Source organism: Corynebacterium sp. 51B (assembly GCF_008930785.1).
Classification (GTDB): Bacteria; Actinomycetota; Actinomycetes; order Mycobacteriales; family Mycobacteriaceae; genus Corynebacterium; species Corynebacterium megadyptis.
Window position 1 is genome coordinate 1 of the sequence record NZ_PQMK01000008.1, and the last position, 57,671, is coordinate 57,671.

At 63.3% G+C, this 57,671-nt stretch carries 48 protein-coding genes (1 of these 48 running past the window's edge); 30 read left to right on the forward strand and 18 right to left on the reverse strand.

Annotated elements, in window-relative coordinates; translation table 11 throughout:
- Positions 1-206 precede the first annotated feature (206 nt).
- Both GBB14_RS09430 and GBB14_RS09435 read left to right on the forward strand, forming a co-directional pair.
- Positions 207-773 carry a sigma-70 family RNA polymerase sigma factor gene (locus GBB14_RS09430; RefSeq protein ID WP_151529864.1) on the forward strand — a complete coding sequence of 189 codons (567 nt, stop codon included), beginning with the start codon at positions 207-209 and terminating at the stop codon, positions 771-773.
- Entirely contained in the window at positions 770-1,756 is a 987-nt protein-coding gene (locus GBB14_RS09435; RefSeq protein ID WP_151529863.1) for a hypothetical protein, read from the forward strand. Before GBB14_RS09430 ends, GBB14_RS09435 begins: the two co-directional genes overlap by 4 nt.
- 63 nt (positions 1,757-1,819) lie before the next feature.
- Here GBB14_RS09435 and GBB14_RS09440 read toward each other — a convergent pair whose 3' ends face one another.
- Positions 1,820-2,200: a DUF5319 domain-containing protein gene (locus GBB14_RS09440; protein WP_192796109.1), complete on the reverse strand. Its 381-nt coding sequence runs from the start codon at positions 2,198-2,200 to the stop codon at positions 1,820-1,822.
- Positions 2,201-2,478: 278 nt separating this feature from the next.
- Here GBB14_RS09440 and guaB point away from each other — a divergent pair, with 278 nt between their 5' ends.
- Both guaB and GBB14_RS09450 read left to right on the forward strand, forming a co-directional pair.
- A complete protein-coding gene (guaB, locus tag GBB14_RS09445) occupies positions 2,479-4,005 on the forward strand; it encodes an IMP dehydrogenase (protein WP_151529862.1) in 1,527 nt (508 codons plus the stop codon).
- A gap of 94 nt (positions 4,006-4,099) precedes the next feature.
- Entirely contained in the window at positions 4,100-5,251 is a 1,152-nt protein-coding gene (locus tag GBB14_RS09450; protein ID WP_151529861.1) for a GuaB3 family IMP dehydrogenase-related protein, read from the forward strand.
- 775 nt (positions 5,252-6,026) lie between these two features.
- On the opposite strand, the gene GBB14_RS09455 is transcribed toward GBB14_RS09450, so the two are convergent.
- Positions 6,027-7,157 carry an alpha/beta hydrolase gene (locus GBB14_RS09455; RefSeq protein ID WP_225976614.1) on the reverse strand — a complete coding sequence of 377 codons (1,131 nt, stop codon included), beginning with the start codon at positions 7,155-7,157 and terminating at the stop codon, positions 6,027-6,029.
- A 1,027-nt stretch (positions 7,158-8,184) separates the two neighbouring features.
- On the opposite strand from GBB14_RS09455, the gene lysS reads away from it, so the two are divergent.
- A complete protein-coding gene (gene lysS, locus GBB14_RS09460; RefSeq protein ID WP_151529860.1) occupies positions 8,185-9,768 on the forward strand; it encodes a lysine--tRNA ligase in 1,584 nt (527 codons plus the stop codon).
- 91 nt (positions 9,769-9,859) lie between these two features.
- Here the strand turns inward: lysS and GBB14_RS09465 are convergent, their stop codons facing one another.
- Both GBB14_RS09465 and GBB14_RS09470 read right to left on the reverse strand, forming a co-directional pair.
- Positions 9,860-12,286, reverse strand: coding sequence for a bifunctional lysylphosphatidylglycerol flippase/synthetase MprF (locus GBB14_RS09465; protein ID WP_151529859.1), 2,427 nt, complete (start codon positions 12,284-12,286; stop codon positions 9,860-9,862).
- Positions 12,283-13,569, reverse strand: coding sequence for an esterase family protein (locus GBB14_RS09470; protein WP_151529858.1), 1,287 nt, complete (start codon positions 13,567-13,569; stop codon positions 12,283-12,285). The genes GBB14_RS09465 and GBB14_RS09470 overlap by 4 nt, the downstream gene beginning before the upstream one ends.
- Before the next feature lie 404 nt (positions 13,570-13,973).
- Here GBB14_RS09470 and hypE point away from each other — a divergent pair, with 404 nt between their 5' ends.
- Complete coding sequence (hypE, locus tag GBB14_RS09475; protein ID WP_151529857.1) at positions 13,974-15,080, forward strand: hydrogenase expression/formation protein HypE; 1,107 nt, start codon at positions 13,974-13,976, stop codon at positions 15,078-15,080.
- On the opposite strand, the gene hypF is transcribed toward hypE, so the two are convergent.
- On the reverse strand, positions 15,009-17,255 hold the full coding sequence (hypF, locus tag GBB14_RS09480) for a carbamoyltransferase HypF (RefSeq protein ID WP_151529856.1): 2,247 nt from the start codon (positions 17,253-17,255) through the stop codon (positions 15,009-15,011). The genes hypE and hypF overlap by 72 nt on opposite strands.
- Before the next feature lie 37 nt (positions 17,256-17,292).
- On the opposite strand from hypF, the gene GBB14_RS09485 reads away from it, so the two are divergent.
- The 6 genes from GBB14_RS09485 (at position 17,293) to GBB14_RS09510 (ending at position 23,682) form a co-directional block, all read left to right on the forward strand.
- Positions 17,293-17,643 (forward strand): hydrogenase maturation nickel metallochaperone HypA, encoded by a 351-nt coding sequence (locus tag GBB14_RS09485; protein ID WP_151529855.1) that lies wholly within the window; start codon positions 17,293-17,295, stop codon positions 17,641-17,643.
- Positions 17,644-17,685: 42 nt separating this feature from the next.
- Positions 17,686-18,477, forward strand: a complete 792-nt coding sequence (hypB, locus tag GBB14_RS09490; protein ID WP_151529854.1) for a hydrogenase nickel incorporation protein HypB — start codon at positions 17,686-17,688, stop codon at positions 18,475-18,477.
- 410 nt (positions 18,478-18,887) lie between these two features.
- Positions 18,888-20,123 (forward strand): hydrogenase small subunit, encoded by a 1,236-nt coding sequence (locus GBB14_RS09495; RefSeq protein WP_151529853.1) that lies wholly within the window; start codon positions 18,888-18,890, stop codon positions 20,121-20,123.
- A complete protein-coding gene (locus tag GBB14_RS09500; RefSeq protein WP_151529852.1) occupies positions 20,124-21,869 on the forward strand; it encodes a nickel-dependent hydrogenase large subunit in 1,746 nt (581 codons plus the stop codon).
- Positions 21,866-23,134, forward strand: a complete 1,269-nt coding sequence (cybH, locus tag GBB14_RS09505) for a Ni/Fe-hydrogenase, b-type cytochrome subunit (protein WP_151529851.1) — start codon at positions 21,866-21,868, stop codon at positions 23,132-23,134. Before GBB14_RS09500 ends, cybH begins: the two co-directional genes overlap by 4 nt.
- A gap of 41 nt (positions 23,135-23,175) precedes the next feature.
- Entirely contained in the window at positions 23,176-23,682 is a 507-nt protein-coding gene (locus GBB14_RS09510) for a hydrogenase maturation protease (protein ID WP_370451567.1), read from the forward strand.
- Positions 23,683-23,703: 21 nt separating this feature from the next.
- On the opposite strand, the gene GBB14_RS09515 is transcribed toward GBB14_RS09510, so the two are convergent.
- Positions 23,704-24,045, reverse strand: coding sequence for a hydrogenase maturation nickel metallochaperone HypA (locus GBB14_RS09515; RefSeq protein WP_151529849.1), 342 nt, complete (start codon positions 24,043-24,045; stop codon positions 23,704-23,706).
- 10 nt (positions 24,046-24,055) lie between these two features.
- Between GBB14_RS09515 and GBB14_RS09520 the strand changes: the two genes are divergently transcribed.
- Genes GBB14_RS09520 through GBB14_RS09540 form a run of 5 tightly spaced genes read left to right on the forward strand, consistent with a single transcriptional unit; the run spans position 24,056 to position 27,997 of the window.
- Positions 24,056-25,231 (forward strand): reducing hydrogenase subunit alpha, encoded by a 1,176-nt coding sequence (locus GBB14_RS09520; RefSeq protein WP_151529848.1) that lies wholly within the window; start codon positions 24,056-24,058, stop codon positions 25,229-25,231.
- 2 nt (positions 25,232-25,233) lie between these two features.
- Positions 25,234-25,527 carry a HypC/HybG/HupF family hydrogenase formation chaperone gene (locus GBB14_RS09525; RefSeq protein ID WP_151529847.1) on the forward strand — a complete coding sequence of 98 codons (294 nt, stop codon included), beginning with the start codon at positions 25,234-25,236 and terminating at the stop codon, positions 25,525-25,527.
- A gap of 52 nt (positions 25,528-25,579) precedes the next feature.
- Complete coding sequence (locus GBB14_RS09530) at positions 25,580-25,849, forward strand: HypC/HybG/HupF family hydrogenase formation chaperone (protein WP_151529846.1); 270 nt, start codon at positions 25,580-25,582, stop codon at positions 25,847-25,849.
- An 8-nt stretch (positions 25,850-25,857) separates the two neighbouring features.
- Positions 25,858-27,000 carry a hydrogenase formation protein HypD gene (hypD, locus tag GBB14_RS09535; protein WP_151529845.1) on the forward strand — a complete coding sequence of 381 codons (1,143 nt, stop codon included), beginning with the start codon at positions 25,858-25,860 and terminating at the stop codon, positions 26,998-27,000.
- A 52-nt stretch (positions 27,001-27,052) separates the two neighbouring features.
- Entirely contained in the window at positions 27,053-27,997 is a 945-nt protein-coding gene (locus GBB14_RS09540) for a sugar-binding transcriptional regulator (protein ID WP_151529844.1), read from the forward strand.
- A 105-nt stretch (positions 27,998-28,102) separates the two neighbouring features.
- Here the strand turns inward: GBB14_RS09540 and GBB14_RS09545 are convergent, their stop codons facing one another.
- Positions 28,103-29,317 carry a NupC/NupG family nucleoside CNT transporter gene (locus tag GBB14_RS09545; RefSeq protein ID WP_151529843.1) on the reverse strand — a complete coding sequence of 405 codons (1,215 nt, stop codon included), beginning with the start codon at positions 29,315-29,317 and terminating at the stop codon, positions 28,103-28,105.
- Positions 29,318-29,320: 3 nt separating this feature from the next.
- Entirely contained in the window at positions 29,321-29,740 is a 420-nt protein-coding gene (locus tag GBB14_RS09550) for a cytidine deaminase (RefSeq protein WP_151529842.1), read from the reverse strand.
- Between the two features lie 295 nt (positions 29,741-30,035).
- Here GBB14_RS09550 and GBB14_RS09555 point away from each other — a divergent pair, with 295 nt between their 5' ends.
- From GBB14_RS09555 to GBB14_RS09565, 3 genes are read left to right on the forward strand one after another with little or no spacing between them, the layout of a single operon-like run.
- The gene (locus GBB14_RS09555; protein WP_151529841.1) at positions 30,036-31,319 is read left to right on the forward strand and encodes a thymidine phosphorylase; all 1,284 of its coding nucleotides are present in this window, start codon (positions 30,036-30,038) and stop codon (positions 31,317-31,319) included.
- A gap of 13 nt (positions 31,320-31,332) precedes the next feature.
- Positions 31,333-31,986, forward strand: a complete 654-nt coding sequence (gene deoC / locus GBB14_RS09560) for a deoxyribose-phosphate aldolase (protein ID WP_151529840.1) — start codon at positions 31,333-31,335, stop codon at positions 31,984-31,986.
- Positions 31,987-33,621 carry a phospho-sugar mutase gene (locus GBB14_RS09565; protein WP_151529839.1) on the forward strand — a complete coding sequence of 545 codons (1,635 nt, stop codon included), beginning with the start codon at positions 31,987-31,989 and terminating at the stop codon, positions 33,619-33,621. It begins immediately after the preceding gene.
- A 96-nt stretch (positions 33,622-33,717) separates the two neighbouring features.
- On the opposite strand, the gene GBB14_RS09570 is transcribed toward GBB14_RS09565, so the two are convergent.
- Both GBB14_RS09570 and GBB14_RS09575 read right to left on the reverse strand, forming a co-directional pair.
- Complete coding sequence (locus GBB14_RS09570) at positions 33,718-35,148, reverse strand: GuaB1 family IMP dehydrogenase-related protein (RefSeq protein WP_151529838.1); 1,431 nt, start codon at positions 35,146-35,148, stop codon at positions 33,718-33,720.
- 129 nt (positions 35,149-35,277) lie between these two features.
- A complete protein-coding gene (locus GBB14_RS09575) occupies positions 35,278-35,934 on the reverse strand; it encodes a heme oxygenase (biliverdin-producing) (RefSeq protein ID WP_151529837.1) in 657 nt (218 codons plus the stop codon).
- A 378-nt stretch (positions 35,935-36,312) separates the two neighbouring features.
- On the opposite strand from GBB14_RS09575, the gene GBB14_RS09580 reads away from it, so the two are divergent.
- Both GBB14_RS09580 and GBB14_RS09585 read left to right on the forward strand, forming a co-directional pair.
- A complete protein-coding gene (locus tag GBB14_RS09580; RefSeq protein WP_151529836.1) occupies positions 36,313-39,036 on the forward strand; it encodes an ATP-dependent Clp protease ATP-binding subunit in 2,724 nt (907 codons plus the stop codon).
- A 9-nt stretch (positions 39,037-39,045) separates the two neighbouring features.
- A complete protein-coding gene (locus GBB14_RS09585; RefSeq protein WP_151529835.1) occupies positions 39,046-39,216 on the forward strand; it encodes a DUF4236 domain-containing protein in 171 nt (56 codons plus the stop codon).
- 248 nt (positions 39,217-39,464) lie between these two features.
- Here the strand turns inward: GBB14_RS09585 and GBB14_RS09590 are convergent, their stop codons facing one another.
- Genes GBB14_RS09590 through GBB14_RS09600 form a run of 3 tightly spaced genes read right to left on the reverse strand, consistent with a single transcriptional unit; the run spans position 39,465 to position 43,937 of the window.
- Positions 39,465-41,123 carry an HtaA domain-containing protein gene (locus GBB14_RS09590; protein WP_151550540.1) on the reverse strand — a complete coding sequence of 553 codons (1,659 nt, stop codon included), beginning with the start codon at positions 41,121-41,123 and terminating at the stop codon, positions 39,465-39,467.
- Positions 41,124-41,156: 33 nt separating this feature from the next.
- Positions 41,157-42,245 carry a hemin ABC transporter substrate-binding protein gene (locus GBB14_RS09595; RefSeq protein ID WP_151529833.1) on the reverse strand — a complete coding sequence of 363 codons (1,089 nt, stop codon included), beginning with the start codon at positions 42,243-42,245 and terminating at the stop codon, positions 41,157-41,159.
- Entirely contained in the window at positions 42,246-43,937 is a 1,692-nt protein-coding gene (locus GBB14_RS09600) for an HtaA domain-containing protein (RefSeq protein WP_192796110.1), read from the reverse strand.
- Between the two features lie 443 nt (positions 43,938-44,380).
- Between GBB14_RS09600 and GBB14_RS09605 the strand changes: the two genes are divergently transcribed.
- Positions 44,381-44,815 (forward strand): hypothetical protein, encoded by a 435-nt coding sequence (locus tag GBB14_RS09605; RefSeq protein WP_151529831.1) that lies wholly within the window; start codon positions 44,381-44,383, stop codon positions 44,813-44,815.
- A 165-nt stretch (positions 44,816-44,980) separates the two neighbouring features.
- The gene (locus GBB14_RS09610; protein ID WP_151529830.1) at positions 44,981-47,656 is read left to right on the forward strand and encodes an HtaA domain-containing protein; all 2,676 of its coding nucleotides are present in this window, start codon (positions 44,981-44,983) and stop codon (positions 47,654-47,656) included.
- Between the two features lie 75 nt (positions 47,657-47,731).
- Here the strand turns inward: GBB14_RS09610 and GBB14_RS09615 are convergent, their stop codons facing one another.
- The 3 genes from GBB14_RS09615 to GBB14_RS09625 all read right to left on the reverse strand — a co-directional run bounded on the left by GBB14_RS09615 (position 47,732) and on the right by GBB14_RS09625 (position 50,599).
- The gene (locus GBB14_RS09615; RefSeq protein ID WP_151530502.1) at positions 47,732-48,502 is read right to left on the reverse strand and encodes a heme ABC transporter ATP-binding protein; all 771 of its coding nucleotides are present in this window, start codon (positions 48,500-48,502) and stop codon (positions 47,732-47,734) included.
- 45 nt (positions 48,503-48,547) lie between these two features.
- Positions 48,548-49,621, reverse strand: coding sequence for an iron ABC transporter permease (locus GBB14_RS09620; protein ID WP_151529828.1), 1,074 nt, complete (start codon positions 49,619-49,621; stop codon positions 48,548-48,550).
- An 87-nt stretch (positions 49,622-49,708) separates the two neighbouring features.
- Entirely contained in the window at positions 49,709-50,599 is an 891-nt protein-coding gene (locus GBB14_RS09625; RefSeq protein WP_151529827.1) for an A/G-specific adenine glycosylase, read from the reverse strand.
- An 83-nt stretch (positions 50,600-50,682) separates the two neighbouring features.
- Here GBB14_RS09625 and GBB14_RS09630 point away from each other — a divergent pair, with 83 nt between their 5' ends.
- Both GBB14_RS09630 and GBB14_RS09635 read left to right on the forward strand, forming a co-directional pair.
- Positions 50,683-51,312, forward strand: coding sequence for a carbonic anhydrase (locus tag GBB14_RS09630; protein WP_151529826.1), 630 nt, complete (start codon positions 50,683-50,685; stop codon positions 51,310-51,312).
- Between the two features lie 99 nt (positions 51,313-51,411).
- On the forward strand, positions 51,412-52,077 hold the full coding sequence (locus GBB14_RS09635) for a hypothetical protein (RefSeq protein WP_192796111.1): 666 nt from the start codon (positions 51,412-51,414) through the stop codon (positions 52,075-52,077).
- Positions 52,078-52,080: 3 nt separating this feature from the next.
- On the opposite strand, the gene radA is transcribed toward GBB14_RS09635, so the two are convergent.
- Positions 52,081-53,499, reverse strand: a complete 1,419-nt coding sequence (radA, locus tag GBB14_RS09640; RefSeq protein WP_151529825.1) for a DNA repair protein RadA — start codon at positions 53,497-53,499, stop codon at positions 52,081-52,083.
- Positions 53,500-53,667: 168 nt separating this feature from the next.
- Complete coding sequence (locus GBB14_RS09645) at positions 53,668-54,222, reverse strand: hypothetical protein (protein ID WP_151529824.1); 555 nt, start codon at positions 54,220-54,222, stop codon at positions 53,668-53,670.
- A 480-nt stretch (positions 54,223-54,702) separates the two neighbouring features.
- Here GBB14_RS09645 and GBB14_RS09650 point away from each other — a divergent pair, with 480 nt between their 5' ends.
- The 4 genes in view from GBB14_RS09650 to cysS are tightly spaced (at most 21 nt apart) and all read left to right on the forward strand, a layout consistent with a single transcriptional unit that may run on beyond the window.
- Positions 54,703-55,281: a CarD family transcriptional regulator gene (locus GBB14_RS09650; protein ID WP_151529823.1), complete on the forward strand. Its 579-nt coding sequence runs from the start codon at positions 54,703-54,705 to the stop codon at positions 55,279-55,281.
- 21 nt (positions 55,282-55,302) lie between these two features.
- Positions 55,303-56,037, forward strand: a complete 735-nt coding sequence (ispD, locus tag GBB14_RS09655; protein WP_151529822.1) for a 2-C-methyl-D-erythritol 4-phosphate cytidylyltransferase — start codon at positions 55,303-55,305, stop codon at positions 56,035-56,037.
- Entirely contained in the window at positions 56,030-56,518 is a 489-nt protein-coding gene (ispF, locus tag GBB14_RS09660; protein ID WP_151529821.1) for a 2-C-methyl-D-erythritol 2,4-cyclodiphosphate synthase, read from the forward strand. Before ispD ends, ispF begins: the two co-directional genes overlap by 8 nt.
- 5 nt (positions 56,519-56,523) lie before the next feature.
- Positions 56,524-57,671 carry the 5' portion of a cysteine--tRNA ligase gene (cysS, locus tag GBB14_RS09665; protein WP_151529820.1) on the forward strand. Its footprint extends 229 nt past the window's final position, so the window shows 1,148 of its 1,377 coding nt (coding positions 1-1,148); the start codon lies at positions 56,524-56,526; its stop codon lies beyond the right edge, outside the window.

A 57,671-nucleotide genomic window follows, 5' to 3' on the forward strand; every position in this document is an offset into this window, starting at 1 on the left:
GCATACAGGGGAGGGGGTTAGTCTGGCGGGGGGTGTTCAAAAAGTTTCAATAGAACCTGTCGTTATACTTAAAAAGTACTTTTTTACTGTCCGAGCTAACGTGCGGGCTCTTTAGCGAGAGGCGGCCACGCTGTGGTTTGCCCAGCGTGGTGCCGGTAGGACATATGTCATATTCGTATCGCAGATAGTGGGAGGCCCGACGAACAGTGTCAGGTGAACTGGAGCAACAGCTCGCCCCGCTGGTCGCGCCCGCTGCTGATGGGGATAACAAAGCTCTACAGGAAATTATTCGGCTGATTCACCCTTTGGTGACTCGCTATGTGCGGGCGCGTATCTCCCGCAGCCAGTACCCCTCGCCCGAGGATGTGATCCAGGATGTGTGCCTAGCGGTGGCTACCGCGATACCGAACTATAAGGACCATGGGCGCCCCTTCATGGCCTTTGTTTATGGAATCGCTTCCAATAAAGTGATCGATGCGCATCGGGCCATGGGTCGTGACCGATTACACCCCACCGATGAGGTTCCCGACACCGCAGATCGCTCGATGAATCCCGAAGATGTAAGTCCAAGTCTCGACGGTAGTAACGAGGTGAGGGCCTTGCTCGATCTATTAAGTGATAGGTCTCGCGAAATCCTTGTACTCCGCCTCTTTGTGGGACTGAGCGCAGAGGAAACTGCGGAGGTTCTGGACACCACAGCAGGGGCAGTACGCGTGGCGCAACACCGAGCGCTGAAGCAGCTGCGTAAGAAATTTGAAGGAAGCACACGATGACATCTCGTTCTCATGAAGATCCGAGGGATCTGTCTGTGCAGCGCGATGAATTTTTTCAGTGCGATGCGTTCCTCGATGAACTCGCCGCCGGCGCTGATCCCAGCCATGGCTCGGATCCCCTCGCCGTGGCCCTCGCGGGCATGCGCGAGGAAGTGCACAGCGATGCCGCCAGCGATGCGGTGCCGGATATTCGCGCGCTGCTGGACCAAGCGGCAGACAACGACACCACCACCACGGATTCCACCGCTGCGCCGGTGGCCTCGATGGCAACGCATCGCGCTCGGCGGCTCCGGCCGCAGCAGCCGCGCCTGATGGGCATGGTCGGTGGCGCCGCGCTCGGCGCCGTGGCTGCCAGCGCCATGATCGTCGTCGGCGGCACCACCGTCTACAACGCCCAGCCTGGCGGCCCCCTGTGGGGCGCTCGCGTCGCCGTCTTCGGCGAGCCCCAGACCGATATGGTGCAGCTCGCCTCCACCCTGGAGGAGGCCGATGAACTGCGCGAGCGCGGCGATGTGGAAGGAGCCAAGCGGCTCATTGCCCAGGCCCGCGAGTTGATTAACTACCTCGATGAACGTGATCGGGAGCTCGCGCACCGCCGCGTGGAAGAAGCCCAGCGCACCGTCACCATGACACCCGCCGCGCCGCGCCCGTCCACGCGTACCTCCACGGTGACGGCCACGGTCACGCAGCCGAATTCCTCGGCGAGCTCGCAGTCCTCGAAGCCCAGTGCCACGACGGAGACCACCACCGCGACCGAAACGGTCACGGAAACGGTCACCGAGTCCCATGAGTATGGCGAGACCACCCGACCGGAGCGGGCCAGCCGCGAGCCGAAGGCCGTGGACTCGCCGTTGGCCCCGGGCGAGCGCTCCCTCGAGGTGGACACCAAGGAGTCCAAGGACGACAAAGAGAAGTCCGTGGTGGAGCACCTGATGCACGATGGCGGCCCCGAACTGCCTGACGCCGTGCGCGATCAGCTCTAAATACTGTCTGGCTATGACAACAGGCCCCGCCATATGGCGGGGCCTGTTGTGATGTGTGGGAGCTTAGCGCCCGAAACGGCGGTGGGTGATACCGTCGAGAAAGCCCATGCAGTACTCCCAGGGGGCATATTCATCGGGATTGGGGTTGGCGCTCGGCTCGTGCACCGGCGGCAACTCCTCCTGCAAGGTGGCGTGAATATTGGATTGCATCATCTCCCAGTCGCAATAATGGGGGCGATCGCAATCCTCACAGAAGTAAACGATGCCCTTGATCCCGCGGGGAGCGAGATGGGTGCGAAACTCCTTAACCAGCGTGAGATCCTGATGCAGGCCGGTGCGCTCGTCCTCGCTCAGGGGCGCAAAGGGCTCGTCCTCATCCAACAGACGGGCGGGGTCGTTGGGATCGCCTTCAAAGGGATCGCGTGGCATCTCAGAGAAATTCACATCGTTCAGGGTATTGAGTGTGCCCTCATTAATCAACTGTCATCCTCCGCTCAGCAATCGGGCATCCCCAGCGCCTCCCTCTGCCACGAGTAGGGGTAGCAGGGGAGAAGTGTTCTCAACTCTGAGGCGGAGGGATTAGTGTTGAAGGCACCTGTATCTGCACCGTGCCGGTGAGCGTGGCCGCGAGGTGGCGTCGATAAGCATCGAACGCACCGAAGACGGTGCCGCCGGGACAGCGACGGGCATACGCGCGACTACGAGGAGGATCTTTCAAGCAGATGAATAACGAGCGAGTGACAACCGGCGGCGATGATCCTAATAAGGTGGCCTTGGTGGGGCTGACCTTTGATGATGTGCTGCTTTTGCCCAATGAGTCCAATGTGATCCCCTCCGAGGTGACGACGTCCGCGCAATTGACGCGCAAGCTGCGCCTGCACATTCCGGTGGTGTCTGCGGCTATGGACACCGTCACCGAGGCCCGCATGGCGATTGCCATGTCCCGCCAAGGTGGCATGGGCATTTTGCACCGCAACCTCTCCATTCAGGATCAGGCCGAGCAGGTGGAGCTGGTCAAGCGCTCCGAATCCGGCATGGTCTCCGACCCCGTCACCTGTCGCCCCGATCAGAGCATCGGCGAGGTGGATGCGCTGTGCGCCCGCTTCCGTATCTCTGGTCTGCCCGTGGTGGACGATAACGGCGTGCTGCTGGGCATCTGCACCAACCGCGATATGCGCTTCGAGCCGGACTTCAACCGCCCGGTCGCCGAGGTCATGACCCCGATGCCGCTGGTGGTGGCCAAGGAGGGCGTGAGCAAGGAAGAGGCACTGCACCTGCTCAGCGCCAATAAGATCGAGAAGTTGCCGATCGTGGACAATGACAACCGCCTGGTCGGTCTGATCACGGTCAAGGACTTCGTGAAGACCGAGCAGTACCCGCACTCCTCCAAGGATCAGCGCGGCCGCCTGCTGGTGGGCGCAGGCATCGGCACCGGCGATGAATCCTGGCAGCGCGCCGGGGCATTGGTGGATGCCGGCGTGGATGTGCTCGTGGTGGACTCCGCCCACGCCCACTCCCGCGGCGTGCTGGAGATGGTCTCCCGCGTGAAGAAGGAATGGGGCGAGACCGTCGAGGTGATCGGCGGTAACTTGGCCACCCGTAGTGCCGCGAAGGCCATGATCGAGGCCGGTGCGGACGCCATCAAGGTGGGCATTGGCCCGGGCTCTATCTGCACCACCCGCGTGGTCGCCGGTGTGGGCGCCCCGCAGATCACCGCCATCATGGAGGCCGCCACCGAGGCCCACAAGGCCGGCGTGCCCATCATTGCCGATGGCGGCATGCAATACTCCGGCGATATCGCCAAGGCCCTGGCCGCCGGCGCCTCGACCGTGATGCTCGGCTCGATGCTGGCCGGCACCGCCGAGGCCCCGGGCGAGATCACCGTGGTCAACGGCAAGCAGTACAAGATGTATCGCGGCATGGGCTCGCTGGGGGCGATGCGTGGCCGCGGCCTCTCCGGCGAGCAGCGCTCCTTCTCCAAGGACCGCTACTTCCAGGCCGATGTGAAAAGCGAAGACAAGCTGGTGCCGGAAGGCATCGAGGGGCGCGTGCCCTTCCGCGGCTCGATCGACTCCATCACCCACCAGCTGGTGGGCGGGTTGCGCGCGGCCATGGGCTACACCGGCTCCTCCAGCATTGAGGAGCTGCACGACGCGCAGTTCGTGCGGATCACCGGTGCTGGGTTGCGCGAGTCGCACCCGCATGACATTCAGATGACCGTTGAAGCTCCGAACTACTACCAGCGCTAAGATGAGGGCTCTAGGCACACGACCTAGGGCCTTTCTTCTTGACCCTAGGCACCTATACGCCCCCGACATAGACGGAAAGTGAATACCAAAGACTATGCGTGACATCGTGGAAATCGGCATCGGCCGGGAGGCCCGCCGCACCTACTCGCTCGCTGATATCGGGCTTGTGCCCGTGCGCCGCACCCGCTCCTCCAAGGACGTGGACACCACCTGGCACTTCGATGCCTACAGCTTCGATATTCCTTTCCTCTCCCATCCGACAGACAGCCTCGCCTCCCCGGAGTTCGTCAACGCCATGGCGGAGAACGGCGGGCTGGCCGTGATCAATGCCGAGGGTCTGTGGGGCCGCCACGCTGATCTCAAGGGAGCCATCGCGCAGGTGGTGAACACCGAAATGGAGCAGGGCTCCGAGGCCGCGGTGGCACTGCTGCAGCAGCTCCACGCCGCGGAACTGGACATGGATCTGCTCACGGAGCGCATCCGCGAGGTACGCTCCGGCGATGCCACGGTGGCCGTGCGCGTCTCCCCGCAGCATGCCCGCGAGCTTTCCCCGGTGTTGGTGAAGGCCGGCGCCGAGATCATCGTTATCCAAGGCACCATTATTTCCGCAGAGCATGTGGAGACCGGCGGCGAGCCCTTGAACTTAAAGGAGTTCATCGGCACCCTGGATGTGCCGGTGATCGCCGGTGGTGTGAGCGATTATCACACCGCGCTCCATCTGATGCGCACCGGCGCCGCCGGTGTGATTGTGGGCGGCGGTTCTAATACCAATGACCTCACCGTGGGTATCCACACCCCGATGGCTTCTGCCATCGCCGATGTGGCTGCGGCGCGTCGTGACTACCTCGACGAGACCGGCGGCCGCTATGTGCACATCATCGCGGACTCCGATGAACTGGTGTACTCCGGCAATGTCGCCCGCGCCATGGCCTGCGGTGCCGATGCGGTCATGCTGGGCAGCCCACTGGCTTTTGCCACCGAGTCTGCCGCTCCCGGCTGGTTCTGGCCTTCGGTGACCGCACATCCCCGGTTCCCGCGCGGCATGGTGCAGCAGGTGGGCTTCGGTGGAGATTCCGAGGGCAGCGACTTGGTACCGCTGCAGACTCTGCTGCACGGCCCCTCCAGCTCCTGCTATGGCTCGGAGAACTTCGTCGGTGGCCTGCGCCGCGCCATGGCCAAGTGCGGCTATTCGGATCTGAAGAGTTTCCAAAAGGTGGAGTTGATGGTGCGCAATTCGCCGCTCTGATGCTGTTCGAACGGATCCGCCATGAGCTTGGCGCAATGACATGATCCCATTACGGACTATGGATAAAAGCGACGACCCCATGGTAGAGGCGCGAGATTGAAGTCGGCCTAGGACTCCGGTCCACGATGCGAGAAGATGACTCTTGTGATCCACGGCGATCGAACAAACGCACGCGAGCCAAAAACTCACGAGAGACAGCCTCGATTGGTGGTGCCCTTAGCGCTCAATGGGAGTGCCGGTGGGATACACTGTGGCTGCATATGAGCCTAGTGATGACCTCGAGTCGTGAGCTGCTGGTTGCCGCATGTGAATCATGGTTGCGTCATCCAGCCGCAATGCACCGGTGAATATGTGAACCGAATAATAGTTATGAACATGCTCTCGCATGTCGTCGTACGTTCGATATTGGTTGATAAAAAGCTGTTAATTCGGTTTACCGAGGCGTAGACAGGAAAGGGCTACACAGACCACCAATGCTCGCCGGTTCTTCCTCGCTAGGCGAGGATCTAAGGAATGCTAGATTGAGGAATCATAGTGTTGGTGAGCAAAATTTATCGTGAGAACCTGCTGTAAGCGTACTGCTATAAATACTCGGGGAAGCGCAGATAAACTCTTGGCAGTGGGTGTGTTTTTTATATTGTTCCTGGTGACCATGGGAGGGGGCAGCGTGTGCATACCACGACACCCCGCTCAAGTGCGGGCACAAGCACGACTTTGACGCGGGGTGTGTGGGAGGAGGGGCTAGCACAAATAGATCACACGCAATAGATGGGCCCTAATGCTTCCCCAACCAATCGATGACCTTATCCATAGCCTCGTGTTTGGCAGGCTCATTGAGTACTTCGTGCATTTGCCCTTCCCAATAGATTAGCTCCTTGTCTTGGGAGTTAATGGCGTTGTACCAGTCTTGTGAGAAGTATGGCGGCACGAGTCCGTCGTGGGTGCCATGCATGATGAGGGTGGGAGTGGTGAACAGGTCAGCATTAACGGCATCGTAGAAGCTCGCAAAGGCCATTTGTTCCGCCATACCGAGACTGAGCTTCTTGTTCACCAGTGGGTCGGTCTGGTACTCGGCGGCCACGGCTGGATCGGAGGCTACCCCGCCAGTGAAGGCGTTAGGCACTTGGAGGATATCGGTGCCGAGGGGCGAAGGCATATGAATGTCAGTTCGGCCGGGGATCATTTCGTTGAGCATGTGGGCGTTGAAAGTTGTCAATTCACGCAATGGCACACGCTCGAAGATGCTCGGCTGAGAGTTCCGCTGCTTCTCGGTGATCGCCTCTGGGGTGATGGTCTGGCCAGGGTTGTTAACTCCAGAGAAATTGAATGGTGCGCCGCCGCCGTTTGTCACAAACGCATCGATCTGGCCGGGGTACTTGATGCCATAGAACTGAGCCGCAAGTGCTCCCATGGAGTGACCGAGCATATAAGTCTTCAAACCAGGGTTTTCAGACTTGGCTTTCTGTACCAGCTGGTTCATGTCATCAACGATGTAGTGGAAGTCGTCAATGTGGCCGCGTACCACTTTGTTGCCTAATTCGGGAAGAGCGGACTTGCCGTGGCCTCGATGATCGAGCCGATACACGTTGTAACCGGCGTCAATTAGGCGGTCAGTTACGTACTCATAGCGGCCTGAGTGCTCAGCGGCGCCGTGGATAACCACGACGGTGCCTTTCGCGTTGGGATGAGTTTGAGATTTCCACCAGATTTTGGTGCCTTTCCCATCGTTGCTGGTCATGTAGCCTTCGTTGACCTGAACCTGGGACTGTACTTCGGTCTGAACATCGGCCGCATAGCTTGGAGAGGCCATGGCGATGGGTGCCGTGAGAGTCGCCAATGCGGTGACGGCGGCGATGAAGGTTGTGTGCTTAGAATGCACGTTTTCCTCTTTTCCATAGAATGTCACGGGAACAAAATTCTATTTGCCCCCTCTAGGGGGTGATGCAATGTACCTTGAGTGAGCGACGGAGACGTCGTAGGTACAGATCTTCGGTTTGTGCACTGTGGCACGCGTTGAAGTATGGCGACGGCGAACTGGCGGTAGCTTGGGGTGCTGACGTCAGCGCTTGTTACGTATCCGTAAGTCTAGGGGGGTTAGCTGGGGTAATCAAGGAATGTCCAGCGCAATTGTTGTTAACGGGGTGGGTGTAGTATGGCCCTTTTTAATGTTGTAGACAAAACAGTTGGATGTACCCGTAGTGATCTGCGCTATAAAAACACTGGTTGCTGACGTATTTCATACTGAGGTTGATATGTTTAATGGGGTCATGTTGGGCAGGTACTACGTCATATGACTAGGAAGGAACGGGGGTAAAAATGCATGTGAGAAATTGCAAATGTAAGCGAGTGTGGGTGTCCGATTGTCTCAGCTTGTGCTAGCGGAGTAATTTCAACGCTCAAAAGCTGGATCTTCACACTGAGAGGGGTCGTCGTCTGGGTTTTGCATGCTTCGTTCGCACACAGCGAGGATAGACATGCTGAAGGCGCGTGAGATCACTCGGACGTGTGGCTGGTGAGACTCGACTAGGGGGAGCGGTCGAGAGTATTGGAGTTTCTGGGGTGAGTGTGATCAGCATGGTTGATCTGAATGTCAAGCAGAATGCTCGAATTGGTATTGGTTATCTGCGGGGATTGAGCCGTTGAGACGAGGTGGTCGGGGCCACCGGTTCTTGCTGGACTGGGGCCAGCAAGAACCGAGCCTCTGACGACCACATAGAGCGTCCCAGCGCCATCAAGTCTTAATGCTGGTGGATAAGTGGTTGCAATTCTCCCGTTGCGACCTCCGAGGCAAACGTCTGTTGGGATTCTCGGCCTACTCGATTTGCCTTGCGCTAGTGAGTTGCAAGCTTGGCCTCATCGCAATGCCAGAAGGGAACGTTGGGAAGGTGGGCGTCGAAAAGCGCCTGCGGGGGAATGCACTAGAGTAATCAGTCATGAGCGAGCAGACTAAGAAGCAAAAACCGGCCGAGCGCGCAGATGATGTGCCTGAGCAGTTGCGAATCCGTCGCGAGAAGCGCGAGAAGCTGCTCGCCGAGGGGCGCGATCCCTACCCCGTTGAGGTAGACCGCACCATCTCTATCACGGAACTGCGTCGCCAGTTCTTTGTGCGCAAAGACGATGCCGGCGAGGCCCCGGAGGGGGCGCGAGTGCTGGAGGTCGGGGAAGAAACCGACACCGAGGTGGCTATCGCCGGGCGCGTGATCTTCGTCCGTAATACCGGCAAGCTGTGCTTCGCCACCCTGCAAGAGGGCAGCGGCGAGACCATGCAGGCGATGCTCTCGCTGCGGGAGGTCGGCGAGGACGCCCTCGCCAGCTGGAAGCAGGACGTGGACCTGGGCGATATTGTCTCCGTGCGCGGTCGGGTGATCGCCTCCAAGCGCGGAGAGCTCTCCGTGATGGCCGCGCGCTGGCATATGGCGGCCAAGTCCCTGCGCCCGCTGCCGGTGGCGCATAAGGAGATGAGCGAAGATACCCGCGTGCGCCAGCGCTATACCGACCTCATTATGCGCGAGCAGGCCCGCCGCAACGCCATGACCCGCATTAAGGTCATGCGCGCGCTGCGCCACCACCTCGAAGGCGAAGGCTTCGTGGAGGTAGAAACCCCGATGCTGCAGACCCTGCACGGCGGCGCCGCGGCGCGTCCTTTCGTGACCCATTCCAATGCCATGGACATGGATCTTTATCTGCGTATCGCCCCGGAGCTCTATCTCAAGCGCTGCGTGGTCGGCGGCCTAGAGCGCGTCTTCGAGGTGAACCGCAACTTCCGCAACGAGGGTGTGGACTCCTCCCACTCGCCCGAGTTCGCCATGCTGGAGACCTATCAGGCGTGGGGCACCTACGAGGATGGTGCCCGCACCATCCGCGAGCTGATTCAGGCCGTGGCCATGGAGGTCTTTGGCTCCACCACCGTTACCCTCGCCGATGGCACCGAGTACGATCTCGGCGGCGAGTGGAAAGAAATTGAGATGTATCCCTCGCTCAACGAGGCGCTGCAGCGGAAATTCCCCGGCCAGCCCGAGGTCACCATCGACAGCAGCGTCGAGGAGCTGAAGCAGATCGCCGCAGCGATCGGCCTGGATGTTCCGGCCACCGGCGGCTGGGGCCACGGCAAGCTGGTCGAGGAGATCTGGGAGCTGCTCTGCGAAGATCAGCTGCACGGCCCGATCTTCGTCAAGGACTTCCCCGTGGAGACCTCGCCGCTGACCCGCTCCCACCGCGAGAAGCCCGGCGTGACCGAGAAATGGGATCTCTACGTTCGCGGCTTCGAGCTGGCCACCGGCTACTCCGAGCTGGTCGATCCGATCATTCAGCGGGAGCGCTTCGAGGACCAGGCCCGCCTGGCCGCGGATGGCGATGATGAAGCTATGGTGCTGGACGAGGACTTCTTGGCCGCCATGGAGCAGGGTATGCCGCCGACTGCTGGCTGCGGCATGGGCATCGATCGCCTGCTCATGGCGCTGACCGGCCTCGGCATCCGCGAGACCGTGCTCTTCCCGATTGTGAAGCCCGAGCTCTAAAAACTCGCTGCCGAACAGAGACGCACCCGCCGGTGACGCTTAGGGATTCTTCCCGAGGCGCAGCCGGCGGGTGCGGTATATAGCAGGGGCTCTAGGAGCGCTCGCGATTGCCCGCCTGGGCGGCCGCGGCGCGCTTCTTGCGTTCGCTGCGGGCGGCGCTCCATACCGCCGCGGCGGCCCGAGCGTCGCGCAGCTTCACATGCGGCAGATAGCAGCGCGACACGGCGAGGCCGATGGCGGGCAGGGCGGCGGGGTCGTCATAGCAGAGCAGCCAGGAGTGCTCCACCGGCTTGAACTTGCGCTTGAAGGCGGCAAGGGAACGGAAGCCATAAAGCGGCTCGAGAACTCTGCCGAGTTCATTGAGCATCATGCCCAGCAGGCTGGAGGTATCCCCGCCAGAGAGCGGAGCTCCGGAAAGCGAGACCCACGTCAGCTGCGGCCCATAGATATCGGGGGCGGTGGTGATCGCCTCGGCGATAAGAAACTCCACCACGGGCCGAAAACCCTCGCGATCTCGACGCATGAAATCCAGGGTGATGCCGACGATCTCGCCATTGTGGCGCACCGGCAGCCAGCTGGTGACACCGTGCACATGCATGGTGTCATCCACGGCGATCAGCAGCTTCACCTCATCATCGATGAGCTCTGATACCGAGCCCAAAGTAAAGCCCATCTCCGGCAGGGCCTTTTCCGAGACCCATTGCTCGCTCAACGCGTGGATCTGGGAGCGAATCACAGGATTGGCCTGGGACCACGTGGTCCACTCATAGCGGATATTTTCCTTCACGGCGCGGTTGCGGGCGGTGCGCACATCCTGGAATTTCTTGCCCTTGAACTCGATGCCCACCTCGACCACGGACTCCTCGGCCACGTGCAGGGAGGAATAATGTGCGGCGCGGGTAGAGGCGAACTCGTCATTCACCGAATACCACGCCACCCGCCAGCCTTGGGCGCGGGCATAAGTCTCGAACTCATCGGCCACGCTCGACAACTCGGCAGCATCCAGCACCACCGGGGCGCCGACGGTGACCGCGATGGAGCCGTGGACACGATAGGCCACATAGCCGCGTTCCGCTGCTGCGAGCCAATAGGAATTATGCGGCCAGGTGCCCATCCACGAAATATGGTCGCCGGTGCCCTCGTCCAGGATGCGGCGCACTGCTGGGGGCACGGTCGATGGGGCGGGGGAGGTGAATAGCCGCCACAAGATGATCGCCGCGGCCGTCCAGAAGATCACTGGGGTCCACTCAAAACCGAGGCTCTCAATGCCCGATTCTGGAATAAGTGGTGCCGGGGAGAACCGGGACAAGACCGGAGGAAGGAAGCGCCACGGCAGCTCGCGCAGGCCGGTCATGGTGGGCAAGATCGCGAGCCAGAGCGCCGCAAGTGCCACGGCGAGACCACCCATGATGGCCAGGGAGCGCACCATAGCCTGGCGCGACCCCGCCGAGGTGAACCACTTCCTTTGGGCAATGAGGGCGAGCGCCTGCACCACGAAGGGCGCCCACGCGATACCGAGGTGCGAGGAAGCGGCGATAATCACGCCGGCGGTTGCGATAAGGAGCACGATAGTGCCGTAGAGAGCGCGGCGGCGGCCGCGGGCAAGGCCGTAGCAGAGCACGCCAAAGACGAGGGCGATGGCCACATTGCCGAGGAAGGGCGCAATACCAGCATTGTTCACGGAGGATGCCGCGCTCATACACGCCGCGCTATGGCGGGCATGGGCGCAGACCTCTTCCGCCGAATCCAGCGACCACGCAGGAGAGGTGACGAAGAGTCCGAGGGAGGAAAATACGGCATTGCTGTGCGGGTTCATGGCCGCCAAAAAGGGGCCGATGGCCACGGCGAATACCGTGATTGCGGAAATGCGGCGCTTTTCTCGCACGGTAGCCTGCCAGTCCCAATGGCGGGCCGTGAGGATCCCGCAGCCGGCCACCGCGATCGCGATCGCCACATCCTGCAAGGTGCCGGAATAGAGGAGCAAGACCACCGCGATCACGACGGAGAAGAACTGCACGCGGCGGCGCCACACCACGGTATAGCGGGTGGCGGCCAGCATGCTCACAGCCAGCAGCCACACTGCGGGGGTGAGAATGGTGCCCGTGGCGATGCCGCGGGCCCAGCCGGAGTGCGTGGTCCAGAGCTCGCCGAGGGTCACCGCAGTGCCGACGGCGAGGGTTTGGGACAGGATTGCGGCGAGCACATAGCGCCAGGTGCCGAGGGCGCGCTCGGCGGGAATGCCGAGCAGCAGAAGGCCCAGGGTGGCGGGAACCAGGCCCTGCACCGTTTGGGTGCTGAGCCCGCTGATGGCCACCTTTTCCAAATAGCTCTCCGGGCCGAAGACGGCGTTGATCCCCACCAGGTGGATAATCCAGGCGCAGGCGATCATCACGAGGGTGACGGGGCCGGAGACTGCATAGCTGAACAGCCGGCGCCGCAGCAGCGTCAGCAGGGTGGGGGGCGCTGCTGTCGCGGCGGTTGTCGAGTCAGCAGACGTGGCGTCGGGCGTAGGTGTCATGTCAGTCCCCCTCGTTGAGCAATAAATTCAAAATCGTTGGTGATGGCCGCGCGCCATACCTGCCAGGTGTGGCCGCCGGGATATTCCTGATAGTGGCTATCTACCCCGAGGGAACGCAGTTGGGAGTCGAATCCCTGCATCGCCTCCTGGGCATCGTGATCGCGCTCCCCGGCAGCGAAGCGGGCGGCGCGCCCCCGATAGGCCGTGGAGTTGGCGTCCATCGCGGCGCGGAGGATATCCCGTGGATTGTGGGCGGCGAAGGCCTCCTCGCTGCCGTCAAAGAGCTGCTGCACGGTTTGTTCATGATTGCCCACCGAGGGCTCCGCCTCCCCGGAGTAGTCCAGCACTGTGCCGAAGGCATCGGGGTGGCGGGAGAATATCTGCAGTGCACACGTGCCACCATAGGACAGCCCGCCGATGCTCCACCGGCTGCGATCTGGGGTGGCGCCGAGGGACGAGAGCGCATAGTTCGGCACGGTGGTGCGCAGATAGTCCTCGACCTCGCCGACACACTTCGGGGCGCCCGCAAGGGCACCGGTGGCATCGACACTCAAAATCAGCGGGGCGGCGCCATTGTGCCGCTGCTGGAAAGCATCGGCTATGTGCGTCAGCTGGCCGGTGGTGAACCACTGGGGTGGCGATCCGGGCGAGCCTGGCATAAGCATCAGCACCGGTAGCTGCTCGCCGGAGAAGAAGGCCGGGGGTAGATAGGCCTGGGCGGGGCGCGGCTGGTAGCCGCTGCCGCTGGGGATGTCGATGCTGACGAGCGCGCCGATGGTCTCGCCATCCTTATTCTTCGGGGCGGTGTGCTCGGCACGCATTGCTTCCGCCTCGCTCATGGACATCCGCGCCGCATGCGGCCGCGGATCCAAGGCGCCGAGCGTGGGATAGACCTGATAGGCGGTATTGGCTACCATCAGCGCCCCGACCAAGGCGAGCGCTGCGAAGGGAAGCAGCAGCACTCCCCGCCGCCGCGGCCGGATCGCCAGGCTCGCCAGCGCTGCCACGAGTATAGCCACCGCCACTCCGCCCGAGAGATAGATCTCGGTGGGGATGTGATCGGGGAAGGGCCGCCAGATCTTTTCCAGCCCGATCCATATTCCGAGGGGGACAAGCGCGCCCGTTGCCAGGGCGATGAGCCCGACCCGGCGGTGCAGCCGACCTCCACGCAGCAGCAGTATCGCTGCGGCCACGAGCGCGCACACCAACAGCGCGATACTCACCGCGGCTGCCTTGTGGGTCGTCAACGGCACCGCCGTGAGTGTTCTCCACACTGTTGTCATAGTCGGAGACACTAGCCCGTGCTGCGCCGTTGCCCTAGTTGCTCCGCAGGTCTGCTACCCCCTGTGTTTCTTTATTCAAAACAAATGGAAAATCCCAGCTCAGGGTAGTGTGTGGGGGTACTGGGGAGGGGTAATCTGGAGATCAGCTGTGAACCTGCTAGCGGCTTGCTGAGGACTTGTACCCAAAATGCTCACAACACACCGCCGCTCAGGGCCGAGCGTGTCCTAACTGTCATCAAATATGTGGCTGATCTCACCGTGGCGAGGGTAGGCACAGGTGGGTGGAAGGCCCCGCCGCGGCTGGCTGGGGGCTACTACGCTTAAAAGGCGAGACATGCGCCCGCCGCTCGCTGAGCTGCGGCGCCCCAATGAATGTAGCGACGAAGCGAGGCAGGGCCCACGCCATGGAACCGAAGAACCGGCTGAACCACGATGAACACAAGGTCCAGAGCAATATTTCTCGGGTCCGGGCCCGCCCCTTCCGCCTCACCGAGGATCGCGTGACCCTGGCCCATGGCTCCGGCGGCAAGGCCTCTGCCGCGCTCGTCGAGCAGGTATTCCTCGACGCCTATGGCAACCCGATTCTCTCCGCCGGCGGCGATTCCGCCGTGGTGGCCGCCGACTCCATCATTCGCGACGCGGGCAGTGCGGTGGCGATGTCCACCGATTCCTATGTGGTCAATCCCATCGAGTTTCCCGGCGGATCCATCGGCGATCTCGCCATCAACGGCACAGTCAATGATCTATCGGTGGCAGGTGCACAGCCCGCGCTGATCTCGGTGGCTTTTATCTTGGAAGAGGGGCTCGAGATCGCGGTATTGCGCCGCATTGTGGAGGATATGCGCGCCGCCGCCGATGCCGCCGGGGTGACCATCGCCACCGGCGATACCAAGGTGGTGCCCAAGGGGGCGGGCGACAAGCTCTACATCACCACCGCCGGTATCGGCACCATCCAGCCGAATCTGCAGCTCGGCTCCGAGCAGGTGCAGGTGGGAGACCGCATCATTATCTCCGGCCCCATCGCTGATCACGGCATGGCCGTCATGCTGGCCCGCGGCGATCTGGCCATTCACGCCCCCATCGAGTCCGATACCCGGGCCCTCAATTCCGATGTGCAGGCGCTTATCGACGCCGCCCCGCAGGTGCGCTGGATGCGGGATGCCACCCGCGGCGGTGTGGCCACCGTGCTCAATGAGCTTGCTCGTTCCACCGGCCTCGGAGTCGCCATCGACGAGCAGGGGGTGCGGGTGCGGGATATGACCCGCGCCGCCTGCGACATGCTGGGCATCGATCCGCTCTATGTGGCCAATGAAGGGACCTTTGTCGCCGTGGTTCCGGCGGCGCAGACCGAGGCGGCGCTGCAGGCACTCCATGCCGCGGGAGCGCCCGAGGCCGTGGAACTGGGGCAGGTCGTGGAAGAACCGGCCGCCTCGGTGGTGCTACGCACCGGCTTCGGTGGCACCCGCATGGTGGACATGCTGGTCGGGGACCCATTGCCCCGCATTTGTTAGCCGCGCCGCCACGGCCTGGCCGAGGGAGAGCCCACCATCATTGGCGGGCACCACGCGGTGCTCCTTCAGCCCCGGCAGCGCCCGGCGCAGATGCCCGAGCAGCAGGCGGTTGAGGCCACAGCCACCACTGATACCCATCACTTCCGCCCCGGTCTCGGCGGCAATGCGGCGCATCTGGGTGGCAAGAACCTGCGCCAGCCCGTGGTGAAAACGCCAGGCCGCGGTCGCGGCGTCAGTGCCGTCCAGGGCCTCCTGCACCAGCTCGGGGATGGTGCTGGCCGTGGAGGGCAGCTGCTCGCTGGCGCTGCGGGCGCAGGTTTCCAGCCGCAGCGCGGCATGGGCCTCAAAGCTCTGTTCCGGGCAGAGGCCAAGCATGGTGGAGATGGCGTCGATAAGCCTGCCTGCCGAGCTGCACTCCACCGCCCCATATCCGGTGCGCAGCTGGGCGTCGACGAGCTCCCGCTCTGCTGCGGGCGCGGGCAGCGGCGGGCACTCGAGGCCATAGGCGTGGCTGAGCCCGACGGCGATTCGCCAGGGATAACGGACCGCGCGGTCACCGCCGAGAAGCGGAAAGCGGGGGATATGCCAGGCGCGGCTGCAGCCACGATCAGGGGAGTAGCTGAGGATTTCGCCGCCCCAGATCGTGCCGTCGAGGCCATAGCCGGTGCCATCCAGGGTGGCGATCACCGCCGGCTGATCGAGAAGCTGTTGTTCGGCGAGCAGCGAGAGCGCGTGGGCGTGGTGATGCTGCACCTGCACCACAGGCAATCCGGTGCGCTCCGCCCACGCCGTGGTCGCATAGTTCGGGTGCAGATCGCAGGCCACCAGCTCCGGCTCAGCGCGACGCATGCTCAGCAGCTGTTCGACGGCGCGCTCAAAAGCCTGCTGGGTCGCCCAGGAACCCATGTCACCGATATGCGCGGAAATATGGGCGGTCTCGCCGATAAGCAGGGTGAAGGTGTTTTTTAGTTCCCCGCCCACGGCCAGCACCGGCGGCGAGGACTCCGCGCCGGGCAACGAGAGCGGCAGCGGCAGCGGCGCCTTACCGCGCGAGCGGCGCACCGGCAGCAGCCGATCATGGTGGGCAAGATCCACGGAATCCTCCACTGGGACGTGGATCGGCCGGTCGTGCATCACCCACCCATCGGCCATTCCTGCGAGCTGGGTGCGGGCGCGATCATTCTCGAAGCAGAGCGGCTCGCCGGAGATATTACCGGAGGTGGCCACCACGGGGCGATCCACGAGCAGGGCGTGCAGCGGGGTATAGGGCAGCATGATGCCAATATCCGTATTGCCCGGGGCCACCTCGTTGGCGAGATCATAGGTGGCGGCCTGCGGGGCGATCACGATGGGATGGGCGGGCTGAGACAGCAGCGTCGGGTCGATCTCTGCGAGGTGTTCGACCTCGGCGAGCGGCGCCATCACGGCGAAGGGCTTATGGGGCCGCTGCTTCCGCCGGCGCAGCCGCGCCACACTGGCTGAGTTGCGCGCATCGCAGAGCAGGTGGAACCCGCCTAGGCCTTTGACCGCCAGAATCTCGCCTGCGGCCAGCCACTCGGCGGCGCGGGTGAGATCGCCCTCCACCTTGTGGCCCTCGCGCTCCAGCCAGAGCTGCGGGCCGCAATCGGGGCAGCTGATGGGCTGGGCGTGATAGCGCCGATCCAGCGGGTCGGCGTATTCGGCGGCGCAGCGCGGGCACATGGGAAACTCCCGCATGGTGGTGCGGGGGCGGTCATAGGGCAGGGACTCGATTATCGATAGTCGTGGGCCGCAGTTGGTGCAGGTGGTGAAGGGATAGCGGAAGCGCCGATTATGCAGATCCACCATATCGGCCAGGCACTCTGGGCAGACGGCCACATCTGGTGGCAGCAGGGTAGGGGTGGCGCCGGAGTGCTGCGAGGCGACGATGCGAAAGCCGCGTTCTGCAGGGCGCAGCGGTAGCGCGGTGATGTGGTGCTGCTGCACCTGCGCCAGCGGTGGCAGCTCGTCGAGGACGGCCTGGAAGAACTCCGCGAGGACCGCTGGGTCGCCCTGGGCCTCGATATAGACGGCCGAGTCGGAATTGCCGCAGAACCCGGTGAGTGGAAAGCGCGCGGCACACCGGGCGACGTGGGGTCGAAACCCGACGCCTTGTACCACCCCGAGAATCTCGGCGCGCCTGCGCTCACTCACCATATCCCCGATAGTAGTAGCGGCTGCTAGATTCGATCACGTGCACGAAGTCGCTCTATCCACCCAGCTCGCAGCAGTGGTGCGCCGCGCCGCCGCCGGCCGCCGGGTGCGCGTGGTCCATCTCGAGGTGGGGCAACTGCGGCAGGTGGTGCCCGCCTCTTTCGAGTATGCGTGGCGCTTCGTCTCTGCCGGCACCGAACTCGACGGCGCCCAGCTCGACACCCGCTGGATTCCGGTGCGGCTGGGATGCTCCTGCGGTTTCCACGGCGAGATGGGCGCCGAGCTGAACCTGTGCTGCCCCCGCTGCGGTGAGCCCGCCGAGATTCTCTCTGGGGAGGAATTCCGGGTGGTCGATATCGAGGTAGAGGGGCCGGCCACCGCGCTAAGCTGAGGGCATAGCCACTTTCTGCTAGCAGGTGAAAAGAGAAGAACAATGGGACGATTCCACCGGCACGACGATGGCACAGTGCACAGCCATGAGCACGGGCATAGCCATGAGCACGCGCCCGATTCGGCACCGGGCAGCGAGCACGATTTCGGAGATCACTCAGCCTATGACACTGGGCGCGAGCGTATCTCGGTGTTGGAGGACATCTTCACGGAAAATGACCGCTGTGCCGCCGATAACCGCGCCGCCTTTGACGCCCACGGTGTCGAATGCATCAACCTCATGAGCTCCCCTGGCGCCGGCAAAACCACGGTTCTGCAGCGCAGCCTCGCCGCCCTCGCAGGCCAGGTGCGTATCGGCGTGATCGAAGGAGACATTGAGACCTCCCTGGACGCGGATCGGCTCCGCGGCCATGGCGCCCAGATTTCGCTGCTCAACACCGGCCACGGTTTCGGCGGGGAGTGCCATCTCGACGCCCCCATGGTGCACCGCGCCCTGCAGGGGCTGGATCTCTCCCAGCTGGATCTGGTGATCGTGGAGAACGTGGGCAATCTCGTCTGCCCCGCCGAATTTGCGGTGGGCGAGCACCGCAAGGCCATGATCTTCTCCATCACCGAGGGCGAGGATAAGCCGTTGAAATATCCCGTGATGTTTAAAGCTGTGGACGCCATCGTGATGAACAAGATGGACCTCGCACCCCATCTCGACTTCGACATGGAGCTATTCCGCTCCAATCTGCGCTCCATAAACCCGCATGCGCCAGTGATCGAGATGTCCGCCCGTACTGGAGAGGGCCTGGAGGACTGGTTGGACTGGCTCCGGCCTAGCCCCGCCTAAAGCGGGTGCTGGAATAGGGTCGCTGCACCTTTTGGGGGTAGAAGACCACAGCGCTGCGCACTGTAGCCGGATAAAAATGTGAATTACTCCATCACAGAGCGCAGCAATTCCCCCAATAAACAAGGTATGCCTACTATTGGCTACGCTTCCGTAGAAATCCCGCACGCTTGACTAAAGCGCCTACATTGCTATTCGCATAGCCGGAGAAGCGCCGCGGGTGTGAGATATGCCCTGCGCAAGGTCCTGAAAGGGCGATGGTGTGGTTGATAAAATCGATGCTGGACTATCCGCGTGACAATGTGGCTGCGCATCGCCGCTTCCTGTGTCTGTTTCAACGGTGAGATTAGCGACTTATCACAACACATTCATGCCACGCGGCAAGCGAATGGTTAAAGATAAGGGCACCATATATGCATCTGGCGAATAGTTGGCAAGGAAAAAACCTTCGAGAAAATCTGGAAATGCGCGGGGTGCCGCGACGTGACTTTCTCAAGTTATGTGGCGCTATGGCGGGAGTATTTGCCACCGGCGTTCCAGTAATGAGCGGATTTGAAGCCCAGGCAGAAGAAATTGCCGAGAAACTAGGCAACGTCGAAAAGCCCAATGTGGCGTGGCTGCAGCTGCAGGAATGTACCGGCTGCATGGAATCGCTCATCCGTTCCGGCGGCACCACCGTCGAAGACATGGTGCTGGATCTGCTCTCGCTGAATTACAACGAGCTGCTCATGGCCGCCTCCGGGCATGGGGCGGAGAAGGCGCTCGAGGATATGCGCGGCGAACCCCATATTTTGGTGGTCAATGGTTCGGTGCCCACCAAGGAAAACGGCATCTACTGCATGATCGGCGGCAAAACCTCGGAGCAGGTGCTGCGCGAGGCCGCCGAGGGGGCCTCGGTGGTGCTCGCCGTCGGGGCCTGTGCCGTCTATGGCTCGGTGCAGGCCGCCCGCCCCAATCCCACGGGCGCGGTGGGCGTGGAGGAGATCATCACCGATAAACCGGTGATTAATGTCTCCGGCTGCCCGCCGATCGGCGAGGTTATTACCGCCACCATCACCTACCTGCTCACCCACGGCGAGCCGCCCAAGGTGGATGCCGAGGGGCGTCCGCTCTTCGCCTACGATCAGCGCATCCACGATTCCTGTCCCAAGCGCCCCCACTTTGATGCCGGGCAGTTTGTGAAGACCTTCGACGATGAAGGTGCCCGCAATGGCTGGTGCCTCTACGAGGTGGGCTGCAAAGGCCCCTCCACCTTTAGCCCCTGCCCGATCGTGCAGTGGAATATGCGCTCCGGCTGGCCGATCGGCGCTGGCCACCCGTGTATCGGCTGTACCGAAAAACACTTCTTTGACAAGTTCACCCCCTTCTACGAGGAGCTGCCCAATGTGGGCGCTTTTGGCGTCGAGTCCTCTGCGGAGAAGGTGGGCTGGGGCCTGGTAGGTGCCGGCATTGCCGGGGCGGCCGTGCACGCCGGTATCACCACGTTTAAAACAATTCCGATCCGCTCGGGAGATAAGGACGAGGAGCTGCTTGCGGCCTTCGGTGATCTTCCCGCTACTGGTGGCGCGGCCGAGGAGACGGCGTCGTCACGCGCCCACCCCGCCCCCGAGGCAGGGCCGGCGGAACCGCACACTAAGGAAGGTAAGTAAATGGCAGAGCGCGTTGTCATTGACCCCCTCACTCGTATCGAAGGGCACCTGCGTATCGAGCTGGAGCGCGAGGGGGAGAAGATCACCAACGCCTGGTCGGAGACCACGCAATTTCGCGGCATCGAGGAAATCGTCGAGGGCCGCGATCCGCGTGATGTGTGGGCCTTTGTGGGCCGCATCTGCGGGGTGTGCACCGGCGTGCACTCGATCGGATCGGTGGTGGCGGTAGAAGACGCCATCGGCTCCACCGTGCCCAAGCAGGCGCGACTGATTCGCGATCTGGTGCTGGGATCGCAGGAAGTACACGATCACGTGGTGCACTTTTATCACCTGCACGCCCTGGACTGGGTGAATGTGGTCTCTGCGGCCGAGGCGGATCCGAAAAAAGCCGTGGAGTTTGCCGCCTCGATCGGATCGACGTGGAAGAACAATAGCGAAACCACCTTCCAGAAGGTGAAAGAGACCATCCAGGGCGTGCTGGATTCCGGCCAGCTCTCCATCTTTAGCAATGGCTACTGGGAGCACCCCGACTATCGCCTGCCGCCGGAAGCGAATCTCATGGCGGTCTCGCACTACCTTGATGCGCTGCAGTTCCAGCGCTCGATCATCCGCATTAATACGGTCTTTGGCGGCAAGAACCCGCACCCCAACTTCCTCGTCGGCGGGATGGCGTGCTCGATTGACCCCAATAAGTCCGAGACCGTCAACCAGGTGCAGCTCGATCAGGTGTCCTCCTGGATCGATGAGATCCTCGAGTTCGTCAACGACTGCTACTACCCAGATGCTGTCGCGATCATGGGGGCCTATAAGGACTACTTCGATATTGGCGCGGCGGCCCCGAACTTCCTCGCCGTCGGCATGGCGGGGGCCACCTATGGCGGCGATCCCACCGGCCGTCCCGTGTCCTCCTTCCACCCCGATATTCGGCCCGGCGTGATCCTCGACGGCGATTACTCCACCCTGCACGAGCTGGACCCAGCCAAGATCACTGAGTTCGTCAGCAGTGCGTGGTTCAGCTATAGCGAGGGCAAAGACGTGGGGCTGCACCCCTCCGAAGGCGAAACGGTGGTGGACTACACCGGGCCGCAGCCACCCTATGAGTGGCTCGGAGATAGCGAGGAATACACCTGGTCGAAAGCACCCCGCTACGATGGCCGCCCCACACAGGTCGGGCCGGTCGCGCGGGTGCTGCTGGCCTATCTGCAAAAAGAACCCACCACCACCCGGCTGGTGAATGAGGCCATGAAGGCGCTCGACATTCGGGTGGAGCAGCTCAACTCCACCGCCGGGCGCACCTTCGCCCGCGCCGTGGAGGCGATGACCACCGCCGAGGCCCTGGCGGATACGATTCTGCCCGCGTTCATCGACGGCCTGCGCCGCGGTGATATCGACGTCTTCGACTCCTCCACCTGGGAGCCCTCCAGCTGGCCGCAGGAATGCGAGGGATTCAGCATGCTGGAGGTAGCTCGCGGCACGCTCGGCCACTGGGTGCGGATTAAAGACGGCAAGGTGGATAACTACCAGGCGGTGGTGCCCACCACCTGGCTGGCGGGCGGCCGCGATGCCCGCGGCCAGATGGGCCCCTATGAACACTCTCTCGCCCATGGCGGCGAGCACCCGTTGGTCGATCCGAAGCAGCCGCTGGAGCCTTTGCGCACCATTCACTCCTTCGATCCGTGCATGTCCTGCGCGGTTCACGTGCTCGACCCCGACGGGGAGAGCGTGATGGAGGTGATGACGCCATGACCACCCTGCACACTCCGCACGGTTCGGGCCGCGGGGCCGAGTCACACTCGACGAAGCGCGGCAGCCAGGGCCCAGGGCGCGTGCTGCGCCCGACTCGGGCCTATTCGGTGGGGCACTATTCCAGCGGTCGGCTGCTGGCCTTGGCCGCGGTGGGGCCGCAGGACAGCACCGATCCCGTGGAGCGGGCGCTCCGCACCTCGCTGCACGTCAATCGCCCCGATATCGACCAGGCGGAGCTGACGGCCGTATCTTTCGACGCGGCCAGTACCGAGCGCCCCTATTCGCTGGCGGTCTGTGACACGATCACGATCAATAAAGAGCACCAGACTCGCATGATTATGCGCGGCGACTATGAGGCGGTGCTCGAGCAGTCGCAGCTGTCGAACGAGGAGCGCGCCCCACTGTTGCAGACCGTCAAGACGGCCCGCCGCAAGGGCGAACGCCTCCTCGGCATCGCCACCGCCCACGTGGATGACGATGGCCAGCCCGGCCCCTTCCGCTTTCAAGGCGTGGTGGGGGTGAAGGTCGAGGACAAAGACCGCGCGATGAAGGATGTGCGCGCTAATCCCAACCAGTGGGTGCGGGTGAATCTGTGGACGGTGCCGCTTCGCCTGCAGCACTGGGGCAATGTGGCGCTCATCGTGATCCTCTCGGTCACCGGCTATTTCATCATGAACCCCGGCCTGCTTCCCGCCCAGCAACCCGGCGGCGATCCCGGCTATCTCATGGGCTGGGTGCGCTATATCCACTTCGTGGCCGCGTTCCTCTGGTTGCTGCTGGGCTTTACCCGCTGCGTGATCTGGGTGACCTCGCGGCACCGCCAGCTCCGGTGGCGGGCGATGTGGCCCATTCGTTCCAAACGGGACCTGCATGGGCTGGTGGGCACCCTGAAGTACTATCTCTTCCTGCAGAAGCACCCGCCGCTCTATCTCACCCACAATCCGCTGCAGCAATTCGCCTATACCGCGATCTATCTGCTCTGCCTTTTCCAAATGCTCAGCGGGCTCGCGCTCTACGGGCTCTATAACCAGAACTCGATCATCTGGTCCTTCTTTAGCTACCCGGTGCACTGGACCGGCATTCCCACCATGCGGCTCATTCACGCCATGATCATGTTCATCGTGTGGATGTTCGTCTGGATTCACGTCTATCTCGCGGTGCGGGCGGACTCGGTCGAGCGCCATGGCGGCGTCTCCTCCATGATTAACGGCGGCGTGTGGCTGCGCCGCGGAGCCCAGCCCTATGACGCCCCGGAGATCGGCTAGTGGCGGCGCCGGTGACCGTGGTGGGCATTGGTAATCCCATCATGTCCGATGACGGGATCGGTCTGGAGCTGCTGCGTCAGCTGGCCACCGGCGACAGCGAGGTTTCAGAGCTGGCGTGGGTGCCGAGCCATCGCCGCCAGCCCCTCGCGGAGCCTGCCTGTCCCGGCCCCGTGGAGTTCATCGATGGCGGCACCTCTGGGATGGAGATTCTTCCCGTGGTGCAGCAGGCACGCCGTTTATTGCTTCTCGACGCCATCGCGGGGGCCCAGCCCGGACAGGTCACAGTCCTACGCGGCGACCAGCTGCCCCGGCTCGTGCAGTCGCATCTTTCCCCGCATCAGGTGAGTCTGCTGGATCTGCTCGCCGCGGCGCGCTTATTGGGCACCGAGCCCGAGGAGATAGCCGTGGTGGGCGTGGTGCCCGCCAGCACTGAGCTATCGGTGGGGCTGAGTGAGCCGGTGATCGCCGCGCTGCCGGAGGCGGTCGCCGCCGCCCGTACGGTCATCGCCGACTGGCTGGCCGCCGAGAACGCCGCCGCGGGGGAGTGAACGGCTGTGGAGCTACGGAGTTTAAGTATCGGCGAGATCAATATAGGCGATCTCGAACTCGCGTCCCCGCCGCAGATCCGCCGTGGGCGTGCCGCAGCGGGGGCAGGTCAGGGCGAAATACTCATCAATCTCCACCTCCTTGGCGCAGCTGGGGCAGTAGACGGTGGCGGTGATGTCCTCCACCTCCAGTCTCGCCGCGGCGCAGCAGGTGCCGCTGCGGGCCAGCGGCCACGCGGCGTGCAGCGCCTCGGTAACCACACCGGCGCGGCTGCCCACGCGCAACGCCACTTTTTCCACAGTCCGTCCCGAGGCATGGGCGGTTACAGTGGAGACAACGCCGCTCAGCAGGCTGAATTCATGCATGGAATCTATTATGTCTAACTCCTCCACCAGCATCCGCCTCGACGCCATCATTGATCCTTTCGAGGCCACGGTGCTCTATACCCGCGATAGAGACGGGCGCATTGTTGATGCCCACTTTGACCTCTCGGGTCTGCCGCGATTGGAGCCGCTACTTCTCGGGAAACCGGTGGCCGAGGTGGTGCACATGGTGACTCACCTCTGTGGGCTCTGCCCCGTGGCCCACCACTTGGCGGGGATGGCGGCGCTCGACCGGATGCACGGCGTGTCTGCTCTGCCCGCCACCGCCCGTGCCGTGCGGGAGCTTCTGCTCCACGGTGCCGCTTTGTCCGCCTATGCGCCCAAGTTCCTCAGCGTCAGCCCGCAGAGTGCGAGGGCGCTCAAAGAGCTTGGCGACGCACTCATGGCGGCGGCCGGGGCCAGTGGGCATTTTCCCCGCGTCGCCACCCCGGGTGGGGTGGTGGCCCCCGCCGATAGGGGCGCGGTGGAGGCGCTCGATCTGGATGTGGAGCAGCTCTGCGCGGAGCTGCTGGAGTGCGGCGCGGCGGAATCTCCCGTGCCCCCGTGGCAGGGAGTGGATATGCACCTCGGCACGGATCCGGTGGGGGATCGGATTGTGCTCTCCTCAGGGGAGAGCTTCGCCGCGGCGGAGAGTGCTGAACGCATTCGCGAAACCCGCCCCGGTGATCCGGCGCCCCGCCCGCAGGTGCGGCTGTCCTCGGGGCAATGGCAGCCCTACCGGGTGGGCCCAGTGGCACATGCCGATGCCGCCATCGCGGAGCGGGGCCTGACGGCGGTCATGGTGGCGGAGATTCGTCGCCGCGTGGCGGCAGTCGAGCGGCTCCGCTCGGGAGACGAGCTCTATGGTGCGGATATTCAGGCGGAGCTACAGCCGCGGGCGGGCACCTTCACCGGGGTCGTCGATGGGCCGCGCGGGCTGCTCGCCCACACCTACACGGTGGATGAGCAGCAGCGAGTGGTGCAGTGTCGCATCCTCACCCCCACCGCCCAGAACGAGTACTGGTTGGCGCAGATGATGCGGCACGCGCTGGTGCAGGACTGTGATGTGGAGGAGTCGATCCGTACCGCTGATCCCTGCCTGCCCTGTGCTGCCGCCCCGCAGGGGCAGATGGGGCTGCGGCTGCGCGAAGATACCGTATCGGCTGCGAGCGCCGAGGAGGAGGACTAAAGATGTGTCTCGGAATCCCCGCCAAGATTCTCTCCCGCGAGCCTGGCCTGTTGAGCATGGCCGAGGTGGATATGGCCGGGCAGCGGCGGGAAGTGAATATGTCCTATCTGCCCGAGGCCGAGGTGGGCGACTATGTGCTGATCCAACAGGGCTTCGCCATGACCGTGGTGGACGCGGCCGATGCCGAAGCCTCGCTTCGCGCTATCGCCGAGCTCAATCTGCTGCGGCCGGAGCGCCTGCCGCGGGGCCATCGCCAGGGCCCATCTGCGTTAGGTGAGCCCGCGCAGCGGGAGTAAAATTTGTGATTAAAGCTGAGAATCCTCGCTAATACCGAAGAAGGGAACACCGATGTGTCTGGGAGTGCCCGCACAAGTCGTGGATATTGAGGATGGCCACCGTGCCACAGTGTCAATGTCTGGGGTGAGCCGGAAGATTTCCACCGATCTCTTGGTGGGCGAGGCCCTCGAGGAGGGGGAGTGGGTGCTGGTGCATGTGGGCTTTGCGCTGTCGAAGATCGACGAGGATGAGGCCGCTCTCACCCTGCAGCAGATCAAGCAGCTCGGCGGTGGGACCTTCGATGATGAGCTCGATTCCTTCTCTCGTTCGGATATCGGATAGCGGCTGCGATGAAATTTGTAGATGAGTTCCGTGACCCCGCCGCCGCGCGGGCCCTGCTGGATCGCATTGAACGCGATGCCGCTGCCCTCGACGAGCCGCTGTCTTTGATGGAGGTCTGCGGCGGGCATACCCACACCATTTATCGCTATGGCATCGAGAATCTGCTCCCCGATTCCATCAATCTCGTGCACGGCCCTGGCTGCCCGGTGTGCGTGATCCCCATGGGGCGTGTCGACGACGCCCTCTGGCTGGCCTCCCAGCCGGACGTGCTCTTTACCACCTTCGGGGACATGATGCGCGTGCCCGGATCGGAGGGCTCGCTGCTCGATGCCCGAGCGCGTGGCGCCAATGTGGAGTTCGTGTACTCGCCCTTGGATTCTCTCGAGCTGGCGAAGAAGAACCCCGATAAGCACGTGATCTTCTTTGCCGTGGGATTTGAAACCACGGCGCCCTCCACCGCTGCCACGCTGCGCGCCGCCAAGGCGCTCGACATCAAGAACTTTTCGGTATTTTCCAATCACGTCCTCATCGAGCCGCCCCTGCGGGCGATCGTCAATGGCGGAGAAACAGCCGTCGATGGCTTCATCGGGCCCGGGCACGTGGCCGCGATCGTGGGCACGGATGCCTTCGAGTTTTTGCCCTTTGAATACGATATGCCCGTGGCGGTGGCCGGTTTCGAGCCGCTCGATGTGCTGCAATCCGTGGCGATGCTGCTGCGGCAATGCATCAGCGGCGACGTGGACGCTGGGTTGGCGCGAGTGGATAACCAATACGCCCGCGTGGTCCAGCCCGGCGGCAATAAACAAGCCATGGCCCTATTGGGCGAAACCTTTGTGGTGCGAGAGAGTTTCGAGTGGCGCGGACTGGGGACGCTGCCCGAGTCTGGCCTGGCTATCCACGAGGACTATGCGCCGTGGGATGCGGAGAAACGCTTCGATATTCCGGGCCGCCGGGTGGAAGACCCGAAGGCCTGCGAGTGTGGCAGCGTGCTCACCGGCCGGATCAAGCCTTGGCAGTGCCGCGTCTTCGGCACCGCCTGCACGCCCGCCACTCCGATCGGTACCTGCATGGTCTCGCCCGAGGGGGCCTGCGCCGCCTACTACAATTTCGGCCGTATTGATCGCTCCGCCACCGCGGCCCTCAACCGCTAGATTCCCCTAGCGCCGCTTGTGAATACATCGATAAAAGGAAAGGCCCCACGGTATGGATGCTCGCGATGAACAGGCCCTCCGCGCGGCGAAGCTCTACTACGAGTCTGAGATGAGCCAGGCCGAGGTGGCCGCCGAGATGGGTATTTCCCGCCCCACCGTGGCGAAGCTGCTGCAATACGCCCGGGAGCGCGGCTATGTCGTCATCCAGATCCTCGACCCGCGGGAAGAACGCGGCCACGTGGCCGAAACCCTGGTGGAACGCTTCGGCCAGTACGGGCTGAAAGAGGTGCGCGTGGTGCACACCGCCCGCGATTCCTCCGAGGAAATCCTCAAAGAGCTCGGCCGCATGGGGGCGCTGGTGTTGCAAGAGCACGTCGATGATGGGCATCTCGTGGGTGTGAGCTGGGGAAACACCATGTATGCCGTGGCGCGTGCCCTCGGCGATACCCCGCGCCAAGGCGTGGAGATCGTGCAGCTCAAGGGCGGGTTGAGTTATAGCGAACGCTCCAGCAACGATATCGAGACCATCAATCTCTTCTGCCGTGCCTTCGGCGCCTATGCCCGCACCCTGCCGCTGCCCGTGATTTTCGATAACGCCGAAACCAAAGCCGTGGTGGAGCAGGATCGGCTCATCAGCCACACCCTGGAGCTCGGGGCGCACACGGATGTGGCGATCTTTACCGTCGGCGCGGTGCACCGCGACTCTTTGCCGCTATCCATGGGCTATCTCAGCGAGCGCGAGATCCAGCAGCTGGAGCGGGACGCGGTGGGTGATGCCTGCTCCCGCTTTTTCACCAGCGAGGGCGCCATTGCGGCCCCGAGCGTAGACGAGCGCACCGTGGGGATTAGCCTTTCGGATCTCTCCTCTCGCCCGGTACGCATTCTCGTGGCCGGAGGCCTATCCAAAACCGCCGCCATTGCTGCCGCGCTGCGCATGGGGCTGGCCACGCATCTGGTGATTGACCACCAGACCGCCTGCGCCATCCTCGAGCGCTAAGGATTCCCACCGGCTGGCGCGGCTCCGGCGTGGTGGCCCTGGACAGAGGAATGCCTCCCCACCGCAGTGTGAGTGGCGGCGGGGAGGCGTCGATAAGCGTCGAAGCTAGAAGGCGACGATGCCCACGATGGCGGCGTTGAGCATATTGGTGCAGAAGCCGGCGAAGAGGGCCTTGATGCCGAGCTCGGCTACCTCGGAGCGGCGCTCGGGAACGAGGGCGCCGAAGGAACCAATCTGGATGGCGATAGAGGAGAAGTTGGCGAAACCAGCCAGGGCGAAGGAGGTGAGCATCACGGACTTCGCGGAGAGATCATCCACGTGCTCGGAGAAGGCGGTATAGCCGACGAACTCGTTGAGAATGGTCTTTTGGCCGATGAAGTTACCCACCAAGCTGGCCTCTTCCCAGGGCACGCCGATCGCCCATGCCAGCGGGGAGAGGAGCACGCCGAATAGCCCCTCGAGGGACCAATTCTCTTGGCCGAAGATGCTGCCGATGCCGCCGATGCCGGCATTGACCATAGCGATACCGGCGATGAAGGCCACCAGCAGGCAGGCCACGGTGACGGCGATCCGGCCGCCGGAGAGCGCGCCGGTGCCGATGGCGTCGATAATATTGCGCGAATCCTCATCGCGTACCTCGCGCACATTGGCGTTCACCTGCGATTCTTCCGTCTCGGGCATGAGGGCCTTGGCCACCATGAGCGAGCCGGGGGCGTTCATCACCGAGGCGGCCAGCAGATAGGGCAGCGGTGCGCCCAGCAGCGAATAGCCCACTAGGGTGGAGCCGGCCACGGCGGCGAATCCGCCGGACATGCAGGTAAATAGCTCGGAGCGGGTGAGCTTGGGCAGCCACGGCTTAATCACCAGCGGGGCCTCGGACTGGCCGAGGAAGATCACGGTCGAGGCCCATACGCCCTCGATCTTGGATACGCCCAGCACCTTGCGCAGGATGGTGCCCACGATTTCCACGAACCACTGCAGAATGCGGAGATAGTACAGGGCGCCGATGATGGCGCCGAGGAAGATAATCACCGGTAAGACGTTGAGAGCGAAAATGAAGCCTACGTCCTCGCCGAAGAGCGGGCCAAAGACAAAGGAGGTGCCTTTGTTGGTGTAGTCGATCAGCTTCTCAATTGCGCTGGAGACAGCTTCGAGAGCGTGGAAACCGGGAGTCCACTTCAGCACCAATAGTGCGAAGGACACTTGGAGCAATAGGCCCACGCCCAGGGTGCGCCAATTGATCTGGCGGCGATGTGAGGATAACGCGATCAGTACCGCGAAGATCGCAAAAATGCCGATGAGGCCTTGGAAGCGATCCATAGGTTATGCCTCCTTAGAGAGGTGTTCGGGCCCGAAGGAATAGGGCAGGAGTGTGTCGAAATTCAGGCTGAGAGGCTCGCCCTTATCATCCTCCACCACGACGGTGGTGCAGCCGAACTCGCGGAGCACTTGGCGGCACGCACCGCACGGCCAGCAGGGTGCCGCGTTTAGGCCCACGATGGCGACCGTATCGATGCGTCGTCCCACGCTATCGCCGGGGTCGAGGCGGGCGATCATGGTGGTAGTGGCATTGCGCTCGGCGCACAGGGTGAGCCCATAGGAGGCGTTTTCTACATTGCATCCGGTGTAGATTGTTCCGTCTGCGCTCAGCACGGCGGCTCCCACGGGGAAGTCGCTGTACGGGGCGTAGGCGTGCTCGGCGGCTTCGCGGGCGCGCGCGAGCAAGGAGGCGTGATCAACCATGCGAGGTGGTCCTTTCGCTGGGGAGAAGAAGCACGCTTGACGACGCCGCTCTCCGGGCATGAATCGGCGTTGGCTGCGGTCAAGCTCTTAGCTGATCAGCGTACGGTCCCTCGTCGGAAAGCACAGCGCGACAAACAGGGAACAATTGGCAATCCACGTATTGACATTTGTTCTAAGCGGGATGATACTTGGTCTCAAAGAGCAATATCAAGGGTCTACCTAACTTTTGGGTAGCCACGGTGAGTGAGGTCACTGCCGTGGTGGGGCCTGCTAGAGGAAAGAGGACAGAGGCGATATGGCTGAACAATTCGATGTCGTCGATATCATCCGCACCAAGCGTGATAGCGGCGAACTCTCCACTGAGCAAATCAACTGGGTCATCGATGCCTATACCCGCGGGGTCGTGGGCGATGAGCAGATGGCGGCACTGAACATGGCCATTTTCATCCGCGATATGAACCGTCGCGAGATCGTGGACTGGACCCAGGCGATGATCGCCTCCGGTACCACCATGGACTTCTCCGGGCTGTCGAAGCCCACCACCGACAAGCACTCCACCGGCGGCGTCGGCGACAAGGTGACGCTGCCGCTCGGGCCGCTCGTCTCCTCCTATGGAGTGGCGGTGCCGCAACTCTCAGGCCGCGGCCTGGGCCACACCGGCGGCACCCTCGACAAGCTGGAGTCCATCCCTGGCTGGCAGGCAGATGTGCCCAATGATCGCCTCATGTCCATCCTTGAAGATTCGGGCGCGGTGGTGGCAGCCGCGGGCGCCGGCCTCGCCCCAGCGGATAAGAAGATTTACGCACTACGCGATATCACTGCCACCGTCGACTGCATCCCGCTGATTGCCTCCTCCATCATGAGCAAGAAGATTGCAGAGGGCACCTCGGCGCTGGTGCTGGACGTGAAGGTCGGTTCTGGCGCGTTCATGAAGGACCTCGACCAAGCCCGCGCCCTCGCCCGCACCATGGTGGATCTGGGCAATGACGCTGGGGTGAACACCCGAGCACTCCTCACCGACATGAACACCCCCTTGGGGCGCAAGATTGGCAATGCCCTCGAGGTGGAGGAATCCCTCGAGGTGCTCGCCGGCGGCGGCCCCGCTGATCTGGTGGAGATCACCTGTGAGCTGGCCCGCGAGATGCTGGAGCTGGTGGGCGTACACGATTCGGACGTGGAAGAGGCCCTCAAGGATGGCCGCGCCATGGATTCCTGGCGGAAGATGATCCGTGCCCAAGGCGGCGATCCGGACGCGGCGCTGCCCGTGGCCCCGCATCAGGAGATCCTGCGCGCTGAGCGCGATGGCGTTCTCACCCACCTGGATGCGCTCGCGTTGGGCGTGGGATCCTGGCGCCTCGGCGCCGGTCGCGCCCGCAAGGAAGATCCCGTGCAGGCCACCGCCGGCATTGAAATTCATGCCGAGATCGGCCAAGAGGTGAAGAAGGGAGAGCCACTGCTCACCCTGCACACCGAAACCCCCGATCGCATCGAGCGGGCGCTGGAATCCATCCGCCCGGGCATCGTCATCGGCGATGGCCCAGCCCCGGCTCGCACCATCATTCTTGATCGCATCGTTTAAGGAGACTGTTGTTATGAGCTTGAACCGAGCAGACCTCGCCCGCTATATCGACCACACCCTGCTGAAGCCGGAGGCCACCCGCGCCGATTTTGAGGCTCTCGCCGCCGAGGCCGGCGAGCTGGGAGTGTTCTCCATCTGTGTCTCTCCCTCCGAGCTGCCCATCAGCGTCCCCGAGGGCGTTTCTGTGGCCACCGTGTGCGGCTTCCCCTCTGGTGCCGTGCAGTCCGAGATCAAGGCCGCCGAGGCCGCGCTGTCGGTGCAGCAGGGCGCCGACGAGGTGGACATGGTGATTAACATCGCTGATGCCAAGGAGGGCGACTTTGAGGCCGTGCAGGCTGATATCGCCGCCGTGCGTGCGGCCATTCCGAACGCGCTACTCAAGGTAATCATCGAATCCGCCGTGCTCACCGACGAGGAGATCGTAGGCTGCTGCCAGGCCGCCGAGGCCGCTGGGGCTGACTTTGTTAAAACCTCCACCGGATTCCACCCAGCCGGCGGCGCCAGCGTCGAGGCTGTTCGCCTCATGCGCGAGACCGTAGGCGATCGCCTCGGGGTGAAGGCCTCCGGCGGGATCCGTGATCTCGCCACCGCCCAAGCCATGATCGACGCTGGGGCCAGCCGTCTCGGTTGCTCCTCCTCCGCCGCCATTCTGAAGGAGTTGGACTAAATGACTATCGATCGTTCCCGTATCGCTCGGTGGATCGAGCACGACCCCGACGAGACCACCGCCGCCGAGCTGCAGCGCCTGCTCGATGCGGCCGATACCGAGGAGCTCGCTGCTCGCTTCGCCGGCCCGCTGGATTTCGGCACCGCCGGTTTGCGCGGCCGCCTCGAGGGCGGTGAGTCACGGATGAACGTGGCGACCGTCTCCCGCGCCACTGCCGGCGTGGCCGCATGGCTGAACTCTCAGGTGGAGCGGCCCGTGGTGGTGATCGGCTGCGATGCGCGCTACGGCTCCGCCGATTTCCACCAAGCTGCCGCAGAGATCTTCGCCGCGGCAGGGTGCATCGTGCACCTGATTCCGCCGCAGCTGCCCACCCCCTTCACCGCCTTCTGCGTGCGTCATTTCGATGCCGACGCCGGCGTGATGGTGACCGCCTCGCATAATCCGCCTAAGGATAACGGCTATAAGGTCTACCTCGGTGGCCGCGTGGTAGATAGTGACGCCGCCAAGGGCGTGCAGCTGATCAGCCCCGCCGATAAGGAGATCGCGGAGCTCATCGCCGCCGCCCCAGACGCCGATGAGATTCCGCGCCGCAAAGAAAATATCGAGCCGGTGGCCGAATCAGTATTGGAGGAGTACCTCTCCCGTGCGGTGAGCCTGCGTCAGGGCAGCGGGGAATCCGATCTGCCCATCGTGTTCACCGCCATGCACGGTGTGGGCGGTCGCGTCCTGCAGACCGTGCTCTCCCGCACCGGATTCAATGCGGTGACTCCGGTGGCTGAGCAATTCGAGCCCGATCCTGATTTCCCCACCGTGGCCTTCCCCAACCCAGAGGAAGATGGGGCGCTGGATCTCTCCATCGCCACCGCCGGGCGCTCCGGCGCCGAGCTCATCCTCGCCCTCGACCCCGATGCGGATCGCTGCTCCGTGGCCATTCCTACTGCCGAGGGCTGGCGCCAGCTCTCCGGCGATGAGGTGGGCGCCGTACTCGCCGAGGACATCGCCCGCTCCCACGAGGGGGGCGACGCCACGCTGGCGGCGTCGATTGTGTCCTCGCGCCTGTTGGGCAAGGTGGCAGAGCGCCACGGCCTTCGCTTCCAGCCCACCCTGACCGGGTTTAAGTGGATTGCCCGCACCCCAGAGATGATCATGGGCTACGAGGAAGCACTGGGCTACTGCACCGATCCGGAGATCGTGCGCGATAAGGATGGCATCACCGCCTGCTTGCGCGTCGCCGATCTGGTAGATCGCCTCCGCGCCGAGGGAAAGAGCTTGCAGGATTTCCTCGACGAGATCGCCGCAGCCTATGGGCTGTATGTCACCTCGCCATTGACCTTCCGCATGTCCGATCCAGCGGCCATCGCCGCCGCCCTAGAGCGGCTCAAAACCACCCCGCCGACCACGTTGGCGGGCGCACGCGTAACGGATTTCTCGGATCTGTCCGCCGGATTCCGCGGGCTGCCGCCCACCACCGGATTCTGGGTGGAAACCGATGGCGGCGATCGCATTGTCGCCCGCCCCTCCGGCACGGAGCCGAAGCTCAAGTGCTATCTCGAGGTGATCGCCTCCGATCGCGCCGCCGCTGAACAGCGGCTAGAGCAGCTCAAGGAAGAGTTCGCTGCAGCCCTCGGGCTCTAACAACCGCGCACCTGCCGTTGACGTCCGCGATGGCAGCATCTTCTGATGAGGGTGCTGCCATCGTTGTCATTGTGGGGGCGTAAAGAGTGGCGGGGTTTAGCCGCGCGAGGAGCGGGGCTTGCCCTCTTGGTAGCCGGCGGCGGATTGAATACCCACCACGGCGCGCTCGTGGAACTCCGGGATCGAGGCGGCTCCGGCATAGGTGAAGGAGGAGCGCACACCGCTGATGATGGTATCCACCTGGTCCTCGACCCCGCCGCGGGCAGGATCGAGATAGATACGCGCAGAGGAAATGCCCTCTTCAAACATTTCGCGCCGAGCGCGCTCGAAGGCCTCGGTGCGCTGATTGCGGTTTTCCACCGCTCGCCGTGACGCCATGCCGAAGGACTCCTTGTACATGCGCCCATCGGCGTCGTGCATGAGATCACCCGGGGATTCAAAGGTGCCGGCGAACCACGAACCGATCATCACATTCGAGGCGCCCGCAGCAAGGGCCAGCGCCACATCACGGGGATCGCGCACCCCGCCATCGGCCCAGACATGCGCCCCGAGCTCTCGGGCCGCCGCCGCGCATTCGAGCACCGCCGTAAACTGCGGGCGGCCCACGCCGGTTTGCATGCGCGTGGTGCACATCGCGCCCGGGCCCACGCCCACCTTGATAATGTCGGCGCCCGCCGCGACGAGATCGCGTACGCCCTCGGCCGTGACGATATTGCCGGCCACAATCGGCAGCCCTAGATCCAGTGCCCGCACCCGCTTTACGGCGGCGATCATGGAATCCTGGTGGCCGTGTGCCGTGTCCACGACCAAGACATCAGCGCCGGCGTCGACAAGCACCCGCACCCGCTGCTCAAGATCGCCATTGATGCCGATGGCAGCGCCCACTCGCAGCCGCCCAGAGTCATCCACCGCGGGGGTATAGACCGTGGCGCGCAGCGCGGAGGTGCGGGTCATGATTCCCGCGAGACGACCCTCGCTATCGACCACTGGGGCGAGCTTGCGGGAGGCATCCCGCAGCCGACTAAAGGCCTCTTGGGGATCAATATCTGCCGGGAGCGTGAGCAGGGAGGTGGCCATGAGCGCGCCCACCTGGGTGAAGTTATCGGCGCCCACGAGGTCCTTTTCCGTAATAAGGCCCACCGGTTTATCCTCCGACACCACGATGGCGGCGCCGTGCGCGCGCTTGTGAATCAGGTTGCGGGCATAGCCCACGGTGTGGTGGGGCTTGACCGTGATAGGGGTCTCGAAGGTGAGGTGGGCATCCTTCACCTTGCGAATCGTCTCCGCGGCAATCTCTGCGGGCACATCCTGCGGCAGGATTGCCAGCCCGCCGCGCCGGGCGATCGTCTCCGCCATGCGGCGACCAGCAACGGCCGTCATATTGGCCACCACGAGAGGAATGGTGGTGCCGGTGCCGTCACTGGTGCTGAGATCGACGTGCATACGCGAGCCCACGGAGGACCGCGAGGGCACCATAAACACGTCGGAGTAGGTCAATTCATGGGTAGGTTCTTCGAGAAAACGCATACCCTGTACTCTACGTGCGGGTCAGGACACTACTCAGTTCTGGCCCGCGGTGCGCGTGCTCGGCGGTGCCACTGTGTGCGGCCGCCTGCGGCGGCGACAGCCAGCGCCGCGCCCGCCACCCAGCAGGGGTTAGATCCCGGTGAGCTCCTTCAGATCGCCAAAGACTTCCATATTGTGGCGGAAAGCGCGGGCAGCCTCGTCGAGAACATGCTCGCGCTGCGCCTCGGTGAGCTGCAGATTATCCAGCTTCTCGCGGTAGGAGTCCTTATACTTCTTGGGCTTGTCGATGCCGATGAAGCGGTAGAAGTTCAGCGCCTCCTCATTCACCCCGTAGTGGCGCTTGAGCATCACCGCAATCACCTGGCCGCCCGAGAGATCGCCTAGGTAGCGCACATAATGGTGTGCGAGAGCCGCCGGTCCATCGGCCAGTGCGCCGATCTCCGCAAGGCGGACGCAATAGCGGGCGGTGGCGGGAAGCATGGTGAGATTCTCCCGCCATGTATCCGAGCCGTGCAGGGCACGCAGATCCTTGCGCAGTTGCGGCAGGCGCATCAGCGTCTCGTCATAGATGAGCGCGAAGATCGGATCATTTTGCAGGCCGCGACTCATGGACTCCAGTGCGGCATAGAACTGATAGGTCTGCTCCAGTAGGGCGGTGTAGGCGGCGACATCGAGTTCGCCGCCGACTACCTTTTTGATGAACTCGGCGTTTTCCGCCAAGTCGTGGGCTTGGGCGGTAGAGGCCTTCAATGCTAGGGACAAGGGCTCGGCAACAGAGGCAGTCATGAATGTCCTTTCACCAAGGGTGGGGCAGTGGTGAGCCCCTACGAACCCGGTGCGCTGCGCAGCGAGTAGGAGGGAGCTCAACCCCCACACAGAAAATGTTAGAGTGTAGCCTAACCTTATAGTTTTTTGAGGGCAAGGAGCGAGGCGTGTTGAGAACGCCTCGCCCTGCGTGTTCGCTACAGGCGTACACCTTCCACAGGGCGGCCTGAGCAGCACAAACATGCGCAGGGCTGCCGTGGGAGAAGGTGCGGCAGCCGGCGATGGGGATGACCACCGCCGCGCGCGCGTTAGAGTGTGTGTAGCGAATAACACCAGTTGAATGAGCCGGCGCGCGGACTATCGCGCGCGGCTTATGAAGTAAAGGGGACACACAACACTATGTTTGAGAGATTTACGGACCGAGCCCGTCGAGTGATCGTGCTAGCGCAGGACGAAGCTCGCATGCTTAACCACAACTACATTGGCACCGAGCACATCCTGCTCGGTCTTATTAGCGAGGGCGAAGGTGTAGCCGCGAAGGCGCTCGAGTCGATGGGCATCTCTCTCGACGCTGTGCGCCAAGAGGTCGAGGAGATTATCGGCCACGGCACCCAGCAAACCAGTGGGCACATCCCCTTTACTCCACGCGCCAAGAAGGTGTTGGAGCTGTCCTTGCGCGAGGGCCTGCAGATGGGGCACAAATACATCGGCACCGAGTTTTTGCTGCTCGGCCTCATTCGTGAGGGCGAGGGCGTAGCCGCACAGGTGCTGGTGAAGCTCGGTGCGGATCTGCCGCGCGTGCGTCAGCAGGTTATCCAGCTGCTCTCCGGTTATGAGGGCGGCCAGGAAGGCTCCGAGGACGAGGGTGGCGGCGCACCTGCCGGTGGCAAGGTGCTCGGCGCCGGTGCAGCCAGCGGCGGCCGCGGTGGCGGTGGCGCTGGGGAGCGTTCTAATTCCCTGGTGTTGGACCAGTTCGGGCGTAACCTCACCCAGGCTGCCAAGGATGGCAAGTTGGATCCCGTGGTGGGCCGTGAGGACGAGATCGAGCGCATTATGCAGGTGTTGTCTCGCCGCACGAAGAATAACCCCGTGCTCATCGGCGAGCCCGGTGTGGGTAAGACCGCCGTGGTGGAGGGACTTGCCCTCGACATCGTTAATGGCAAGGTTCCGGAGACCCTCAAGGATAAGCAGCTCTACTCGCTGGACCTGGGTTCTCTTGTGGCCGGCTCTCGTTACCGCGGTGACTTCGAGGAGCGCCTGAAGAAGGTGCTGAAGGAGATTAACCAGCGCGGCGACATCATTTTGTTCATCGACGAGATTCATACCCTCGTGGGTGCCGGCGCCGCCGAGGGTGCCATCGACGCTGCCTCGCTGCTGAAGCCCAAGCTGGCCCGCGGTGAACTGCAGACCATCGGTGCCACCACCTTGGATGAGTACCGCAAGCACATCGAAAAGGATGCGGCCCTCGAGCGTCGTTTCCAGCCGGTGCAGGTTCCCGAGCCGTCGGTGGAGGACACCATCGAGATCCTCAAGGGGCTGCGTGACCGCTACGAGGCGCACCACCGTGTCTCTATCACCGATAGCGCCCTGTCCGCGGCTGCTAATTTGTCCAACCGCTATATCAATGACCGCTTCTTGCCGGATAAGGCCGTGGATTTGATCGATGAGGCCGGTGCCCGCATGCGCATTAAGCGCATGACCGCCCCCGATTCCATCCGCGAGGTGGATGAGCGTATCGCGAGCGTGCGCCGCGAGAAGGAAGCCGCGATCGACGCCCAGGACTTTGAGAAGGCCGCCGGCCTGCGCGATAAGGAGCGCAAGCTGGGTGAAGAGCGCGCCGAGAAGGAAAAGCAGTGGCGCTCTGGTGACCTCGAGGACATCGCTGAGGTCGGCGAGGAGCAGATCGCGGAGGTGCTCGGCCACTGGACCGGCATCCCCGTATTCAAGCTCACCGAAGAGGAATCCGATCGCCTGCTCCACATGGAAGAGGAGCTGCACAAGCGCATCATCGGCCAAAACGATGCCGTGAAGGCAGTCTCTCGTGCCATCCGCCGCACCCGTGCCGGCCTGAAGGATCCGAAGCGCCCCAGCGGTTCGTTCATCTTCGCCGGCCCCTCCGGTGTGGGTAAAACGGAGCTGTCCAAGGCTTTGGCAGAGTTCCTCTTCGGCGAGGAAGACGCCCTCATCCAGATCGATATGGGCGAGTTCCATGACCGCTTCACTGCCTCCCGCCTCTTCGGTGCCCCTCCCGGATATGTGGGCTATGAAGAGGGCGGCCAGCTCACCGAGAAGGTGCGCCGCAAGCCCTTCTCAGTGGTGCTTTTCGACGAGATCGAGAAGGCGCATAAGGAGATCTACAACACCTTGTTGCAGGTTCTCGAGGATGGTCGACTCACCGACGGCCAAGGCCGCGTCGTGGACTTCAAGAACACGGTATTGATCTTCACCTCGAACCTGGGCACCCAGGACATCTCGAAGCCGGTGGGCTTGGGCTTCACCGGCTCCTCGGAGATGGATCACGAGGCCCAGTATGAGCGGATGAAGCAGAAGGTGGATGACGAGCTGAAGAAGCACTTCCGCCCCGAGTTCCTCAACCGTATTGATTCCACGGTGGTGTTCCATCAGCTCACCCGCGATGAGATCGTGCAGATGGTGGATCTTTTGATTTCCCGCGTGCGGGATGCTCTCGCCGAGAAGGATATGGGCATCGAGCTCACCGATAAGGCCAAGAACCTTTTGGCGAAGCGTGGCTTTGATCCGGTCTTGGGTGCTCGTCCGCTGCGTCGTACCATTCAGCGCGATATCGAGGATGCTCTGTCCGAGCGCATCCTCTTTGGTGAGGTCGGTGCCGGAGAGATTATCACCGTCGATGTCGAGGGCTGGGACGGCGAGTCCAAGAACACCGACGACGCCACCTTCACCTTCACTCCGCGCCCGAAGCCGCTGCCCCAGGAGACTTTCTCCGAGATCTCCCCTGAGGCTGCCGCCGCGATCAAGGAAGTCAGCGACGCCGCCGAGGAGGATGTTCCCGAATCCGATAACACTGTGGTTCCTGCGGCGGATGACGAGGACAGCTCCGATACCAGCGGCGAGGACGATGACTCCCGCGGCGAGAACAACTAGGAGACAAGCATGGGAATCACGTTCCGTAAGCGCAAGAAAGTGGGCAAGAACTCGTGGATTAACTTCTCGGGTTCTGGCGCCTCCACCTCCACCAAGGTGGGGCCGGTGACCTTCAACTCTCGCGGTGGTGTGTGGGTGAATCTGCCGGGTGGCCTCACCTATCGCGGCCGCTGGAAGTAGTCCCGCCGCACAGCGCGCACTCCCCACCGAATGGCATAGCCCGTTCGGTGGGGAGTTTTTTAGGCTTATCGACGCCACCCTCTGCCCACCTCACTCGTTGCCCAGAGGTGAGCGAGCAGGGGAGTGGGTGGGCGTATAAGAAAACTGCTCTCCTTCCCCCTGTGACGAGATAAGTAGGGGAGGAGAGCAGTGGTCTAGTGGCAGTGGGAGGCGAATCCCTTTACTGTCCGCGCACTAGCGTGAGGACGCTAGGCGTTCTTCCGGCGGTGAGCGAGGAAGACGGCAGCTGCACCGGTGAGGATCAAACCGAGAGCCATGCCGGTGGTGCTCATCACCGAGGCGCCGGTGTTAGCAAGGCCGGAGGAGCCGTGCGAGTGATCAGCATGGGTTCCGCCGTGGGAACCATTGTTGTTGTTCCCAGCAGGAGCCCCGTGGTTGTGATCGTCCGTGGAGTCGTGGCCGTCAGTGGACGGCTTCATACCGCCATCATTGTCGGTGCTGGGCTTGTGGCCGTCCTCAGGCTTGGTGTCGTTCGAGTCACTGTCGTGACCTGGGGTGTGGTGGTCGCCGCCGTCAGCGTCGCCGGGGGTTTCGGAGTCGCCACCGTCAGCGTCGCCGCCGTCGGTGTTGCCGTTATCGGTGTCGCCCTCGCCAGCGTCGCCGCCGTCAGCGTCGCCGGGGGTTTCGGAGTCGCCACCGTCGGCATCGCCGCCGTCGGTGTTGCCGTTATCGGTGTCGCCCTCGCCAGCGTCGCCGCCGTCAGCGTCGCCGGGGGTTTCGGAGTCGCCACCGTCAGCGTCGCCGCCGTCGGTGTTGCCGTTATCGGTGTCGCCCTCGCCAGCGTCGCTGCCGTCAGCGTCGCCGGGGGTTTCGGAGTCGCCACCGTCGGCGTCGCCGCCGTCGGTGTTGCCGTTATCGGTGTCGCCCTCGCCAGCGTCGCTGCCGTCAGCGTCGCCGGGGGTTTCGGAGTCGCCACCGTCGGCGTCGCCGCCGTCGGTGTTGCCGTTATCGGTGTCGCCCTCGCCAGCGTCGCTGCCGTCAGCGTCGCCGGGGGTTTCGGAGTCGCCACCGTCGGCGTCGCCGCCGTCGGTGTTGCCGTTATCGGTGTCGCCCTCGCCAGCGTCGCTGCCGTCAGCGTCGCCGGGGGTTTCGGAGTCGCCACCGTCGGCGTCGCCGTCACCTGGGACCGGCTCGGAATCAGGCTTATCGCAGTCCTCACCGAAGGTCACAGAGCCCACCTTCAGCGGTGATACGGGCTCCTTCTCGGCGTTGTAGAAGCCGCCAAATGCGACCTTTCCTTCTTCGGTCAGGTAACCGACACCGTCGCTGGTGAAGGTGACGGTCTCGCCCCACTGGCCAGTGAACGGTTCGGAGAGGGTCCACTCTGCGAAACGAACATTGTTCATGGTCTCCCATTCGCCAACGGTCGTCATGCCCTCAAACTTGCGGAACTTTGCATCCAAGTACATCACGGCTTGCGTGCCAGTGATCTCGAGGCGGAAATTGGAGAAAGTATTGTCCAATTTCGCATTCTCGCCTTCTCCGTGCCCGGTGAAGTGGAGGGTACCGGGAACAAACAGGGTCACGGAGTTGGGGTCCGCGGAGTATGCCTGCCCAGCGGTGAACGTCCAATTCTTTCCGCTACCCGCATCGGTCACGGAGCCAGTGGACTCCACGCTGCCGCGGGCGACAAAGCCTGTGACGTAATTAACAAAGGAGTCACGCAGACTCCATTCGAAGGTACCGCTGTGGGCGGCAACGATCTTATTGTCGGCAACACAGCTCTTGTCCTGCACTACCTCTGCGAAGGCGGTCGCGGGGGTGAGGGAGACTGCGAGTGAGGCAGAGACTGCACCAGCAAGCGCCATGCGGCGAATACGGGCGCGGGAGGAGCGATTCAGAGACATGATGTCAGATACCTTTCGATATAAGGGTTGGTGTTACTGGGAGTTGGGGTTGTACAGGGCAGTGGCAAAGGCGAGAATCATCTCGCCCGTCTGAGGGCCGAAGCTCAAGGCTTGGCTGTCCGCGATGGTGATGAAGCGTTTATTCTTGGCTGCCTTAGTCTCGGCCACGCCGGGGCGGGCGAGCATGCCATCGACACCGCCGGTGGACTCGAGCCCTTTGGACATCATCACGATGACATCGGGATTGAGCTTGGCGAAGGCTTCGGCATTGGCCGGGGCCATGTCGGCGATGTCGGCTTCCTTGGCCGCATCCACCGCGCCCACAGACTCGAAGAGTTCTGCGGTGCCGCTTTCCGGTCCAAGAATGAAGAACACCCCAGAGGAACCTCGCGCGTACACGAAGGCAGCGCGGGGAGCCTGATCGGGGACGATCTCGCTGACGGCGTCGATTGCTTCATCGCGTTCCTTCTCCGCGCGTTCCGCGAGTTCTTCCCCCTCGTCGTCGAGGCCTACGACCCCGGCGATGGTGCGGATGTCGTCGCCAATCGATGCCATCTTCCGGCTCGGATTGATCACCACGGTGGTCACGCCGGCATCGCGGAGCTGGTCAATAGCTGAGTCTGGGCCGATGGAGTGATCCACGATGATCAGACTCGGGTCGAGAGCCAGCACGGCCTCCACATTGATGTTGTGGCCACCTTGGGTCACCACCGGCAGCTCCTGCAAGCTGGGCTCTTCGGAACTGACGGTGCGGCCCACGATGTTGTCTCTGAGCCCCAGGCCCGCAATGGTGCGGGAGGTAGTGCCGTAGAGGTCCAGAGGCATGATCCGCGAGACATCGGTGACGGTGACGTCGTAGCCATCAGAGTCGCTGAGCTCTACGGGAAGCTCAGGGCTGACGTCCTCGGCTACGGGGGTGACATCCCCGACGAGCTGAGTCTCTACAGCTCCGCTATCGCCGATCTCTGCGGAGCTGCTGTTCAGGTTCTCCAACGCCTGCTCGAAACTGGTTTGTTCGGCGCGAGCGTTGTTGTTGTTATCACCGGGCGTGGATACGTTGAGTCCACATCCGGCGAGTACAACGGAGCCGATGAGGCTCAGTGCCGCGAGGCGAATTTTCACTTAGGCTCCTTTCTTTTGTCGCACCGCGAGGTAGCTGGTTCCGGCTGCCGCAAAGATGAACACGACGCCACCGGCGAGGAGCTGCCATGGGCTCATGCCCTCACTGACAGACGCCAGAGCGGTGTCTTCCGCCTTCTTGTTCTTCTTTTTGTTCTTGAACTCGACGTCCTTGCCCTCTTCGAACATGGACTCTTCCTCGCCTTCGCCCTCGGCCAGTTCTTCTTCATCGATCACGCCGTCACCGTTGAGGTCCACAGCGTCGACCGAATCGCCAGTGGCGAGGGCGTCGGCAGCGGCCGCACCAATCGAGGCCATTCCGCCGGTGCCGCCGGCGGAGCTGGAGGTGGCGGCCGAACCATCAGCGCAGGCGGATTTCCCGCTGAGCTTGGCGCGGAAGTTCACTGGGTCCATGGCTGTTCCGGGTGGATAGAACTCGGCAAAGGCGCGGGACCCGGCCTGGGTGAGCACCACGTTCGCGGAACCAGACACAGCGGAGCTAGTGGCGTTGAGGCTGGTCACCTGCAGGGTGCCGATAGCCACATCGCCGAAGTTGGAGGGGTTGCCCGAGGTGTCGGAGGAGGTGACATTGGCTACGAGCTGGCCCGTGTTGCCCTTGATCACCACGCGTGGATTACGGATCTTCATGTCCAGTTTCCCCTTGTGGCCATTGAAGGCCACGGTGCCGGAGGTAGCGATCGTGCCGGCGCGTGCATCGGGATCGAAGCTGCCGGATCGACCGGAGAACACGAAGATGCCGCCATTGTCGCGAACGCCGCTGGTGCGCCAGCCACCCTTCGCAATCGAGCCGCGAATATAGCTGCGGAAGGATTGCTTGACCCCCCAAGCCACTTGTCCGGAGGACACGCCATTACAGGTGCGCGCCGACGCGGACTGTCCGGGTGCGGCCGCCACGGGCTTCGTGCCACCCGCGTTGCCGGAGGCGCCAGGAGCGTTCGGGGGAACAATACCGCCGTCGGAGTCGGTATTACCGGGAGTGTCCGCACCCCAAGGGGCGTCACCGAAGGGGTCGCCGCCAGCGTTGCCACCGGCGGGTGCTTCGGAGTCCCCGCCACCTGGGCGGGAGTTGTCCGAGTTCCCGTTATCGGTCTCGCGGCCAGGCTGCGGCTTCTTCCCGGAGTTCGAGGAGTCTCCACCGGAATCCCCAGGCGTGGGCTTGGGGGCTGTGCCGCAGGCTTTTTTCACCTTGATGGTGAGGGTGACTGGGTCCAGAGCGTCGCCGGCGTCGTAGAACCCGGAAAGCGCCTGGGAACCATCCTCGGTGATACGCGCTTCAGCCACGTGCGTACCCGAGGCAATGGGAGCCGTCCGGAACTCGAGATCGGCGAAGTATACCTCTTTGTCCAGCTCCTTCACTGGGTTGCCTTCGGGGTCTTGGCTGTACATCGAGGTAAAGAGCTTCGCCGTGCGTGGGGAGGTCATTTCCACGACGGGATCTTCGAAGATGGTCTTGAGCAGTCCACCGTGGCCGTTGAACTCCACCTTGCCTTCGCTACGGATCAGTCCCTTAACCTCACCGGTAGTCACAAACCCCTTGTCGATGGGGAAGATGAAGCTGCCGTTGTTCTCCTTCGCCGGGGAGCTGACCTTCCAGCTGCCCTTGGCGATCGGCCCCTTGATGTATTTCCGGAAGGACTCCCGCACACCCCAAGACACATCGCCAGAAATGTTCACGCCTTCAGATGCGGAGCATCGCGAGGGTGAAGATGGCTCGGGCTCGGGGCTTGGCTTGGGGCTAGGGGAGGGCTTGGTGGTCTCCGTCGGCTCGGCGGGGGATGGTTCTGGCTGCGGCCAGCTGCCGGAGGAACCCCACAGGTCTGCAGATGACGATGCCTTGGACTGGCTGGTGCTTGGGTCTGGCAGCTCCTTAGTCGTAGAGGATGTGGCACTGCTTGTCGTTGTTGTGGTGGTGTCTTCCGCCGCGACCGTGGGAGCTAGCGGCATGACACACGCGGCCGTCAAGGCAGCCGCTGATAACCCCGCTGCCAGTCGGCGGCGGGTGCGCTGCCGACGGACACGGGGCAGAAGTGAGAGTGACATATACTCACCCCTCCTTTACATGTTTGCGCAAAGGTTAAACCAAGAGAGAAGAAAAGTATAGGGTAGGCTAACGAGGCATGTGTTCGGACCAAGATTATTTTGCGCCAGAAAAATGGGACCCAGCAGGGGTCTTAGATGAACATAAATATTATGCTGTTACCCCCATAGAGAGGGGGCTGTTCGCCTTCGTGATGGCGGCAGTGGCGGTGTCCATAACGATGGGGAACGCTTATCTGTTTATTGGATTCGCCACAGCATTGCTGGCCTGCGTTATTGCTATATTCTTTCACCCTCTGCGGCGGCGGTTACGGGCCATGAGTGTCGCGGAGGAAGGAGTGAAAAGCCCAGCTAAGACAATAGTTGTGACCGTGGCGATGTGGGCAGTGGTGTTTATGCTCATCATTATTTTCTCCGCTTGGACCCCGCCGGAGGAGTGGCTCACAATGGTGGGCTATATAGCTGTTGGTCTATGTTCAATTGCGGCTACTCAGCTCGCTTTGAGCAATGTATGAAATAAACGAATATCAATCTATTTCCCCCTGTGGGGGTGTGCTTGTTCTGCATATATAGATGGACGTTGTTACCCCCTATTGCCCATGTCATCCTACGTGTAGTTACCTCATTAGGAGCAAGGGCAGCCTAAATAGGGGCTGCGTGGATTATGGAGTGAGGGCACAGTGACATCTTCCAATCGAGCACAGACTGGAAATATTCTTAACCGCACCATCGTGGCCTGCACGGCCGCCACGACCGTCTCTCTGGCGGGGATGCTCTACCCCAGCGCTATCGCTGGTGCGGTGGAGGCCGGTGGCGGCGAGGTGGCGTCGACAAGCGATAAGCAGCAGAGTGCGGAATACATGGAGTGGGCGCTGCGCGAGAGCTTCATCAATTATGTGGGCGGCGCGACGAGTGTGAGCGGCGGGGCGAGCAAGACCATCGAGGGCGATGCCCTGGTCGAACGCGGCTATCGATTCACGCTGAAGAAGGTCAGCTATGACGAGGACACCGCAACCACCCGCGCCGAGTTCAACGGCACCGTGCACTTTCTGCAATATTGCAACGGGTCGACGCCCGCGCGCGGCAGCTGCGATCTGGACCTAGAGTTCAGCGATCCGACGATCGTGGTGGGCGAGGACTCCTATCTCGAGATGGACGTCTACGCCAAGCAGTACCCCAGCGGGGAGGTGTTTGAGAAGAAACGAGCGCGCATCGCGACGATCAACCCCTCCTCAGCCACGTTCACGCAGGACGGATCGATGGCGCAGTGGAGCAATCTGGTGCCGACGCTCACCGCCGATGGGGTGCGTGCATTCTCCAATTTCTACAATCTCGGCAGCCCGCTGGCGCCGGTCTCGTTCGCGTATGAGGGAAGCGGCGGCATGCCGGCCGGTGCGGCAGGCGGACGCAAGCTGGTTGGTGGGGTGCGCACCGATTTGGAGGTGGAATCCTCCCGCGCCGTGATGGTGGGCGACTATCTCGTACTGGCCACCAAGAGCGGGCTGAGCGTGCTGGATGTGCGCACGATGCAACAGATTCAGCACCTGTCCATTTCCTCGGATGACAGCGCGTGGGTGGTTTCGCCAGGCAAGAACACGCTGTTCTTCCTCGATGATGGCGCCGTGAAACAGGCCTCCGTCGGCCCCAAGGGGCTGGAGAACATCACCGAGGTGATCGCGAAGGACGAGGCCGGTACCATCACCGGCATCGCCAGCGCCCCCACCGAGGATGGCTGGGTGCTCTACGCGCTGCGCAATGAGGGCGCCGGCAATGCCACGCTGATCACCCGCAGCTCCGATGGCACCCGCAGCGACCGCGCGATTGCCAATGTTCGCTCCACCATTGACGGGCTGGATGCTACCTCCGATAAGGCGTTGGGCTCCGTCTACGGCGAGAGCTACTCGTTCGCTCCGATGCGCGATATGGCTGTGCTTGATGACGGTTCGCTGCTGTTCTTCCCCGCCGCTGGGGTGGATCAGGACGAGGACACCTGGCGAGTGCCGCCGCTGCGTATTGATCCCGCCGCCGACAACCTCCAAGCCACAGTGGTGCCTGGCAGCGATTCGGTGGCCGCCGACATGCGCCCCTCGGGCATGGCGGTTTCTGGGGACACGGTGGCCTTCTACAACAGCGGCTACACCACGGGATCCCGGGTGCAGTTCTTCACCTACAACAACGGTGAGCTCACTCCGCTTGGCGACGCCGCCCGCATCGGCGAACTACACAGCATTTCAGGGGTTGTGCCCCTCGGCGATGGCACCGCGGTAGTGACCGCCGAAAGCGATGGCTCCCTGAATGTGGTGGATATGCGCACCTTGGAAGTTATCGATAAACAGACCATTCCGAACACCAAGGGCACCAGCGGCACGACTCGCGTGCTTCTAGTCCGCAGCCCCGAAGACATCATCACCGGCGGCGTGGTCACCGACACCACAACCTATGAGGACTTCCTCGAGGTCAATCGCTTCGCCACCAGCGAGGCGCTGGCTGTGGATAGCGAAGCCGAGGATGAAGAACTCCTCGGCGAGGAGGACAAGGACACCGAGGGCGGTGAAGGCGCCGAGGGCGAAGAGAGCGGTGAGAGCACCGAGACGTCTGACGCCGCCGACCCTAAGGAGGACAACGACGCATCGGAATCCGGAGATACGGATGCCAGCGAGACCTCCTCGGAGCCGAGCCCGAGTGAGGATCCCAGTACTGAACTCAGTACTGACCCGAGCGCTGAACCCAGCGCAGAGCCGAGCCCCAGCACCGAGCCGAGCGAGGAACCCAGCGAAGAGCCCAGCCCCAGCACGACCGCTGAACCCGACGCAGAAGACACGGATGAAGGTGCGGCCGAGGACGGCGATAGCGAGGATGCTCCAGAGAGCACCCCTGAGCCAGCCGAGGACAACGAGACGAGCACTGAGCCCTCGGAGTCGAGCAGCACCACCGAGACTCCCGAGCCGAGCCCTGCCGCGCCAGAGACCTCGGTAGAGGAGACCCCAGACGCCGAGGACACCACAACCGCCGAGGCCCCTTCCTCCGAGAGTGCTCCGTCATTGTCGAGTGTTCCCTCGCCGAGCGAGACCAGCATCTCCCCCGAGCCCAGCGTCGTCAGTGGCCCCGCATCTCAGGGCGTGGAGACTCCAGCTGATACACAGCACACCCCGAAGCCGGTAGAAAACTCGGCGGCGCCTGTCTCCCCGCAGGAGCGCGAGGCGGCGAGTGCAGGCTCTGCCGCAGAGGAGAAGTCCGGTTTGGCCCGCACGGGTGCGGCGGTGCGCGGCATGGCGATTGTCGCCGGACTCATCAGCGCTATTGGTGTGGCGTTGATCGTGCGTGCCCGCGTGCAGCGGTCGAAGAACGAGCGCTAAATACGCAGCCTCGATACCTAAAGAGAAACAGCGGTGAGCATTCACCGCTGTTTTTCTATTCTCGCCTCCGCCGCTTTAGCGGGGGCGAATCCACGGGTGATCGCCCTCCCAGGTGACGTCGATGTCCCAGCCGTAGACAGAGCTGAGAATCTCGGGGGTGCACACCTCGCGCGGGGTGCCAGAGACCACCATGCGGCCGTGTTGCAGCAGTACGAGCCGATCGCAGTGACGGGCAGCGGTGGCGAGATCGTGGACGATGATGAGCACCCCGCGGCCGGTTTGGGCGACGCGACGGATGGTGCGCATGGTGGCCTCGGCCCGGCCGATGTCCATGGCAGCGATCGGTTCGTCGAGAAGCATCGCCTGCGATTGCTGTGCAATCACGCGCGCCAAGGCGGCCCGGGCGCGCTCACCGCCGGAAAGCGTGGAGACTTCGCGGTCGGCGAACTCGGTGAGATCGAGCAGTTCGAGGGCCTCCTGCACAATCTCCGCGTCGCGGTCCGGATCGGGCTTCCATGGGGTGCGGCCCATGGCCACCACGTCCTCGACGGTGAAGGAAAAGGCCACCGAGGTATCTTGCAGCATCACCGAACGCAGCTGACCGGCTTCCCGCGGTGAGGTTTCGGCGTAGCTGCGCCCGGCGAGCTGCACCTCGCCGGAGTTGGGGGTGTAGTCGCCGGAGAGTGCGGCGAGGAGGGTGGATTTGCCGGCGCCATTGGGGCCGATCAGCCCGAGCACCTCACTGGGCTGAAGGTCGATGGAGATATCGCTGAGCAGGTCGCGTTCCGTGTTATCCACGGTGATGCTCACGTTCAGGTTCTTCGCTGATAGCAGGGGAGTGCTCATGGGGTACTCGACTCGGTGTGTCCTCTTCAAACGGGGGCGGTGGGTTTAGAGCTGGCCGCGCTTGAGCAAGTTGCGGCGCAGTAGCACGAAGAACATCGGCCCGCCCACGAGGGCGGTGAAGATGCCGATGGGCAATTCGGAATAGGGGATGAGGATTCTGGCCACCAGATCCGCGCCGGTGACGAGGGTGGCGCCGCCGATCGCAGAGAGCGGCACCAGCCAGCGATTCGAGGGGCCGATACCTTGGCGCAAAATATGCGGCACGATCAGCCCGACAAAGGAGATGATGCCGGCGAAGCTCACCGCTGCGGCGCACAGCGCAGTGGAGAGGGCGATCACTCCTGGGCGCAGCACCTTCATATTCGCCCCGGCATGGGCGGCGGCGCGCTCGCCGAGCGCCAATAAGTCCAGTGAGGGGGAGATGCGAATAGCAAGAGCAATGCAGACCGCGATGGGAATAAGGACTGTCACCACGTGCGGCCATTGGGCGCCGTTGAGCGAGCCCATCTGCCAGAAGATGATCTGCTCGCGGGAGGTAGTGGGTGCCAAAAACACCAAGAAGCTAATGGCGGCCCCAGCGACAGCATTGACGGCGATGCCGGTGAGGATCAGGGTCACCACTTTGACGCTGCCGCGGATGGAGGAGAGCAGATACACCAAGGCCGCGGTGGCGATACCGGAGATAAACGCCAGCACGGGCACCGTCGCGGTGGAGACAAACACGAGGTTGAACACGATGGCCACGGCCGCGCCCACGGCGCAGCCACTGGTCACGCCGATCACGCCGGGTTCTGCCAGGGGATTGCCCAATAAGCCTTGCAGCAGCGCCCCCGCTACGCCCAAGGCGGCACCGACGAGGAGGCCTAAAACAACGCGGGGCATGCGCACATTCCAGATCACGGAATGGGTGGCATCCACCCCAGTGTCGCCATAGGGCCCGGCAAATAAGGATTCGATGGTGCGCTGTGGGGCTATGCCGTACTGCCCCAGGGCGATATTGGCGATTATGCTGAGCAGGCAGGCGCCGATGAGCGCGGCGATCCAGAGGGTGCGATAGCGCTGGCCGCGCGGGCGCTGGGCGGCGTCGGCGCGGCGACGCCGAGTGGCGAGGGTAGTCATGGGCTCCCTTAGTACGCAGACAAAATATTAAAGTAAGCCTACCCTGTCGCCAGAGTGCTGTGCTGGTTGCTCTCCCGTGCCGTGTTCTTAGCGCGGCAGGGCGAAATGGTCGTCGGCTACCGCTTCGAGTAAACCGTCGTCGAGCAGCGAAAATAGTGCCCGCGCCAGCTGTGCCTTGTCCTCCCACACCGCATCGATCTCTGCCCGCTGTACCTGTTTGTGGGCGCGGGCCAAGGCCATAATCTTTCCCCGCACTTGGCGATCGGTGCCCTGGAATTTCTGTACTCGCTTCTTGCTGGCCGCTAGTTCCGCCGCGCTGGGCTCGGGGCAGCCCGCGAGCTGCCAGCGACAGCTCTTCAGCAAGGGACATTCCGTGCAGCGCGGCGAGGAGGCGGTACAGACCAGTGCGCCGAGCTCCATGATGGCGGTGGACAGCTCCGCGGCGCGCTCCTCTGCTGCGGCATCGGTGCCGGCGGGCAGCAGCGCCTCCACATCGGCTAGGTCCTTCTTGCGAGCAGGTCGGGGCAGATAGCGGCCGTGCACCGCCCGGGAGATGACGCGCCGAACATTGGTATCAACCACCGGAACGCGGCGTCGATAATGAAAAGCGAGGACCGCACGAGCGGTGTAGTCGCCGATACCGGGCAGATCCAGCAGTGCTGCAAGATCGGCGGGAACCTCGCCGTGGTGGCGGTCGGTGATGGCCTGGGCGCATTCCTTGAGCCGCAGCGCTCGGCGCGGATAGCCCAGCCGATCCCAGGCGGTGAGGATGTCTGCGGTGGAGGCCTGCGCCACATCCTGCGGGGTGGGCCAGCGCCGCATCCATGCCTCCCACTGCGGTTCGACCCGCGCCACCGGGGTCTGCTGGCTCATGACCTCGGAGACGAGCACGCCCCAGGCGCTGGTGCCGGGCGCGCGCCACAGCAATGGGCGGCGGTGGGCGGTGAACCATGTCAGAAGTGCGGCCGAGTTAAACATCAGGGTTTATTAGCCTAGTCGGGGGGGGATATGGGGAGTAATAAGCACCCATGATGTCCTGCCGGAGTGGAAGAATGACACGTATGGGTAAAGCTGAAAACTACAAGACGCTCACTCCACAGGAAGCCTGGGATGTGTTGCAAGAGGGCAATAGGCGATGGCGGGAGATGAGTCCCGCGTATCCTCGCCAGTGCTCGCAGCGTCGCGAAGAATTGCGTGAGGGGCAGGCGCCGAGCGTGTGCGTACTGGCCTGCTCGGATTCGCGTGCACCCATTGAGACCATCTTCGATCAGGGACTCGGCGATGTTTTCGTGATCCGCACCGCCGGAGAAACCGTGGACAACGCCGTGCTGGCCTCCTTGGAATTCGCGGTGGAGGGCCTCGGCGTGCCGCTATTGGTGGTACTCGGCCACCAATACTGCGGTGCGGTTGCTGCCACCGTCGGCGCGCTCGACGAGGGCCCCATTCCCGAGCGTTTCCAACGCGAGCTGGTGCAGCAGGTGGCTCCCTCCGTCATCGAGGCCCGCCGCAAGGGTGGTGACACCACCGATGACTTTGAACGTGAGCACGCCCTCCAAACGCTGAAGTCGGTCATTCATCGTATCCCAATCATTCAGGAGCTTGTCGACGCCGGAACGCTCGGTGTCGTCAGCGCGCGCTACCGCATCGACGACGGTGTGGTGGAGAAGCTCATCGCCTTCGGCGTGGAGTAGATTCCGGCCCAGGATTCGGGCGCTGAGCTGTAAGAATGAGGCAGACACGCCGGTGTAGTTGCCGGCTGTCTCGCAGGGAGTGCAGTTAAGCTAGAGTGCGTGAACACTCCCAGACCGCAGAAGAGACTGCCCGATGAGATCTACATGCGCCGCCGCGTTGCGGCCGTGGTGATCTTGGTTGTCGTCATTGGCCTGCTTGTGTGGATCATCAGCGCGCTGGCCGGCGGGGACGATAACTCCACCGAACAGGATAACGCCGCACAGACCACCGCCACCTCTGCTAGTAATGAGGAGACGAACACAGACGAGGGCGAAGCTGACTCGGAGGAGTCGTCGACAAGCGTCGAAACCTCCGCGAAGGAAGAGCCGAAGCCCAGCTGCCGCCTGGAGGATCTAGAGATCCGGGCGGAGATGAGGCAATCGGAGTTCGAACCGAACCAGACTCCGACCTTCTACATGATCGTCAATAACCCCACCAAGGCGGACTGCACCATTGACCTGAGCAAGGAGCAGCTGCGCTATGAGGTGTATAACCTCGACACCAGCGAGCGGGTGTGGGCGGACACGGACTGCAACCCGCCGGAGGATGACTCCGATAAGGTCTTCGAGGCAGGAACCGAGACCAACTATGAGGCGCAGTGGTCCAAGACCACCTCGGCGCCGGGGCAGTGCGATAACCGGCAGCGGGTGCCCAGCGGCGCCTACTTCCTGCACACCGTCATCGGCGATAATGCCTCCGAGGCTGTGACCTTCAACCTGAAATAGCCGCTAGCGCCGAGAATCGAGAGCCACGATCGCATCCTGGATCGTGGCTACTTCTCTAATATCCATCGATCGGGCGCCCTTCGGTGCGCCGGCGGGCAGATTCCCCGCCGGTATCAGGGCGCGGGTATAGCCGAGGCGGCTGGCCTCCACGAGGCGCTTATCGGCGTCCGGGACCCGCCGAATCTCCCCGGCCAGGCCGACCTCGCCAAGCACCACGGTGCGGGAGGGCAGCGGACGACGATTCATCGCGCTCACCGTGGCCAGCGCCACCGCGAGATCCGCCGCGGGCTCGCTGACCCGCATGCCCCCGACCGTGGCGACATACACCTCTTTATCGTCCGAGCGCTTCTGAGCGCGGGCCGCCAGCACCGCCAGGATCATCGGCACGCGGGTGGCGTCGAGGCCGGTGACGGCGCGCCGCGGATTCTTCGATTGCGTGTCTACGAGCAGGGCCTGCACCTCGGCGAGTATCGGGCGCACCCCATCCATGGTGACCGTCACCGCCGAGCCATCGGGGGTGGTGCCCATGTGGGAAAGGAAGAGCCCGCTGGGGTCTTTCACCTCCTTAATCCCGGAGGAGGTTTGTTCGAAGCAGCCCACCTCATCCGTGGCGCCGAAACGGTTCTTCATTCCGCGCAGCATGCGCAGCGAGGAGTGCTTATCGCCCTCGAAGTTGAGCACCACATCTACGAGGTGCTCGAGTACCCGTGGGCCGGCAACAGTGCCGTCCTTGGTCACATGACCCACCAGCAGCACAGGAATACCGGAGGCCTTGGCCATGCTGGTCAGGGCGGCGGTGACCGCGCGCGACTGGGCCACCCCGCCCTGCACGCCGTCCACATCGGCGGCGGTGACGGTCTGCACCGAGTCCACGATCACCAGCGAGGGCTGGAGCTGCGTGATGTGGCCAAAAATGGTGTCGAGATCCGACTCGGCCGCAAGGTAGAGGCTCTCCCGCAGCCCGCCGGTGCGCTCGGCGCGCATGCGGACCTGCCCCGCGGACTCTTCGGCGGTGACATAGAGGGCGGTGCGGGTGCTCTCCCCCTCACGCTGCGCGGCCCAGCGGGCGGCGACTTCCAGCAGCAAGGTGGACTTGCCCACGCCCGGCTCGCCGGCCATCAGCACCACGGATCCGGGCACAATGCCGGCTCCCAGCACGCGATCTAGTTCGGAGATACCGGTGGTCATCGCCAGCGAGGAGGTGGGGTCGATGCTGGTGATCGATGCCGCCGCCGTGGTGGGGGTGAGCCCCTGGGTGGAACGAGACGCCGCCGCGCCGCCACGCCCCGTGGCGTGCTGGGGCGGGGCGGCCTGCTCTGTCAGCGTGCCCCACTCGCCGCAGCTGGGGCAGCGTCCCAGCCACTTCGGGCTCGAGTGGCCGCACTCGGAGCAGACGAATGCTGTTTTGGGTTTGCGGGCCATGCAGCAGAGCCTTTCTGGACAAGGGGAGTGGGCAAGAGAGGGACAGGCGGAGTAGCGGGGCACGCGGGCAGCACGGCCGCGGCGGGCATGCCAGAATGCAAAAATCCGGCATCATCAACTCTTGGAGGAAGTGTTGAGGATACCGGATAGGGCACGCGCCGTGGTGGTTTAGTTCTCCACTTCGCGTTCGCTCATGAAGGTCTCCTGTTGGTTGCCAGTGACGGTGGCGATCATGTCGATCGTGGCGTCATCGAAGGTGAAGGTGACGTTCACGTTGCCGCCGGCGGGGAAGCCCGGGTTATTCACGGTGGAGGTGGCGTAGGTGATGCAGGTATCGTCCTTGCCCGGCTTCTTCAGGGCTTTAATATTCTGCGCGGTATCGGCCACGAGAGAGCAGTTCTGACCCAGCGAGGGATTAGCGGAGAGCTGCACCTCATTGCCTTCCACCTCGACGGACTTAAGGGTGTGCGAGGTGCCACTCGGATCCTGGTTGATCGCAGTGAACTTCAGGCCGGTGGTGGCGTCGTCCTCCACAATCACGTGGACATCCCGCACAGCCATGAGGCCATCCTCGGTGCCAGCGGAGGCACCGTCCACAGCGGCAACCTGATCAGAGGTCTGGGAGACCTGTCCGGCACCGCAGGCGGCGAGTGCAAGGGCCGAGAGGCCGGCCACCGCAGCCAGTCCGGCGCGACGGGCTGCCGAGTTCAGTGGATTCTTCACGTTCAATGCCCTCCATCTAAGGCTTCGCATGGATCTAGATTATTAACAGTCACTCTAGCTAATTCTAAGGTTATTCACACAGTTTCTTCCCCGTACGGGGGCGAGACTGAGACGGGTATTACCGCCTGCTTAGGGCACACTATCCCACGTGTGTCCGCCCCGCGAAGACCGCCGCTGCGGGAGGTAAAGCGGGCTGTTCCCGCGGTGATCGTGTGAGCTTAACTGGGCACTCTTCTGTGGCGGTGCTGCTGGCGCGTGCCCGCGACTGCCGAGCTGCACCCGCCGGCGCGGCGCAACACAGGATGCGCTAGGGGTCGCGGAGGGGCCCAGACCGGCTAGGCCGGCACCGCAGGTGACACTGCTGGCGTGCTAGAATAGACGCGCTTTACGTATCAGTGTCGTGGCGCGGTGCGCGCCGCGAACTGTGGAGTCGCCAACGCAGTGAGTCACACATTTCCCAGTGAAGAGAGTGCAAAAGGTATGGATTTTAAGGTCGGAGACACGGTCGTCTACCCCCATCACGGTGCGGCCCGCATCGAGGCCATGGAGCAGCGGCAGATGGGAGACGACGTGCTCGACTTCCTCGTGCTGCAGATCCTGCAGTCCGATCTGGTGGTGCGGGTTCCTGCCAAGAACGTGGAGCTGGTGGGCGTTCGCGATGTCGTGGGCGATGAGGGCCTGCGCAAGGTCTTCTCGGTGCTGCGCGATATGGATGTGGAAGAGGCCGGTAACTGGTCTCGCCGCTATAAGGCCAATCAGGAGCGTCTCGCCTCGGGTGATGTGAATAAGGTCGCCGAGGTGGTGCGTGATCTGTGGCGCCGCGATCAGGATCGTGGCCTGTCCGCAGGTGAGAAGCGCATGCTGGCCAAGGCCCGCCAGATCCTAGTGGGCGAGCTGGCCCTCGCTAAGGAGCTGGACGAGTCCAAGGCGGAGGAGCGCGAGAAGCAGTACGCCGACGCCATCGCGCGGCACCGCGCTGCCGCGTCGGGAGTCACAGCCCCAGTTGAGGACGATGACCTCGATGATGTGGACCTCGACGACCTCAACTTCGACGACTAACCCTCACCCCGCCGCGCCGCCATGTCCCCCACAGTGACTGCGATTATTGCCGCCGCCGGTTCCGGCACCCGCCTCGGTGCGCCGATGCCGAAGGCCTATGTGCCGCTGCGCGGAGTGACCTTGTTAGAGCGCAGCATCACCGCGATGCTCACCTCTCAAGTGGTCGATGCCATCGTGGTCACCGTCAGCCCAGACATGGAGGACTACGCCCGCACCTTGCTGCGGAAACGGGGCCTTGACGGCGAGGTGACCCTCGTGCATGGCGGTGCCGAGCGCGCCGATTCCGTATGGCGCGGATTGCAGGCCATCACGCATGAGCAGGGCGTTGTGCTGGTGCACGATAGCGCCCGCGCGCTCACCCCGCCGGGCATGATCGCCCGCGTCGCCCGAGCCGTGGTCCAAGGCGCACCCGCGGTCATCCCAGTGCTGCCGGTGGCGGATACCATCAAAGAGATCCGCGAGGTAGACGGACAGCAACAAGTGGCATCCACCCCAGACCGCTCCACCTTGCGCGCCGTGCAAACCCCGCAGGGTTTTGATTTGGCGGTGCTCCGCGAGGCCAACCGCGCCTATTTCGCCCAGCCGAGTTTTGTGGCCACCGACGATGCCAGCCTCATGGAATGGTTCGGGGTGCCGGTGCGCTGTGTGCAGGGCGATCCCATGGCCTTTAAAGTAACCACACCCATGGACATGCTCCTGGCCACTCAGGTGACCGATAGCGCCGAGTCCACGATTTTCGAGGTGCCCAGTGACTAGCCCCATCATTCCCCGCGTCGGCATCGCCACCGATGCCCACCAAGTCCAAGACGGCAAAGACTGCTGGATCGCCTGCCTTCTCTTCCCCGGCCAGCCCGGCTGTGAGGGACATTCCGACGGTGACGTTGTGGCGCACGCGCTTGTCGACGCCCTGCTCTCGGCGGCCAACCTCGGCGACTTGGGTAGTTTCGTCGGTGTGGGGCGGGCCGAATATGACGGCGTGAGTGGCGAGCAGCTCCTGCGCGAATGCCGCCAGCTGCTCGATGAACACGGGTTTGTCATCGGCAACGTTGCCGCCCAGCTTGTGGGCCAGTCTCCACGATTAGGACAGCGTCGACAAGAAGCAGAAGAAAAGATCTCCGAGATTCTGGGCTGCCCAGCATCCATCGCGGCCACCTCGACCGACCACTTAGGCTTCACCGGCCGCCATGAGGGGCGCGCCGCCGTTGCTACCGCCGTGGTGTGGCAACCGTTAGACTAAGCGGCGTGACTTTACGCATTTTTGATACCGCAACCCGTAGCCAACGTGATTTCATCCCCGTGCGGGAAGGGCACGCCAGCGTCTACCTCTGTGGCGCTACCGTGCAAACCATCCCGCATATTGGGCACGTGCGTTCCGGTGTGGCCTTCGATATTTTGCGTAACTGGCTGGAAGCCAAGGGCCTTGATGTGGCGTTTATCCGCAACGTCACCAATATCGACGATAAAATCCTGAGCAAAGCGGCCGAGGCCGGCCGGCCGTGGTGGGAGTGGGCCGCCACGCACGAGCGCGCCTTTACCTGGGCCTATGATCAATTGGGCGTGACCCCGCCCTCGCTCGAGCCGCGCGCCACCGGCCATATCACCGAGATGATCGACTATATCCAGCGCATCATCGACAATGGCCACGGCTATGCCGCCGAGGGCAATGTGTACTGCCAGCCCACCACTATCGAGAACTACGGCATGATCTCCGGCCAGAAGCTCGAGGAGCTGGACCAAGGCGAATCGGCGGGCACCGGCAAGCGCGATCCGCGCGACTTCACCCTCTGGAAAGCCGCTAAGCCCGGTGAGCCCTCCTGGCCCTCGCCCTGGGGTCGGGGGCGTCCCGGCTGGCATATCGAATGCTCCGCCATGGCCACCGCCTATCTTGGCGCGGAGTTCGATATCCACTGCGGCGGGCTGGATCTGCAATTCCCGCACCACGAGAACGAGACCGCCCAGGCGCACGCCGCCGGCGATGGCTTCGCCAACTTCTGGATGCACAACGGCTGGGTCACCATGTCCGGGGAGAAGATGTCGAAATCTCTCGGCAATGTGCTTTCCGTGCCGAATATCCTCGAGCTGGTGCGGCCGGTGGAATTGCGCTACTACCTCGGTTCCGCCCACTATCGCTCCATGCTGGAGTACTCGGAGCAGTCGCTCACCGAGGCCGCCCAGGGCTATCGCCGCATCGAGGCCTTCCTCGATCGCGTGGGCCCAGTGGAGTCCACCACCTGGACCGAGGCCTTCGAGCAGGCCATGGACGACGATCTGGGCGTGCCCGCGGCGCTGGCAGAGATCCACAATGCGGTGCGTCGCGGCAATCAAGCACTGGCCGATGGGCGCACCGAGGACGCCCGCGCCGTTGCCGGCCAGGTGCGCGCCATGGCGGC

Excerpts from the sequence above, each read along its gene's own strand:
- GBB14_RS09435 (WP_151529863.1), top strand. The coding sequence starts at position 770 with ATGACATCTCGTTCTCATGAAGATCCGAGGGATCTGTCTGTGCAGCGC.
- guaB (WP_151529862.1), top strand. The coding sequence starts at position 2,479 with ATGAATAACGAGCGAGTGACAACCGGCGGCGATGATCCTAATAAGGTG.
- GBB14_RS09450 (WP_151529861.1), top strand. The coding sequence starts at position 4,100 with ATGCGTGACATCGTGGAAATCGGCATCGGCCGGGAGGCCCGCCGCACC.
- lysS (WP_151529860.1), top strand. The coding sequence starts at position 8,185 with ATGAGCGAGCAGACTAAGAAGCAAAAACCGGCCGAGCGCGCAGATGAT.
- GBB14_RS09465 (WP_151529859.1), bottom strand. The coding sequence starts at position 12,286 with ATGACACCTACGCCCGACGCCACGTCTGCTGACTCGACAACCGCCGCG.
- GBB14_RS09470 (WP_151529858.1), bottom strand. The coding sequence starts at position 13,569 with ATGACAACAGTGTGGAGAACACTCACGGCGGTGCCGTTGACGACCCAC.
- hypE (WP_151529857.1), top strand. The coding sequence starts at position 13,974 with ATGGAACCGAAGAACCGGCTGAACCACGATGAACACAAGGTCCAGAGC.
- hypF (WP_151529856.1), bottom strand. The coding sequence starts at position 17,255 with ATGGTGAGTGAGCGCAGGCGCGCCGAGATTCTCGGGGTGGTACAAGGC.
- hypB (WP_151529854.1), top strand. The coding sequence starts at position 17,686 with ATGGGACGATTCCACCGGCACGACGATGGCACAGTGCACAGCCATGAG.
- GBB14_RS09495 (WP_151529853.1), top strand. The coding sequence starts at position 18,888 with ATGCATCTGGCGAATAGTTGGCAAGGAAAAAACCTTCGAGAAAATCTG.
- GBB14_RS09500 (WP_151529852.1), top strand. The coding sequence starts at position 20,124 with ATGGCAGAGCGCGTTGTCATTGACCCCCTCACTCGTATCGAAGGGCAC.
- cybH (WP_151529851.1), top strand. The coding sequence starts at position 21,866 with ATGACCACCCTGCACACTCCGCACGGTTCGGGCCGCGGGGCCGAGTCA.
- GBB14_RS09510 (WP_370451567.1), top strand. The coding sequence starts at position 23,176 with ATGTCCGATGACGGGATCGGTCTGGAGCTGCTGCGTCAGCTGGCCACC.
- GBB14_RS09515 (WP_151529849.1), bottom strand. The coding sequence starts at position 24,045 with ATGCATGAATTCAGCCTGCTGAGCGGCGTTGTCTCCACTGTAACCGCC.
- GBB14_RS09520 (WP_151529848.1), top strand. The coding sequence starts at position 24,056 with ATGTCTAACTCCTCCACCAGCATCCGCCTCGACGCCATCATTGATCCT.
- GBB14_RS09525 (WP_151529847.1), top strand. The coding sequence starts at position 25,234 with ATGTGTCTCGGAATCCCCGCCAAGATTCTCTCCCGCGAGCCTGGCCTG.
- GBB14_RS09530 (WP_151529846.1), top strand. The coding sequence starts at position 25,580 with ATGTGTCTGGGAGTGCCCGCACAAGTCGTGGATATTGAGGATGGCCAC.
- hypD (WP_151529845.1), top strand. The coding sequence starts at position 25,858 with ATGAAATTTGTAGATGAGTTCCGTGACCCCGCCGCCGCGCGGGCCCTG.
- GBB14_RS09540 (WP_151529844.1), top strand. The coding sequence starts at position 27,053 with ATGGATGCTCGCGATGAACAGGCCCTCCGCGCGGCGAAGCTCTACTAC.
- GBB14_RS09545 (WP_151529843.1), bottom strand. The coding sequence starts at position 29,317 with ATGGATCGCTTCCAAGGCCTCATCGGCATTTTTGCGATCTTCGCGGTA.
- GBB14_RS09550 (WP_151529842.1), bottom strand. The coding sequence starts at position 29,740 with ATGGTTGATCACGCCTCCTTGCTCGCGCGCGCCCGCGAAGCCGCCGAG.
- GBB14_RS09555 (WP_151529841.1), top strand. The coding sequence starts at position 30,036 with ATGGCTGAACAATTCGATGTCGTCGATATCATCCGCACCAAGCGTGAT.
- deoC (WP_151529840.1), top strand. The coding sequence starts at position 31,333 with ATGAGCTTGAACCGAGCAGACCTCGCCCGCTATATCGACCACACCCTG.
- GBB14_RS09565 (WP_151529839.1), top strand. The coding sequence starts at position 31,987 with ATGACTATCGATCGTTCCCGTATCGCTCGGTGGATCGAGCACGACCCC.
- GBB14_RS09570 (WP_151529838.1), bottom strand. The coding sequence starts at position 35,148 with ATGCGTTTTCTCGAAGAACCTACCCATGAATTGACCTACTCCGACGTG.
- GBB14_RS09575 (WP_151529837.1), bottom strand. The coding sequence starts at position 35,934 with ATGACTGCCTCTGTTGCCGAGCCCTTGTCCCTAGCATTGAAGGCCTCT.
- GBB14_RS09580 (WP_151529836.1), top strand. The coding sequence starts at position 36,313 with ATGTTTGAGAGATTTACGGACCGAGCCCGTCGAGTGATCGTGCTAGCG.
- GBB14_RS09585 (WP_151529835.1), top strand. The coding sequence starts at position 39,046 with ATGGGAATCACGTTCCGTAAGCGCAAGAAAGTGGGCAAGAACTCGTGG.
- GBB14_RS09590 (WP_151550540.1), bottom strand. The coding sequence starts at position 41,123 with ATGTCTCTGAATCGCTCCTCCCGCGCCCGTATTCGCCGCATGGCGCTT.
- GBB14_RS09605 (WP_151529831.1), top strand. The coding sequence starts at position 44,381 with ATGTGTTCGGACCAAGATTATTTTGCGCCAGAAAAATGGGACCCAGCA.
- GBB14_RS09615 (WP_151530502.1), bottom strand. The coding sequence starts at position 48,502 with ATGAGCACTCCCCTGCTATCAGCGAAGAACCTGAACGTGAGCATCACC.
- GBB14_RS09620 (WP_151529828.1), bottom strand. The coding sequence starts at position 49,621 with ATGACTACCCTCGCCACTCGGCGTCGCCGCGCCGACGCCGCCCAGCGC.
- GBB14_RS09625 (WP_151529827.1), bottom strand. The coding sequence starts at position 50,599 with ATGTTTAACTCGGCCGCACTTCTGACATGGTTCACCGCCCACCGCCGC.
- GBB14_RS09630 (WP_151529826.1), top strand. The coding sequence starts at position 50,683 with ATGGGTAAAGCTGAAAACTACAAGACGCTCACTCCACAGGAAGCCTGG.
- radA (WP_151529825.1), bottom strand. The coding sequence starts at position 53,499 with ATGGCCCGCAAACCCAAAACAGCATTCGTCTGCTCCGAGTGCGGCCAC.
- GBB14_RS09650 (WP_151529823.1), top strand. The coding sequence starts at position 54,703 with ATGGATTTTAAGGTCGGAGACACGGTCGTCTACCCCCATCACGGTGCG.
- ispD (WP_151529822.1), top strand. The coding sequence starts at position 55,303 with ATGTCCCCCACAGTGACTGCGATTATTGCCGCCGCCGGTTCCGGCACC.